Raw genomic sequence first — 50,181 nt, 5'->3', positions numbered from 1 at the left:
GGACTTGGGGTTACTGTCTACTGGCCAGATCCATATGTGCCTCAACAACGAGGGACAAACGAGAATACAAATGGTTTGATTCGAGAATACTTCCCTAAAATAAAAGTCTAGAACCACGGACAGACGAGAAAATTAAGAGCTGCCAATGGCAGCTAACCCACCGCCCAAGAAAGGTTCTAGATTACTGTACCCCCGAAGAGGGTTTGTTTGATAAAGTGTTGCGCTTGGTTTGACAATTCGTCCCGTTCAAAAAAGCCGCTAGTTGCATAACTAACAGCTCATCGATCGTACATGAAACTGGTGATAACCTGGTGACTTGTGGGTGTTCCTGGGGATGTTTAGAGAGTGTGTAGAACCAAATCAATGGTTGCCAGTCATTTAATTTTACCCACAGAGTCTTCTTCTGAACTTTTTTAAGAGCTTAGTGGCTACTATTTGATTTATAAACAATTCGGCGTATTTAAGTGGTTCCTGGCCAAATCAAAGTGGCTCAATCCAGCTAGTGCAGGTACAATCTCGCATTAGCTTAATTCAATTGACCACGATTAACTCTATTTTGGTTTAAAAACCAATAATTGGCCGATGAACCGGTCAATCGACTATAGTTGATGGGCGTGTGATGTTGTTGTCTCAAGACTTGATTTAAATAATTACGGACAATCCATGGATCTTCAATATGGCGCACATTCAAATCCAAGACCTGTTGTAAATAGTCCGGTGTTGTCTGTAAATCGGCTGCCGCTTGCGCCACACTAAGACCACTTAATTTAAAATTTTCTTGTAATTCGCGCTTGGTTGCCCGTTGTTCCATTGCTGTTAATGACATTTTAGTCACCCACCTTTTCTAAATATCGAGTTAATTGGGTTAATAATGCTACTAGGTCATCGAGTTGCTTGGTAGTTAGCCCCTGCTCAAATAAAGTATTTAATTGGTTAAATGTTTGTGCAATTTGCGCCGCTGTTTTTGTCCCTTCAATTGTTAAAAATAGGGCTTTTTCGCGGGCACTGTCTTTGACTGGCTGACGCTTTAGCCAGCCGCGTTGACTCAGTCCAGTTAATAAATTAGAAGTACTCGCAGCCTGTCGCCCTAAATGGGTTGCCACCGAACGCTGGTTTGTTCCAGGATGTGCTTGCACATAATCCAGTACCCGTGCCTGATCTGGGTTAAGTCCTAGTTGTTTCAAGTGCTGATTCAAATTTTGTTGCTCAATTTGAGCCAGTTGATAAATTGAATGGACGATTCCGGTTTTATTTTGCACGATCACACCCGCTTTCTTTGGTTAGTTTAGCACGAATTGTTTTAATTGCAAGTGTTTTAATTGAAACAGTTTTGTTAGCTGTTCAATGTGAGGTCAAACTGGCTGGTACTCAAAGGTTTTCACCACTATAATGTATTCAAATATATTATAGTGTGGTTCATAATAAGGGGACAGTATATGACAAAAGCAGTGATTGTAACGGGGGCCAATTCTGGCCTGGGATTTGAAACAACTAAGCAAAAGGTGGCAATTATCAGCTCATCATGGCTTGCCGAAATATGAAGAAAGCTGCTGTAGCCCGTCAGAAAATTTTACAGACGATACCTGATGCCAATATCATTTGTTTGGAGTTAGACACATCTTCGTTGGCAAAAGTGAGGGCATTTGTTGTTGCATTTAAGAAACTAAACGTACCGCTTATGGTCTAGTATGTAATGCCGGAATTGGTAGTAAAACGGTTCATCAAACACAAGATGGTTTCAATAATATTTTTGAAACAAACTATCTTGGCCATTTTCTACTTACGCAACTTTTGCAACTTCTGCTGCCACTAATGGAGGTAAAAGCCCGGATTGTAACTGTCAGCAGTGAACGTCATGATGCATTGCTTAAAGGTGTGACATGGCCTGGGACAAATGAACTTGCATTTGGTGGCATGGATCCACAGATGGATGGTCAAAGTTATCCATTTTCCAAGCTATGCATGATTCTATTTGCATATGAATTAGATCGAAGATTGAGAGCTAACGCCCAGCAGATAGCTATTAATACTGTTAATCCTGGTCTCATGACTGAAACAGGATTGGCAAAGAATAAGTCACGTTTCACACCAACAGTTCTTTCACAGTTTGCAGGTATCATTGGCACCGCGAAGGATTCAGGAAAGATGATTACTGATCTCATTACTGCTGATAAATTTGCAGCAGGTCCAGTAAGATACTTTGACCGCAGTAGTGATAAGCCTGTACTATCATCAAATCTTTCTTATGATGAACAGGTTCAAGCTGAACTTTGGAATTTTAGTATGGGGGCAGTTGATCTAAAAGATAATGAATAAGATATCTTGAAGTGAACCTCGTGAATTGGAGAAAATCCAATTCACGAGGTTCTTTTATGTTCACGGCTAAGATTAAACAACAAATCCTGAAAGAATACGTTCAAGGGGCGTCGCCCCTTCAACTCATGCGGCAGTATGATATCAAGGGCAGTGCGACCATTTACTAATGGCTAACAAAATTTAAATTATTCGGTGTTCAAGGACTTCAAAATTATTCTGAGAAGACTTTCTATGACTATTCCTTTAAAATTGAGGTTATCAAATGGCGTCAAATTCATCACGCCTCTTATCCAGCAACTGCAGAACGTTTTCGCATCAAAAATCCAGTCACAATTTGGGATTGGGAGCGTAAGTTCATGGAAGGACGGTTGAAGCCATTCAGAGGACGGTCCTCAAAGATGCCAGATAAATCGAGTAAGCATAAAATAAATAAAGAACTTCAGGAAGAAAATGAAATTTTACGTATTCGGGTTGCCTGCTTGGAAAAACTCGAAGCCTTGGCACAGAAAAAATTTCAAACCAAGAAAAAGCCCAGTTAATCACTGAGCTAAGGCTGAAATTCAAAGTTAAATTAGCTGTGGTGTTGAAAGCTACAAGGATGGCGAGTAGTAGTTATTACGATGCGATTTACCGAAAGTATCAAACCGACTCATCAACGTTAGTTGATGCAGTAAGAAGAATTCGTAAGGGAAATCCGGGCTATGGTTATCGAACAGTTACCTTAGCATTGAGAAATCAAGGTATCGTGATCAATCACAAAGCCGTTTGCGTATCATGAGAACCAACGGTTTATTGTGTAATGCCTTCAATCGTAGAACTAAGAAATACAACTCTTATCGTGGGACGGTTGGTAAGGTCACACACAACTGCTTGAATCGTCGATTCAAGACCGATAGACCGTTTCGTTACAGAGCTTCGTTGGGGAAATCAGACCACAGAGGAGCGTGCCTACTTCGCTGCGTATATCGATCTTTATAACGGAGAAATTTTGGAATGGGACATAGATCGCCGAGCAATGAGCGTACAGCAGAAAGAGTTTCTGGTTAACTATGGGACCTTAGTTGTTGTGACTTTGTCAGAGAGTGACGTGTAATTTCTGAGCACGGGGTTACGTAGTATGAGACGGCTAGTGAGAGTCTTGAAAATTTTTGTTGTAGGAGACACCAATTCCAAAGAAACTCCGGAGAGCATTGCTCCTTGGGGTTCCTTTCTTTGACGTTATCAGGAATGGGGGGCCACTCAAGACTACAGTGTTGCGGTTGGTATTCCCTGCCGTGTTGTTAGAAAACTGGATGGGCATACTAAGGGCTAGTCTAGAAAGTATTCAGTTCGGCATCTTCATCTTCCTAGTGACTTTGGAGAATTTAACCAGTGGGTGGGGGCTAAAGGTCTGATAATTGCGCGAATTAGGGAGGCTGTAATCATGGGGCCTTTAAGGGTAAGCATATTTGAAGTGATTAGATTACCTGTTTTTTCGTCACTAGTTTCTACCGATGAAAGCCTAAATTTAAAGCCATTAACAGAAAATAAGGAGTAGGCTGATTTCTTAGCCCACTCCTTATTCAATATCTATCACTATCGATTAATTTAGTTCAAAACAATGTCATTTTAAATGCCATTTAATACCATCCGAAGACTTACTATGTGATGTTTCAAAAATAAGATTCCTGTAGTAATAGTACTTTGACGCTTATTGCATTCCACTGAAACCTATCAATGGACCCTACCGGATTTGAACCGACGACCTCCTGCATGCGAAGCAGGCGCTCTCCCAGCTGAGCTAAGGGCCCTAAATTCCCTATTAATTATACCACGTCACAGTCAGACGGTAAGAGGGAATTTAGTTAAGTGAGTGAGATTATTTTCGATGTAGGAGTTGTTGCCACAGGGAACGATTATCGTTTTGCAGCATGAGCCGTTGATAGTGTTTGCCGATCATGAGGGCCCCAACCGCAATAGCTGCTAAGAGAATGACTAGTGAAATGACGACTTCCCAGGTATTAGTTGTTCCATTGATTAGTCGTAGCGGCATGAAGTATGAGGAGAAGAAGGGCACATAGGAAAGAATCTTAACCGGGATGGCATCCAGGTTGTTCTGGAAGGGAAAGGTAGCGAAGAAGACTAGCATCCCCAACATAACCGTTGGCTGAGCCGCCTTCGAGGCATCCTCGGCCTTAGACACCAAGGCCCCACTGTAGGCTGCTAATAAGATAAAGATCACGACCCCGAGAAACAGGTACAGCAGGTTGATACTGAGGAAGTTGTGCAAAATGCCATCGATTAACGGGCGATTACTGGTCAACAAGGGCTTGAAGGAGCGACTGTTGCTGGCCCACTGATAAGCGGCGGCACCACCGGCCAGGTAGACGGCAATTTGCGTCAGAATCATCAACAGCATTCCGCCAATTTTTCCGATAAAGTAGCTGGTGGCCGTGGTACTGGAGAAGATGACCTCCATCAATTTGGTCCCCTTATCCGCGGCGATTTCTTGGGCGGTGATGGAGGAGTAGGTAATCAGGATGATGTAGAGTAGGGTAACAAAGGCCCAAAAGGACGCAATCTTAACGGTATTCGCTGTCCCACTCTTGGTTGAAATGTGGGACGCCAGGGTGGGCGTTCGACTCAAGACGGCCTGTTGCTTCGCCGTTAGCTTGGCCTGAGCGGTGTTAGTTTGGGCCTGATAGGCGCTCAGAAAGTTTTGAACCTGGGCTCGTTGGCCACCAGAGAGGGCTTGCGTGCCATGGAAGTCGCCCCGAATCGCTTGCTGGTCAACGCTGAGCACCAAATAGCCGGCAAGATGGTTAGCCTTTACGGCTTTTTTTGCTTGGTTGGTCGTCGTGATTCTTGTGTTCAGACCATCGCGATGACTCTTGAGATAAGCTTGGCGTAAGGGAGTCGACTGACTGACGACTGCCATCTGTTGACTACTCTTGGCGCTGTCGGCGGTCAAGTAACTGAGGCCGGCAGTTAGGCCAAACATCAGGAAGGGGCCCAGAATCATGAACAGAAAGCTCCAGGTCTTGATTTGCCGTAAATACGTTTCAAACATCACAACCCAGGTCTTAGTCATGTTCCTCACCTACTTTCAAGCGGAAGATTTCGTCCAGAGTGGGCGGTTGTTGGCTAAATTCCTCGATGTAGTGGCCGTGCGTCAGGGCATCAAAGATGGCGGGCCCCGCGGCCGGATCATCGAGATGGAGCAGGTAGTGGTTCGTGTGGCCAGGAATGACCTGGGTGACGTGATCGAGGGCGGCTAGGTCGGTCGCCGACCAGTCGGTGGTGACGCTCAGTTGGGTCTTGCCGAACTGATTGCGGACGTCATCCAGGGTACCGTGCAGGACCACTTCGCCGTGGCGTAACATAACCAGCCGGTCGCACAGGGCCGTCACGTGTTCCATGTCGTGGCTGGAGAAGATGATGGCAGCGCCATCATGCTTCGCGGCGATTATCGCCTGTTTTAACAGGTCGGCGTTCACGGGGTCTAAGCCGCTGAAGGGCTCGTCCAGAATGAGTAATTTCGGGTGGTGAATGAGGGTACAAATGAGTTGAACTTTCTGTTGATTTCCTTTGGATAGATCTTTAATCTTGCTACGCCGGGTTCCCTTGACGTTGAACCGTTTCAGCCAGTCGTCAATCTGTGGTCGCGTGGTTTGAGCCGATTGGCCCTTAAGCCGGGCCAGGTAGACGATCTGTTGCTCAATGGTTAGCTTGGGTAGCAGGCTGCGTTCCTCCGGCAGGTACCCGATTTCGTCGAAATTTTCGGTCGATAGGGGAGCGTCATGCCAGGTGATCTGACCCGTGAATTGAATGAAGTTCAAGATGCTGTGAAAGGTGGTCGACTTGCCGGCCCCGTTTTGACCGATTAATCCTAGAATTTGGCCATCGGGGACGTCAAAGCTGACGTCGTTTAACGCCTGAACCGTTGCAAACTTTTTGCTGATATGCTGAATGCTTAGCATGGCAATTCTCCTCGATGATTAATGATAGGACCATTATACCTGTTGGAGTTAAGGGAAGCCAAAGAAAGTCACGGGGGATGAGTCATTTGGTATAAGAACCTTGATATCTAAAAACGCCTCCACGGAGTTATACCGTGTGAGGTGTGAGAGTTAATCGGTTGTTTTGGGCTGGGTATCGGTAGTCATTTGTGCCCGCCCGGGGGCTAGTTTACGCCGAAGCTGTAAGTTGAAAATGGCGTTCAAACTGACGGCGGAAAAGCTGCCGATGACCACCCCATTGTTCATGATAATTTGTAACGATTGTGGCAGTGCCTGGAAGATTTGGGGGTAGACGGTAACGCCCAGGCCCAAACCAATCGAAATGGCGGAGACTAAGAGGTTGTTGTTATTTTGAAAGTCAACCTGTTGGAGCATCCGAATCCCTTGCACGCCCACCATCCCAAACATGACGATCATGGCACCACCCAGAACGGGGTCGGGGATGACCGTGGCCAGGGCCCCAATCTTTGGTAACAAACCTAATAAAATTAAGAAGAGTGCCGAGAAATAGAGGGGTTTGCGCGTCTTGACCCCGGAGAGCTGCACCACCCCGACGTTCTCAGAGAAGGTCGAGTAAGGGAAGGTGTTGAACAGGCCACCAAGGATCACGGCGATGCCTTCAGCTCGGTAGCCGCGCTTTAGGTCTGCCCCCTCCAATTTTTTCCCGGTGATGTCGGCCAGGGCAAAGAACACCCCGGTGGATTCAACCATGGTCGTCAGGGAGACCAGGATCATGGTTAAGATGGAAGACCATTCGAAGGTCGGCGTGCCAAAGTAGAAGAACTGGGGCAAATGGAACCAACTGGCCTGACCAACGGCGTTGAGGTTAACCATGCCCATGGCGGCGGCGATAAAGGTGCCAATTAAGATGCCGGCCAGGATGGCCAGTGACTTCATGAAGCTCTTAGCAAAAACGTTTAGCCCGAGAATGATGCCCATGGTCAGGAAACCAACCAATAGGAATTTGGGATCACCAAAGTTCTTGGCCGTGGCACTCCCACCACCGAGGTCCTGAAAACCCACGGGGATCAGGGTAAACCCAATGATGGTGATCAGTGATCCGGTCACCACTGGGGGAAAGAGGTGCTTAATCTTTGAAAACCAGCCGGCACTCAGGAAAACAAAGATGCCGGCACTAATAATGGCCCCGTACATGGCGCCGACGCCGTACTGTGTTCCGATGGCACTCAGTGGGGTGACGGCTTGAACAGCACATCCTAGGACGACCGGCAGGCCAATCCCGGTTAATGGTGTTCGCTTGAGTTGAAGCAGGGTTGCGACCCCACACATGAAGATATCCGCACTGATTAAATAGGCCATTTGCATGGCATTGAAATGTAATGCGCCCCCAATTAATAGGGGAACCAGGACGTCACCGGAATACATGGCTAATAAATGCTGAAATCCTAGAATGGCTGCTCGCCATAACGGCAGGGCCGCTTTGGCGGCGGAACCGGTTGACGGTACTGGTGTTGCGGACTTTGTGGACTGCAAGAAAGATCCTCCTTCTCGTGAGCCTATACGCCGCCAGAGTTTATTTTTGAAAACAAAAAAGCTCCCTTTGCAAAAAGGGGGCTAAGAAAAACTCGACCGACGAATTCTCTTCATCGGCAAAAAGAGTTTCGTCCTCAATTTGCTTATAGTCCAGAGTTTACGGCTCTGGGTAGAAACTCACCAACCTTATCTTGGCATTATATAGGCAATCACTTATATTTTTTATTGGAATGTCACTTACTCTACCACGGCTACTTTTAAAAAACAACGGGCAATCTACTTTTTAAGCCGGTGCCAGAGTTGCTTGAAAGCCGTTCCAAACCAGCTCATGACCGGGCCCCAGTCCATGAAGCCACCGGACCAACTATTTGATTTGGGATGTAAGTTGTCGCCGAACCGGGGATACTTTGATTGTTTCTGAGACATTGTAAAACCTCCTCTCGACCTAGATTAATTCTACCCTAAATAGGGTACAATGTGGGTACGAATATTTTTTGGAAAGAGGTTGATGTTGTGAAGAAGATTCTGGCTATCCATACCGGTGGGACGATTTCGATGTCTCAAAATGCACAGGGGGATGTTGTTCCGAATGCGAAGAACCCGATTGCTCAGGAGGCAACGATCTTAGCGGGTCGCGTGCACCTCGTGACCGATGAGATGTTTAACCTACCCTCACCTCATGTAACGCCGGTTGAAATGCTGAAGATTCAACAACGAATCCTCCGGGCCGAGGCTGATGGCATTGACGGCGTTGTGATTACTCACGGTACCGATACTTTGGAAGAAACGGCGTACTTCCTAGACCTAACGTTACCCAACACGATTCCAGTCGTGGTTACGGGGGCGATGCGTTCCTCTAACGAGATTGGGTCCGACGGGATGTATAACTTTCAATCGGCGATCGAGGTAGCCGCAGACGACGCCTCACAGGGCAATGGCGTCATGGTTGTTATGAATGATGAAATCCATTCCGCCCGTTACGTCACCAAAACGCATACGACCAACGTGGCAACCTTCCGCACGCCAACGTTTGGGCCCATCGGGATTGTGGCTAAGGACCATGCGGTTTACTTTCAAAAGCTGATCCGTCAAGCCACCTGTCAGATCGACCACGTGATCGACCATGTTTACTTGATCAAGGCCTATGCTGGGATGGATGGCAGTTTGTTCGAATTTCTCGATAATGACGCAACTGCCGGGGTGGTCATTGAAGGTTTAGGAGCGGGCAATCTACCGCCACGAACCCTACCGGCAATTCAACAGTTGCTGGACCGGCAGATTCCTTTAGTTCTGGTTTCACGGTGTTATAATGGCGTCGCCGAGGATATTTACGATTACGATGGTGGGGGCATTCAGCTTCGCAAGATGGGGCTGATGCTCTGTCAAGGACTGAACGGCCAAAAGGCGCGGATCAAGCTATTGGTTGGTCTGAGTGCCGGGTTAACGGGTGATGAGCTCAAAGACTTCTTGCGAACCGCCGTTTCGTAGATTTGGCGGGGCCTTAGCGGGCTATTTTAGACCAATTGTGATAAACTTTTCAGATAAAATAAAAAAGGAGGTCGTCGAATGAATTCAATTGTGAATGATTTAAATCGGGCATTGGCCCAGCATTTATTGGTCAACGTGTACCAAACCGACCAAGAAGTCGTTTACACGGGCTACGTGACCGCAGTTAGCACTGCTGGCCTTATTTTGGCGACTTTTGATGATTATGGCTTGCCGGATGGTGCGGTCTTCCTGGCAGTGCCGATTATTGATGAGGTTGAATTTTCTAGTGATGACTTGGACAACATGGCCTTTCGGATTCAGACGGCGGCTGACGAGGACTTCGTGCAGGCTGGAGGCTTAACGTTACGGTTTGATAATCAGCGAAATCTGCGGCAACAGGTCTTGAGTCACGCCTGGGTTGACCATCTGGTGATCATGCTGGTCTTAAAGAATGACGAGCACTTCTATGAAGGACGCGTTGCCGCTGTGGCCGGCGATCAAGTGACAATTAAACTCTTTAATAAATTTGATTTCACGGACCAGTCAGACTTGGTGATTGATCCAGCGACCATCGATGTCATCGAATTTCAGGGACAGGAGTTGAGTCTGCAGGGCTTAGCCACACCCCATCTGAAACAATTGAAGCACGTGGAATCAACGTTGATTGAGGACCACGATGAGATGGTCGAGACGTTGAAACGATTAGAAGGTCAAGCACCTTTGGTGGCTTTGATTCCGAAGAACGATCAGGACTTATTTTTTGTTGGCCGGGTGAATGTCGTCACAGCAGATGCCGTGATGTTAAATCTGGTCGACATGACGGGGCAGTTTGGTGGCTATTCCTTAATGCGGCTGTCGGAACTGCACGCCGTCGTCTTATCGTCGGATTATCTGCAAACGATGCGGGTCTTTACGATGCTGAATCAGGCCCGGCAACAGCAGTTACAGCCGGTATTAAATGACGAGCGGCTGTTTGACCGGACAGTGGACCAGTTCCAAGCACGCTTAGCTCAGGCGGCGGCCTTTCGGACTATCATTCGTTTGCGGCTGCACGACGGCACAACGGTGCTGGGGTATCCCGACCGGGTCGGTGGCGGTAAGTTTATCTTCCACCAGGTCGTGGAGAGTCAGTTAGACCAGGTTGGGCAAATCTACCAACTTTCGGCGGTCGATGAAGTCGCTTTTGGCTACTTAGACGCCTATTTGGTAGAACATCAATTACGAGTGGAAGGCGACCTCTAAGCAGGCGGCCTTTCACGCAAGCAGGGAGTTTTTAGGATGAAATGGCGGCGACTTCCCCGGTGGTTCCGGGATACAATCGCGGTGGTGGGGACGATGTCCGTACTGCTGATTATTTATGATGTAATGTTTGCCAAACAGGTTGATTGGCGGTTAGTGCCGCTACAGACTCTGCTGGCCCTGGTTGCGGTCGGTTTCTGGAGCTTCTTCAGTTATCGTAGTCAGGCGAAGCGGCAGGCTGAGGCAGCCAAACAGGCAGCTGAGAAGCGAGCCCGGGCCAAGGCGCGTAAGGAGCGAGCAGCGATTGCCGCTAAGGAAGCTGCCAAGGTGAGCGCCCACAATCGCAGTCGTAACCAGGCTAGACAACAACATCGTGAATAAAGAGGGAGTGAGTGTGGGATGAATTTGAAATTTTGTCCACAATGTGGGGAACCGGTAAGTCCGAATGACGACCAATGCCCCCATTGCCAATTTGATCTCCAGGCGGTGCGACAGTCGACGTCGGCGCCAAAGACACAAGCCAAGAAGTTTAATTTAGGGTCGCTGTATGCCAATCCCTATCGTGAAGGGATGAAACGGCTGCATGCTGAGGATGCCGCGGCGGCTAAACCCCGGCGACATCACTGGTGGCCCTGGTCAAAGGAGTGATCAGGATGACAGAGTTTACGGTCATTCGTGGTGATATCACCACAAGTAAGGTGGATGCAATTGTTAATGCGGCCAATACCACGTTGCTCGGTGGCGGCGGGGTCGATGGTGCGATTCATCGGGCAGCCGGTCCGGAATTATTTCAAGCGTGCGTGCCCCTAAATGGGTGTCCAACGGGCGCGGCCAAGATTACCCCCGGGTTTAAGTTGCCGGCTAAATGGATCATTCATACCGTCGGGCCAATCTGGCAAGATGGCGAACATGACGAAGCTAAGCTTTTGAGTAGCTGCTACCGGAACAGCCTGCAAGTCGCGGCTGACCATGATTGTCGAACCGTTGATTTCCCATCGATTAGTACCGGCGCTTACGGGTATCCGTTGGTGGAGGCGGCGGCGGTGGCGACGCGAGCAATTGAAAGTTTCCTGGAACGTACCACCAGTTTGGAACACGTCCGCATCGTGGCGTTTGATGAAGCCACGGCGGCCGCTTACCGAGCGGCCTGGGGTAATTTAGCTGATTAAGAAAAGGGACCAACATCGTTTTAAAACGATGTTGGTCCCTTATTGGTGTCATCATGGGCTAAGCGTGTCGATGGTAGATGTGTCACGACCGGCATCACTGCTAGGCCTTAGTGAGGCTTGCTAGCGATGAATCCCTTGAGAGCGGTTTGTTCGTCACCAGTGGGTTCGAGTTCACCAGTCTTGATGCCGTGAAAGCGTTCAACGGAAACTCGAGAACCAAAGGCCATTTCGCCATCTGTCTTATCGTATTTCTTTTGGTAGGCAATGATTGCTTCAGCCAGATCATTTAATTCTTGACTCATTAATAATCCCTCCAAATGATAATCGAATTGACTTGCTTGTCTTTATTATACTAAAAATTACTTAAAACGGGCCGATTAGGCCTGGGTTTACCAACTTTTTTTCGATTCTACTTGATGAACGGTGTAAAATTGCGTAAACTAATACCCAATACGATAATTGGCGGAGTGACGGCCATTAGAGTGTTTTTAAATTGTTATCACTTTATTTTTAACCTGTCATCTTCCTGTGACATTCATCGAGTACACTGAAAAGAAACAGCTGGTGAGTAGCGGGAATCGAGAGGTGACAGGATGAACTTAAAACGTGTGATCACTGGTTTGATCGCGGCGGTTGTTATATTGGCAGTTGGTAGTGGGGTGGCCTGGTACACCATGGGGAAACATTCGGTGACCCAGTCCAGTTCAGATCCAGTCATCACTCGCCCGCAACAGCCCCGTCGGTAATCACTGGCGTATTTAAATTGTGGAGGCAACTCCACCCCGAAGTCGAGTTATTCGGCTGTAACATCTTAATCGTGGTAATCATAATGATTACAAGACTACAGTCACTTGTAGTTTATCAAGCAGGGAATCAGGTCAACCTTCGGGTTGGCCTGATTCTTTTTGGATCAAAAAAGGCTGGCTTGGCCAGCCTTACGGATGATTAATTTAGAAGTGGAACCAGGTGCTTTGGCGGCGGCGAATATCGCCACGAAGATCTAACAGGTAGACGAGAAAGCTCATGGCAACGATCGCTAAAATCACAGTCCACCACCAATTTTGGGTGTGAATGAAGGTGAAGTAGCCGAATCCTAGGCCACTGAGGCCCACTAGCGCCAAGTTGAGCAGTGGGCGGGCGCTATGAATGAAGGCAATTGCCAGACATAACACAACGGCGCCACCAAACATATCGTCACCGCTGATTCGGCTGCCGGGATGGCTAACGAGGGCGTAAGCCTGAATCGCGATCCCTAACACTAAGGCGAGATAACCAAAAAATTCTAGAAACGTCAGACGATGGAAGACGCGCATAGCCAACACCTGCTTTCACTTATTCGATAGATTTATTATACCGCGAACTCCGAGAAAGCTGACCTTGTGACGCTCAGCTCGGTTTGGCGACCGTCCATTGCTCGTGGTCGAGGGCCATTTGCCAGAAGTTGAGCTCGTACCAGCTACTGCGCTTGAAGATTTGGCAGAGTGCCGCTTGATTTGTCGGCGTGGCCACCGCATTAGCCAGGGCCAATTGGTCGGTCATGGCGTTGGCATAGTCGCTAGCTGTGTAGGAATCAATCCACGCCTGATAAATCGGCACTGGCGATCCCTTGGTAGCCAACTCTTCACCGATCTCTGCATAGAGCCAATAGCATGGCAGCAGGCCGGCAACGGCGCCGGGAACCCCAGCGGTGGCCAGGGACCGGTAGAGATGACTGGTGTAGGCGTAATTAGTTGGGGCCACTGGGGTTGCCGCGATGATTGCCGGCGTGATGGCCATTTCGGCGAAGAAGGTTTCGCGCGTGGCAATCTCGCCCTGGCGCAGGTCGGCCGCATTAGCCCGGAGCTGGGCTGCTTGAGTAGGCACCTGACAGCGTTCCGCTGCTAAGTCATAGAGCCGGCCAAATTCTAGCAGGTAATGGTGGTCTTGAATAAGGTAGTCACGAAATGTGGCTCTTGGTAGCGTACCGGCTTGAAGTTGTTGAATGAAGGGATGCCGCTTGGAGGCCAACCAGAGGGCCCGGGTGGCGGCATGGGCAGTATCGGTAAACATAATCAGACTCCTCTACAATTATTAGGGTAGGCCAGTGAATAGTCCCACTTGAATGATGATGAGGCTGCCAGCAGTGAGCCACCAGTCGCGACGCCGTAATGGAATGACTTCCGCTTGGGTCCGCGGTGCGCCCTCAACGAAGCCGTGTGACGTCATGGCCAGGCTTAGCTGGTCAGACCAATGCATGGCCGTTAGGATGGCCTTGAAGTAGAGCTGTGGCGACCAGACGTGTAGGACCTGACCTCGCATGAGAGCGGCGGCTTTAATGCTAGCCACCTCTGCTTGGATTTTGGGCATCAGGTTAAAGGCGGCCAAAAAGCCATAGGCAAATTTTGAAGGCAAGTGGGCGTTTTGTTCTAGTGACCGAGTGAGAATTAACGGGTCGGTGGTCTGAGTGAATAGGCCACCGAGATAAACGTAGACAAACATCCGGGTGAAAATAACTATGAGAAAGTGGTGGGACGCCGATCCCTGTAAGGTCAACGACCAGACGAGTGCGCTGGCGAAAAATAACGGAACACCAGTCAGCCAGAGCAGCCGCTTGAGGGGGACGTGACACGCTAACATGAGAATCAGGGAAATAACAATTAAGACCAGGTTGACGGTCCAGACTTGGGTAAAGGACAGTTCCAAGGCCAAGAGGACCACCCAGGCGAGTTTTAGACTAGGATTCATGGGACACCCCCACATACTGTAAATGCTGGTCGTCGAGCTTTAGGTGATAGTCGACCAACTCATCTAAGCCGCTCAGCTGGTGGCTGACCAGAATCAGGGTCAAGTTAAATTCCGCCTGTACCTCACGCAATAGTGCAACCACGGTCGTTACCGAGGCCAAGTCGAGGCCCTTAAAGGGTTCGTCGAGTAGGAGTACCGGCGGCGCCATGATGAGCATACAGAGCAATTGCAACTTCTTTTGTTGACCGCTGCTGAGGGAATATAACACCTGATCCTGTCGCCCGTTGAGGCCGAGACGGGTCAGTAAGCCGTCAAGCCGTTCGGCGGAAAAATCTGTTGACCGGCCATATTTCAACGACAGCGCCAATTCCTCTGCTACCGTTACATTGAGAAATTGGGCTGCGGCAGTTTGAAACATTAACGATACCTGGCGCGCGTATCGACGCTGACGGATTTTTTGAATGTTGGTTCCCTGATAGGTCAGAACGCCTTGATACTTTCCCAGGCGAACTAAGGCACGAAACAAGGTCGACTTGCCACTCCCGTTAGGACCGGTGATTAAGGTTGTCTTGTGCTCATAAAGCGGAAGGCCTTGTGGTTCAAGTAGGACCCGGTCACCTTGGGTTAAACCGAGCTGCGTACCCTGGAGAACAGTGGCAGCGTCGTTACTAGGAATCATGGGATGAATCGCCAGTTTTTCGGGCACAAATTTGGCAAAGCGGGCCTGCGTCTCGGCGGGGGTCAATAGGGTCACCTGGCCGGCCTCGAGCACAGCCAGATGGTCAACCCAGTGGGCATAGCCACTGAGATCATGGTCGGCGAGGACAATCGTCTTGCCGTGATCGGTACAGAGCGCCACTAATTTATTTAAGAGAATTTGACGGGCGGCCGGATCGATACTGGCGAAGGGTTCGTCGAGGAGGATCACATCGCTATTCATGGCAACAATGATGGCCAACGCCACCTTTTGTTGTTCGCCGCCAGACAGCGTCATCAGGTTACGATGACGAAGGTTGGTGATGCCAATAAAGCTGAGAGCCGTCGTAATTCGATCGGGCATAGCATCAGGAGCCACCTGCAGATTCTCCAGGACGAAGCGACATTCATTTTCGACGGTGTCCATGGTGAACTGCAGACTCGGTTCCTGAAAGAGCATGGCGACGGTCTGTGCCCGCTGGCTGACGGGAATACTCGTCCAGGGCTGGCCGTCAAAGGCGATGGTGCCATGATTGTCACTGTTCGGCAGCAGACCCGCTATTAGTTTGAGCAGTGTGGACTTACCGCCGCCAGAGATACCGGTCAGCAGGGAAAACTTGCCGGCAGGAAAGGTCACACTGAGGTCATTTAGGACTGGCTCAGGCTGATGGGGATAATGATAGGTGAGATGATTAACGTTAACGACTGCCACAAGCAACCCTCCAAACGCACAACAAGACTAACGGATGTTCTTGACCACGTGAGCACGGGCCAACAGATTCGTGATCAACTTGGTCAACACACCACCAAAGAGGAACACGGAGATAAAGCGAACCGTGAATAGCATGGCCAAGAAGCCCAGGTGATAGGACGCATAACCTGCCCGAAAGAGGCTCCACGTAAAGGTCACGATGGTCGTGGTCAGGGCACTGATGACCAAGGTTAACCAGTTATAGCGCTTGTAGCCGGTCAGGATGAAGCCTAGTTCTGACCCGAAGCCTTGAACGACCCCAGAGATCAGCGTCGAGGCCCCCCAAACACCGCCGAGAAACATTTCAACAACGGCACCGAGAAGTTCACCCAGGGTTGCCGCACCGGGAATCCGAATGATGTAGCCGGCGAGGGGTCCCGCCATGACCCAGATCCCCAAAAGAATTTCGTTAGCTAGCGGTTGTAATCCGGCCGGCGCTAAAGCCGCCGAAAGAACCGTGTATACAGGACCAATAACAAAGAAAATGACCCCCATAAAGATGGCTAGAATCGTTACCAGAATAATATCGCGTAAATGCCAAGCTTTCATCAGATGATGCCTCCTATTAGGATTGACTGGGCCACCGTTGACTAAAAAGACCCACTAACCAAGTTAGTGGGGTCATTGATCGCAGAAAGTTCGCGTTCCCTTCGCTGGTCCTAACCAGAGCAGGTTCAATGGGTTTAATCTCAGCCGACACGGCACCCCAGTTCAATTGAATTGTCTCCAGCGTACCCAATTTGTTCCCGGATTGCAACTGGGCCGACCAATCATTAGATTGATCCGCTTACCGGTTCAGAGCGACAATTGTTTTTTACAGAAACATTACGGTCAACACAAGCGCGTTACAATGGGCTTTGAACGTTGTCGACGAGCGGATATTCGTGCTAGTCTAATAGTTAGTTAGATTAATAATAGTTGAAAGGGAAGGATTATATTCATGGCAAACTTACATATTAAATCCCGCTTGCTGGCGTTCCTTGTGGTCGGGACGATTGGTGGCGTTACCTTGACCCAGGTTCCAGCGGCAGCGGCTAGTTATCACACCGTCACCACACAGTCAGTGAAGAAGACGGCTTACCACAAGAAGAGCAGTAAAGGTGCCATTTTCAACAAGAAGCATACTCGTAAAGTGGTTAATTTGAAGTCTCATCCGCACACCACGTGGTACGTTACCCAACACGCTACGTTGAAGCATGGTAAAACCAAAGGGATTTATTACTACGTTAAGAACGGCAAGGGAAACATCAAGGGCTGGATCTGGCATGGTTACTTGAAGAAGGGGAAGGCACCTTTCACCCTGAGCAAGGCCAAGGCAGCCGTTGCTATGGATGAGTCGACGGGAAAGGTTGTCTGGTCGAAGAAGGCGAATACGGCGCGGCCAATCGCCTCCGTTACTAAGATCATGACGCTGTATCTGACGTTGAAGAAGGTGGATGGCAAGGCTAGTAATTGGAACAAGAAGATTAAGATCAAGAGTCATGGCTTGGTTTCCATGAGTCGAACGGCTGCTTACGGTGGGTTTCACTTTAGTTACGGTCACAAATATACGGTCAAGCAGTTATACGATGCGGCCTTCTTGGATTCCTCTAACAACTCGGCCATTGCTTTAGGCCAATGGGTTGCCGGTAGCAATGCCAAGTTTATCAAGAAGATGAATGCTCAGGCCAAGGCTTGGAAGCTAGGCAAGGCGCATTTTGTTTCTGCCTCGGGGTTGGAAAACAGCGATCTGAGACGCTTCGGTTACGGGTACGGTTCGGCCAATGCTAACCGGGTTTCTGCCAAGGATGTGGCCTTGATTGCTCGGCATTTAATGCGGGACTACCCACGGGTCTTAAAGGACGGCAAGGTGGGGTCCAAGCGAGTCAACGGTCAGCTTTGCTACAACTACAATAATTTGTTGAAAGGTCGGAAATATTACCGAGCTTCGCTGAAGGTTGATGGGTTAAAGACGGGTTATACGCCGTTGGCCGGTTACTGTTTCGTTGGAACGGGCCAGAAGTCAGGCAAACATCGGGTCATCACGGTGGTTCTGCATGACGCTAATGAGTTTACGGAAACGAGATCCTTGATGAATCACGCTTATAGTTTCAAGAGTATGAATAACTAGGCCCTTGTGCCCATGACGCCATCGTTAACAGCGGTGGCGTTTTTTTTATATTGGTTAGAGGCTGATTAGTTCAGCTTCCAAAGGGTGGATTACGAGATGATGTCGTCTTCTACAACCAGATTACAAAATGTCACGGAGACTTGTCGCCGTCGTCACAATCGTGGTAGGGTGATCAAGGAAGATTTAACGTTTGGGAAATGAGGAGGGCATCATGAAGATTAAGCAGACAAAACGGGCCGTACTGGCGCTACTGTTTACGGTGGCGTTGAGCGGTACCATGGGGACAGCGGTGACAGCGCGAGCAGCCACCTATACCACGGTCTCGACGACGAATGTGACGAAGGCCGCTTATCATAAAAAGAGTACGACTGGGGCGATTTATAACAAGGCTCACAGTAAACGTCTGGCTACGATGAAGGGGTATCCGAACACGACTTGGTACGTGACCAAGCATGCGACCTTGAAGCATGGGAACACGAAGGGAATTTACTACTATGTGCAAAACAAGGCCGGTTCCGTCAAAGGGTGGACCTGGCACGGCTATCTGGTTAAGGGCACTGCGCCCTTTGGTTTAAAATACGCGAAGAATGCCGTTGCCTTGGACTACACGACAGGGAAGGCCGTCTGGTCGAAGAGCGCCAATACGGCCCGGCCCATCGCGTCAGTTTCCAAAATTATGACCCTTTACCTGACGTTACAAAAGGTTAATAGTAGTGCTGGTAAGTGGCGTGACGTTGTGAAAACGAATGATGCTGGTTTGGTCGCCATGAGTAAGGATGCTGGTTGTGGGGGCTTCGTGTTCAAGTCCGGCCACAAGTATACGGTCAAGGACCTCTACTATGCGGCACTGTTGGATTCATCGAATAACGCGGCCATTGCTTTAGGTCAATGGGTCGCTGGCAGCAATGCTAAGTTTATCAAGCAAATGAATGCACAAGCTCAGGCTTGGAATTTAGATAAGACGAGTTTTGTTTCCGCGTCAGGCCTTGAAAATAGTGATCTGAAAGTGTTTGGCTACAATTATGGGCGGGCCAATGCGAACATGGTTTCGGCTAAAGATGTCGCGCTGATTGCCCGGCACTTGATTCAAGACTATCCTCGCGTGCTGACCGATGGGTCAATCGGGTCTAAGACGGTTGATGGGCAAACAGCCTATAACTACAACAACATGTTGGCTGGCCGTAAATATTACAAGTCCTCCTTAAAGGTGGATGGTCTGAAGACGGGCTACACCCCGCTAGCTGGATACTGTTTCGTGGGCACGGGGCAGAAGGCTGGTAAACACCGGGTCATCACGGTGGTCTTACATGATGAAAACGAATTTACAGAAACCCAATCATTAATGAATAAAGCCTACAGTTACAGTAGTATGAATAACTAGGTTGCCAACTAGTAAGGTTAATTAATCAATTTAGCCGACCAGAATCTTTTTGATTCCGGTCGGCTTTTTTGTGACTCAGGCCCGGTATAACAATATTTGTAAGCACGCCGGCTTGCCGTCCGTGGGTGAACTCCGGTATGATTGTTCTGACAAGAGACTTTAGAACGGAGGCATCAAGCCAACAATGATCCCACAGTTGATTGCGACCGATTTGGACGGTACCTTCCTAGACGGTCAAGGCCAGTATCCGGTTGCGGCGTTTGACCGTCTGTTGGAACGCTGTCGAGAGTTGAATATTCGAATGGTGATTGCCACCGGCGATCCGTATGACCACGTGCTAGACTTGTTTGGCGGCCTAACTAACCGTCGCCAGTTAACCTTTGTGGTGGAAGACGGGGCGTTAATTGTGGCAGGGACCGGTGAGATCTTATCAATGAGCCCACTCCCACAGTTGGCGTGGCGGGCGGCCGTTGCTTGGTTACAGACGTCATCGCTCATGGGAAATAACTATCTGATTGCTTGCGCACGTGACCGGGCGTATACCGAATTGGCGGTCGCCAGTGAACGATTTCGGGCCTCACAGGCTTTCTACCCCAAGCTAACCAGTGTTTCGGAGTTGGCAGCGGTTACTGATGATATTTTAAAGTTGGACGTCACGTGGAAACGCTCGGATATACAGGCCCAAGTTAAGGCTTTCAATCGCCAGTTTGTGGGGGATCTGTGGGCAACTAGTAGTGGCCTCGGCGGAATGAACGTTAGCCTGCCGGGAGTTAGCAAGGCAAGTGCCCTGACCAGCCTGGGCCGGGAATGGGGAATTTCCACTGCCAAAATGGCAGCATTTGGTGATTCGGGGAATGATCAGGCCATGCTACAATTCGTGGGACAGGGGTTTGTCGTCGAAAATGGCGATCCCGACTTACTTGCTCGGATTCCCCACCACCTGGGCCGGCATGATGATGGCGTGGTCCTGAAACAAATGCAACGTTGGATTGATGAGGCGCGTTAGTAGTTTGAGTGACGGCCACACTAACTGAACCTCCTGCTGACCGTTTCTACGCTTGGTCGCGCTACAATCGCAGGTAGATGACGGGAGGTGAGCCCATGCTGGAAATGCAAGTTGGCCGCTGTGGTCAATGGCTAATCAGCTTAGATGTAAAGCTGCATCACAATCGGCAGTTTAATGCCATCTATCGGGCGTTGCGGTTGGCCTTGCCACTGGTCTTAATCGGCAGTATTGCGGACTTTATTGACCAGGCTTGGCTACAGACCAGTGGGTACTACTATCAAACGTTAAATGTTAGTCACTGGTTATTTCAATTGAAATTAATGCGTCAGTATCTTCGCTTGATTAGCGCTGGGACGTTGGGATTTAGTGCGATCGTCATGGCGTTTGCCGTGAGCTTTTATTTGGTAGCACCGGTTACTCGAGCGACTGCCGACCGGCTGTTAGCGGGGATGACGGCAGTCATGGGTCTGAAATTTCTAAACGTCAGCCGGACATCTGTGCTCTCACTCCATACGATTCACTGGGTCTCAACCAATCTGGGTACCCAGGGAATTTTGATCGGTGTCCTCGTGGGATTACTCGTAGGAAATGGCTATCGTTGGGCACTACAGCGTGAACAAATTGTTCGCGAAAGTCTGACGCAAACGGTCACCATTACCAGTATCTGGCTGGTCTTATTGGCAACGGGAGGCCTGCTATGGACTAGCACACAAAGAGCCAGCTTAGGCAGTGCTTTCCTCGCACTGGTTCACTGGCCGTTTCACTTGCCACACTTTGTTTTGGGCTTGTTCGGGTATAGCTCGCTGAGTAGCTTGCTCCAGTGGGCTGGGGTGCTGGGCCCCCTAACAACCATTAAGGGGGAATCCATTCAAACGGCCCAAAACTTGGCAGCCATCATGGACCATCCCGGACGGGCCATTCCCCATCCACTGACCATCCATACCGTGGTCAGTGTTTACGCCAATATGGGGGGAAGTGGCATGTTACTTGCTTTACTGCTTGCCTGGTTTCTGTGCCGACCCGATCGCGCTCAGCGCCGCTTGGGCAGCCTCTGCCTGGTGCCAACCCTTGGCAACTATGGCGTCCCGTTAATGGTGGGCCTACCAGTCATGCTGAGCCCAATTCTGGTCATTCCGTTTATTCTGGCACCGTTGGCCAGTATCGGCCTGAGCTGGCTTTGCATTCGGTTCCAATGGGTGCCGGCGGTAGCCTATCCACTGGCGACCGGGACGCCCGGGCCATTGATTGGCTACCTGGGGACCGGTGGCAGTTGGGCGGCCCTGTGGTTGGCCCTGATCGACCTGGCGCTCTGTACGCTAATTTACTGGCCATTTGTGAAATGGACGCAGTTAGCTCAGCGACAACTGATGGAGGAGGCGGTGGACCATGCGGCAACTAAAGCATAAGCCGGGTCTTTGGACCCTTTTGGGCTTGTTGCTGGTCGCCTGTTTGCCCGGATTCTGGTGGCAACCACATCAGGCAACGACGGTTCGCCAGGATTACCGGAGTGAGATGGCGCCAACCTTCCTGGTGCCTGGTTCCAGTGCTACCCAGAATCGGTTTAACGATCTGGTCAAACAACTGAATCAGTCGTCCAAGAACAAGCATAGCCTGTTGCGAGTGGAGGTCATGGAGAATGGCCACCTCAAATATAGCGGCCAGCTTCGGCGTGGGGATCGGCGACCTTATATTGTGGTTGGTTTTCAAAACCACCACGATGGTTATACCAATATTTTAAAACAAGCCAAGTGGTTTACGATTGCCTTCAAGGCGCTACAAGCCACCTATAAGTTCAATCATTTTTCCGGAATGGGCCACTCGAATGGCGGACTAGTGTTGACCTTATTTATGGAACATGATCTGGCTAAGACGGGCGCTCATGCCGACCGACTGATGACGATCGGAACCCCCTTTAATTTGGAGGTTAGTGATCCCAATGAGGATACACAACTCTTTAAGGACCTGACGGCCGATCGAGATCGCCTGCCGCGTCAACTCATCGTGTACTCGATTGCGGGGAGTAAGACGTTTACCGGCGATGGCATTGTACCATTTGATAGCGTGAACCGCGGAAAGTATATTTTTCAAGGGCGCGTCAAGGGCTTTACGCAGATGACCATCACCGGTGCGGATGCCAACCACGCGGACTTACCGGAGAATCAACAGATTGCGGAACTGATTCAACAGGACCTTTTATCGTGATAGCCGTTTATTTTACGGCAGGAGTCGTGTAAACTAGAAGAAAATGGAGGCTAAAGACGACTAATGACAAAGATGATTGCGCTCGATTTAGATGAGACGCTGCTAAATACGGATAAAACGATTAGTGAAACAAATGTGGCCACGTTACGCCAGTTACATGCCGCTGGGATTAAAGTGGTGTTGTGTACCGGCCGGCCGATCAATGCGATCTGGGGCTACCTAGAACAGTTAGGGTTGACCACCGCTGATGATTTCACAATTACTTTTAACGGCGCCTTAGTTATTCAGAACAACACGAAGGAAGCTTTGGCCCAGAGTGGCTTGAGTCGGCATGACTTTGAACCACTGTTTGATTTTGCCAAAACTCAGGGCTATCCTTTAGACGTGTTGGATTTCGAGCAGGTCTATCCAGTCACGGATTTAGTCCCTTCGATCTATCATGACATGTTACGAGCACCAATGGACTTTACACCTAAGGCCTTTGCCAACCTGCCAGATCACTTGTTTAGCAAGGCGGTGATGGCGACGAAGGCCAGCATTCTCGATCAGGCGGTCATGGCCTTAACGCCTGAATTAAAGGACCAGTATCATGTGGTCCGCTCCCAGCCACAAATCTTGGAATTCTTGGCGGCCGATATGGATAAGTCCGTGGGCCTCGCTCAATTATTAACGCACTTTGGTTGGGACTTTGAAGACCTGATGGCGTTTGGCGATGCCGAGAACGATCTTGGGATGATTAAGGCTGCCGGGGATGGCGTGGCGATGCTGAATGCCCAGCCAGGGATCAAGGCTGTGGCGACCCACATTACGACGGCAGACAACAATCATGCCGGGGTCGCCAAGTACTTGGAACAGGCATTTTCAGAACTCCTGTCTTAGGGGGCAGGGCGCTTGCAAATTAATTTATAAAGTGGCACTATAAAAAGTGTACAGGATGAATTTTAAGGAGGATTATGGTCATGAAACGATTAGTGGTAAAACTGGGGTTAGTCGGATTGGCTTTAGGAACATTCGGTGGGGTACTTTCACCAACTGTTGCCAGTGCGAAGAGTAAACCAACTTTTACGAAAACGGACCTAAAGCGGTATTACAAGAGTGCTAAATCCAAATCCGCTTTTTATTTCAAAACCGTTAAGTCTGGTAAAAAGACCGGGACCATCTTGATCCTGGGTGACTTCAATGGCACCAGCGCCAACGTGAAGTATGGCGTTCCTTCATCAATGAAGATCAGTAAGAATGGTCGGACCTTGACCACGAAGTACAAGTTGATGCAATTCAAGACAAAGAATGGCAAGACCACCACATCACTTGGTAAGACCAATTACACCTTTAAATTAACCAAGAAGTCGGCGTCCAAGTTCAGTACGAAGCTGAGTGGCAACAAGACTAACCGGCGGTTGGCAACCTCAGGCAAGACCTACACGTACTCCAAGGTGAAGGCTAGCCCGGCTGGTAGTTACTCCAAGAAGTACGTCAAGCCAGCGATGGTTAAGCAACAAACGAAGAAGTATGAAGGCATTGGCTTAGCGGATGCGCAAGTTAAGAAAATTGCGACTACCTACGCTACAACCTTATCAAACACGATGGTTAAAAACTTTAACTACAAGAACTAATGATGTCAACCGGCTGAGCCCTCATGGGACCCAGCTTTTTTTGTTCAAAAAACGCCCGGTACCGCAGTACCGAGCGTCTGATGAAAGGTTAAATTAGTTTTTCTTGAAAAGTGCTGTCAAGTATTCCATGAAGGTCTTCAGGTAACGATCCTTGTCAACCGCAACGGAAACCTTAACGTTAGTTGGGTCGTTCAACCGGTTATCATCACCGATGGTCCGACCGTAAGTTTCTTTGTTGTAGTTAACGACCATGTTCAAGTCGATCGTCGTGACGAAGCTAGGATCAAGTGCCACCCCAACGGCCAGTGGGTCGTGCAGCGCACAACCACCCAGGTTGTCGTTGACGTCAACGTAGGCTTGGATGTAGTAGTCAACGATGTCGGCAAACTTTTCGCCGGCAACGGTGCCTAAGTCACGCCATTGTTGGGTTTCCTTCTTAGTTAAGAGGGTCCGCAGTGTGACGTCCAACCCAACCATGGTTGAGTGAAGTGGGCTCGTCAAAACGGCGTTAGCAGCTTCGGCATCTTGGTTGATGTTGGCTTCGGCGTAGGCCGTGACGTTACCAGGAACCGTTAAGGCACCACCCATGAAGGTGACGTTGCCGATTTCGGTGGCAATTTCTGGCGCCTTCTTAAGTGCAGCGGCTAAGTTAGTCATTGGGCCAGTTGGCACTAACGTCAGGTCTTTGCCATACTTGTGAACGGCGTCAATTAAGAAGTCCACACCGGATTCCTTTTCGATGGAACGCTTTGGATCGGGTAATTCAACTTGACCAATCCCATTTTCACCGTGGATGTCAGCACTAACTTGCATCCGGTCAAAGTGGTCACTGGTTGAGGAATGACTTTCACCTAGATAAACGGGAATATCGGTGTGACCGAGTAATTCCAAGATCTTTAAGGAGTTTTGGCCACCTGGTTCGACCAACACGTTCCCGTAGGAACCGATAATTCCGATTAAGTCCACATCAGGAGCCCCTAATGCGTAAGCAATTGCTAAGGAATCATCAATCCCAGTATCTAAGTCTAAAATCATTTTACGTTTTGCCATGATATAATGTCTCCCCTTCGATCTGTAATTGGCCAAATAGCCTACTCCAACTATAATGTAACTGGTTACATTTAGCAAGCTCACCCAATCACCAAGTTGCTGGATATGTCGCATCAGGGTAAGATGAATCTAAATGAATTGGAGAATACGAGGGGGCGGCCGCATGGCTGATAAGGCAAAATCCAAAGCAACTAAACGTCATTTTAATTACCAACATCATCTACTAGACGATGCAACGAAGGAAATGAATGAGTGGACCGGGGAAAATAAGGTGGTCGAGATTCACCTATTGTCGATGTTTTCTTCCGTGTTTAAGCCACATAATTTAGACGATGCGGAGGCCTTGTTCATCGTTGGGACTAAGGAGACCACCCCATCGTTAGAAGCCGTCTCAGCGGCTCCTGTGAAGCCCTGGCTATTTTCACGGGTATTTGCCCTGTTGGGGAGTAGTTTTGTCCTGCTAGCTTTATTGTTCCTGGTTTTTCGGAGTAACAACGCCGTTCCCGGGATGATCTTTATTGGATCCTTAGCGGTACCGTTTTCACTATTAATCATGTTTTTTGAAATTAATGTCTTTCGCAATATTTCCGTGTACCAGTTGATGACCGTCTTTCTAGTCGGCGGGATCTTGTCTTTGATTGCAACCATGATTCTGTATTCCTTAATTCCGTCGGGAAATGGAACCTCGTGGGAATCCGCGCTAGTCGTTGGGTTCATTGAAGAAACAGCCAAGATGCTGGTGATTGCTTACTTTATCAATCGCTTTCGCCTGAACTATATTTTTAATGGCCTGTTGATTGGTGCGGCAATTGGGGCCGGTTTTGCCGTGTTCGAGACGGCTGGTTACACGGGTCAATATGGTTTGGTTACCTTACTGATGCGAAGCTGGCAAGCGATTGGGACCCATACGATTTGGTCGGCCATCATGGGTGCGGCGATTATTTTAGCCAAAGAGCGTCATGAACCGGTCACGGGGAGCAATATGGTGGCTCCAAAGTTTTTGCGTTTCTATCTGTTGGCAATTGGACTCCACGCCATTTGGGATTGGAATGCGCCATTCGCGCTATTAGACATTCTTTACCTGCAGCAGTGGGTTCTGATCAGCATCGGTTGGCTGGCGATCTTCGTCCTGACCAATGCTGGTCTGCGTGAGGCCCGGACACTTCAAGGTCAGCGAATCTTGAAACACAGTCAGATTGGCGGATAGAGGAAATGAATCATCAGCCGATCAACCGCGGGGTTTTCGTGCAGGAGTGAATGTTGCGTGTTCCAAATCGGTCCGGTTAACTTTTGAAAGTGGTAGCTGGCAACCTTTCCCTGAACCAGGTGTTTCATGGGGGTGGCCGTATTGACTGGCACTTCGCTGTCGTTACCCAGGCGACCGATACTGCCGGCTAAATTAAGAATGTGAAGTTGCGGGTAGTGATAGCGGAGCGGCGTTCGTTCTGGAAAGTCGGCGCCTAGGCAGACGAGACGGTCGACCGTGACCGGCGCAGGCTGGGATTGATTGAGGTAATCGTAAGCGATGGTTCCACCGGATGAGTGGCCGACGAAGTTAACATGGTCAATACCATAGTGACGGTGTAGCACGGTGAGTACGGTTCGTAATTGTTCGGCCTGTCGTCGTGGATGGGTATTGTCCTTGAAGATGACGGGGATTAGTGGATTCCGGGGGTCGAAAGTTCCGTGGGAATCCCAGGTGACGGACCCATTGAAAGCGACCTTAGCCGTCAGGGTGAAGTGCCCAAGGTGGGGACGATTCAGACTGACAACCATACTTCGCAAGGATAGCCAGGCACCCTGGGTTCCCGGTAGGAATAGCGTAGCCGTGCGGGTGGTGGGCACCTGAGTGTGTTTGAGAATTTGCCATCGCGAGTGCCACCACCCGGCCAGGGCGCCTAAGATGACGATTAAGGTTAACGTAATGATGAGACCGCGACGATGCTTCAAGGTGAACGCCTCCGATAGAGAATCAGCAATGAAAGGAAGTAATGATATGGAAAACTATGACCTAACGATTATTGGCGGGGGTCCCGTCGGAATATTTGCCGGCGTTTACGCCGGGATGCACAATGCCAAGGCCCAGATTGTTGAGAGTCTACCGACCTTGGGTGGCCAGGTTCAGGCACTGTATCCGGAGAAACAAATCCTAGATATCGCGGGGTTTCCAGCGATCACGGGCCGGGATTTAATCAAGCAGCAACGCGCTCAGTTAGACCAATTTCCATTAGCGATTAAGACGGGGGCCGCCGTGACCAATGTCACGCGGAATGCCGAGGGCTTTCGCGTGCAAACGAGTCAGGAGGTTACGCAGACCCGCGCTATTATCGTGGCCGTGGGTAATGGCGCGTTTGCCCCCCGGAAGCTGGCCGTTCCTGGTGCCGACGAATTGAGGGGGAAAAAGTTATTCTACAGTATTCCTAATTTGGCAGCCTTTAAAGATCACGATGTGATGATTGCTGGCGGTGGGGATGCAGCCGTTGACCAGGCATTGATGTTAGAAAAGGTTGCCAAGTCAGTCACGTTACTCCATCGACGCCGCCAATTTCGGGGCTTACCCCACATGGTCGACTTGCTGGAAGCGTCTAGTGTCAAGGTTAAAACACCATACTTGATTCGCGAAGTCAGTGAACTAGCGGGGCAAGTTGATGTGACCTTGAAGACGGTGGGCGCAAATGCTGAGATTGATCATCAGGTGGTTGATGACCTCGTCATCAGTTATGGCTTCACGGCCGACCACTCGGCCATCGCCGCCTGGGATGTTGATCTGGCGACCGAACAACAATTGATCGCCGTTGATCAGCAGATGGCCACCAGCGTTCCCGGGATCTATGCAATTGGTGATGGGGCCATGTATTCAGGGAAACAACCGCTGATTGCGGTCGGCTATGGTGAAGCGCCGGTTGCTGTACAAGCCATCATGGCTAAATACTTTCCCACGCGGCGGACGCCGGTACACAGTACCTCGATTACACTTCCAGAATAACCATTTCAGATTGAAAATGAAAAGAAGCTGGCCGCTCGATCGGGAGATCGAACGGCCAGCTTCTTTTTTAAAGGCCAAAGCTATTTGCCACTGGTATCGTCTTGGTTCGTAATCTTAATCCGGTTAGAATCAGTCGACTTGTGGTTGGCTTCAGGGGCATCGGTCACATAGAGTTTCTCCGTTGACCGGTCGCTGTTGCGTGAGAAGAGGCTGGTAGATTTCAACCCTAGCTTCTTTTCTAGCTTCTCCGCCTTTGAGAGCCCGTCGGCGTAGTTGTAATCCTGCGGATCGACCGCTTTGAAGCCACGAGGGTGGTAGAAGCGTAACAGATTCTTTTGGTTCAAGGAGTCAGAGTAATTGAGACCTTGGTTGACGTGTTGCTGAATTTGCTCAATCTTGGTCTTGAGCTTCCCGGTTGGGTGGATTTCCTGCTGTGTCTGGTTGCTATAAATCGTACCGTCCACCGACGTGTAGTCAGGGGTTTCCCAATCACGATTTCTGAAGGCCACGATGGGATTGTGATCTCTTGACAGCAGGTCAGTCCCAAACTGCAGGTACTTCTTTGAGCTAATGCCCATCAAGTGAAGCAGGGTTGGTAGGACATCGATTTCGCCACCATAGGTGTGTTCAATCTTCCCCTTGGTGTATCCCGGCATGTTGAACATCATGGGCACACGTTGTAACTGGGCATTATCGTAATCGTTCCAATCGTCAGGGTTGACGCCCAGTAGTTTGGCCAGGCTCTTATTGGAAGAATTGGAAATGCCGTAATGGTCCCCGTAGATCATGATTAACGAGTGCTTCGCCAGCCCAGATTTGTTCAGGTAGGCGTAGAATTCCTTAACGGACTGGTCGAGGTAATGGGCGGTCTTGAAGTAGTTATCCACCGTTTTATCCCCAGTATCCGGTGTCTTAAAGGTGGAGTCTTCTTGATCCAACGTGAACGGGAAATGGTTGGTAACCGTCAGATATTTCACGTAGAACGGTTGTTGCAGGTGTTGCAGATACTTCACGGAATCTTTAAATAACAATTTATCCTTGAGACCGTAACCTAAGGACTTATCACCCGAGGTATCGTAGTAGCTGGCATCGAAGAAGTTTTGGTAGCCCAGGTTCTTGTACGTATTGCTGCGGTTCCAGAAGCTAGCCACATTTCCGTGGAAGACGGCGGATGAGTAACCTTGTTGATTGAAGATGGCGGGCGCCGCCTGGAAGGTGTTGTCGTTCCCGAGTTGGGTGAACAGCGATCCCTGTGGTAGGCCATACGTTCCGGTCTCTAGCATCGTTTCGGCGTCGGAAGTCTTCCCTTGACCAACTTCATGAAAGAAATTGTCGAAGCTGTAGGTCGACCGACTCTTATAGATCTTGTTCAGAAATGGCGTGACTTCTTGCCCGTTAACTTTTTTATTAATCAGGAATTGTTGGAAACTTTCCAGGTGAATGACAATCACGTTTTTTTGCTTGGCCACACCGTAAAGCTGCTTGTCCGGTGCCGCGTAATTCTTATGAACATATTTCAGAATACCGCTCAATTCGGATTTTTTCGCGTGTGACCGCAGTTCGCTGGTGTGTTGTGACTTGATGCCATCGTAAACGGTGAAGGCGTCAAGCCCCAGGTACTTAACCACGTAGGTCCGGTCAAACGTCCGGGTGAGCAGTTGGGGTCGGTCCATTTCGCCGAGAGTCAGGTTAACCGCAAAGGTCAAAAAGGCAACCGACATGACGGCGAAACCAACGCGTTTGTTTAAAGGCCGTGGGTCGATGTAGATGCGTCGGGTAGCCAATAGTGCCAATACGAGGACTAAGTCGAGCCAGTAGAGCAGGTCGTGTGGTGACGTTAGCGCCAGGGAACTCCCTGACAGCCCTTGGTCAACCTTGGAATAGCCCAGCATCGTGCTAACGGTCATAAAGTCCGTGAATTCGCGGAAGTAGATGACGTTGATGTATAAGAGCAAGGTATTTAGAATATCAATTAAGAAGAGAAACGGGTAGAAGAAGCGTGCCCGTTTGAAGAACAGGGCCAAGCCGAAGAGTAATAGCGTCGTGGCGATCGGGTTCAAAAGGACAATGAGAAACTGAAAGGGGTCGCTTAAGTTAAGTCGAAAATCGACAAAATAAGCGAGCAGGGTCTTAAGCCAGAAGAGCACAACCAGCAAGGTTACGAAGCCCATACGGGTGCCAGTTCTGGCCCAGATTCTTTTGAAACGTTCCAAGATATTACGCTCCTTCATTTACAGATAAGTAGATTCATTTTAACATAGTTCCTCCCGCAAGCTACGGGAACCGGTGGTTCAGGTCTTCTCCATGGTAGCAAATTCCCCGTAATTGGATCGTTGTTCGACCGAAGTTTAGGAAAACTTTAACGCCGGGCGGGAAAATAAGGGCACCCGAGCCGAAAAATTGGTAAACTGAAGATAAGTTTATGGGAAAGGTGTGGAATACGAGATGGACAAGCAGATAACCCTGTATGTCGTGCGTCACGGACAGACCTATTTCAACATTTATAACAAGTTGCAAGGGTGGAGTAATTCTCCCCTGACCGACGCGGGCATGGCCGATGCCCGAAGTGCCGGTACTCGGCTGCAGGACGTCGTCTTCGCTGCGGCGTACTGTAGTGACACTACTCGGGCGGAACAGACCGCTGAGACCATCCTAGCGGCTAATCACAGTGTCCCAGCAGCCAAGCTGACACCGGCATCATTTTTCCGCGAAGAGTTCTACGGCTACTATGAAGGAACCGATATGGCCCAAGCCTGGTATGTAGCGGGGGCGCCGCATGGCACATCGACCTTTAAGGCAATTGAGGAGAAGTACTCAATCGGTAAGGCCAAGGACTTCTTGAAGGCGGCCGATCCCTTCCACCAGGCGGAAGATAACCAAGACTATTGGAACCGAGTGGACCAAGGCTTTGACCTGATTCGCCAGGCGCCTAATCTGAAGGATGGCGACAATGTCCTACTGATCAGCCATGGAAATACCTTACTTAGCCTGATGGAACGGTATGGTCAGGGAAAGTATGACTTGAGTGTGCGGCCGGCCAATGGGAGTGTCACCAAGCTGCGATTAACACCGGATGATATTCAGGTCCTGAGCTACAATCAAAAAGATTAAGGGAGGCCGACACAATGGAATGTCGACGCGCGTGGGGAAAATTAAATCCCTGTTATGACGACGCCTTAGCCATTCGTAAGGCGGTATTTATCAATGAACAAGGGATTGACCCCAAGTTAGAATTAGACGGTACCGATGAGGATAAGATGCATTACGTTGGCTATGTCGATGACCAGCCGGTCACGACGGCACGGCTTGATATGCTGGCCGGTAATCGGTTAAAGATTCAGCGAGTGGCCACGGTGGCGAATGCTCGGAAGCAAGGCTATGCCGGTTCATTAATCCAGCAAATCATTCACGATGCTGAAGCTTCGGGCGTGGCGCATATTGAGTTGGATGCCCAGGTGACGGCGTTAGACTTCTACCGTCAGCTCGGTTTTGTTCCGGTTGGCGAGACGTTTATGGAAGCCGGGATTGAACACCAGACGGCCGAATATGCGGCTAGTCATCGGTAACTGAATACGGTTAATATTGTCACGGTAAGGGTGGTCGCAAAAGCTGACCACTTTTTTGATCAAAAAAACCGCCGTCCCAAGTCAATTACTTGCGGACAGCGGTTTAACTTATTTAAATCGTTCAATTGAAATCATGAGGTTCAATGAATAATTAGTCAGCGTCGGCAACGCGGGCGTAACCAACAGCGTGCCACCAAGGGGCATGAACTGCTTCACGGACAACGCCGCGGTTTTGAGCATCGATCATCTTGCCGCCACCGACGTATAAGCCAACGTGGGAGATGGACCATTTGCTACCACCGAAGAAGACCAAGTCGCCTTTTTTGATGTTCTTGTAGCTGACGTGCTTTAAAGAATTGTATTGTGCTTGTGCCGTCCGGGCCAACTTAACCTTGGCGCCCTTCTTGTAAACGTAGCTGGTAAAACCTGAACAGTCAAAGGAAGAAGGACCAGTGGCACCCCAAGAGTAACGGGCACCCATATGTGCCTTAGCAACTTTGTAAACGGACTTGTAGGTCGTGTTGCTAGCGGCAGAAGCAGTGGTTGTGTTGCTGGTACTAAAAGCGACAAACCCGACAAAAACTAGTGCAATTGATGCAATTGTTTTAATAACTTTCTTCATTCTAATGAACACCCCTCATGATTTTTACATGTTTAAGAATACCAATGTAATGTGACAGTTGTGTAACAGAGCAGTTGCAATGCTATTAAATGTCTTAAACAAACCGTTACTTTTATGACAGCCATTGGTGTTTCTTGGCAAATATTGTTAAAATAATGAAAAGATCACGAGAGGGATGACGGTCATGGCGGAATTTTCAGACGAATTACGACAGGTTTTTGATGTGAAACGGCTAGTATTTCGAATTGGTGAAATCGCCTCGATGACCGGCGTTTCGGCTCGACAATTACGTTACTGGGAACAAAAGGGGCTCATCCAATCGCAGGATCGGCCGGATGAAAAGCAGGCGCGAGTCTATACATTCAAGACCTTTATCCAGGTTTCAATAATCAAATACTTCTTGGATGAAGGACTGACGTTGGCCGCCGCGGCTAAGCGGGCAACGGAACGGCGGGCGCGAGCGGAGCAGATCCATCGCTTCGTAGATCGCGGGTTACAGGGCTTGTTACAAATCGATGGCGAGATGGCCCTTAACCTGGGGGCATTTGATGCTAATCAAACGCTGTTGGCACTTCTACCGGCGGACGGGGGCGTTCATTATCGGCTGTTACCTAACGCCGAGGTTCGTCGCTTGATGGCCATTACGCCCAATTAATCATCCTGAAGGGGCATTAGATGATTGACCAAGAGAATGATAAATTCCGTAAAAAGTTGTCTCAAAAAATGCGTTACCGTCGAATTGGCGGCAACGCATTTTTTATTGGCTGAATTAGTCTTCAGAATCGTCGTGACGCGCATGAGCACCGCGACGGTGAGTGCCCTTACCTAAGCGGAACTGGTAAGGCTTTTGGTTCGGAATGATCACGGATAACTTCCCGAAGGAGGCGGCCATGATTGGTAATAACAGATTGAAGATGATGGCCGTGAAGATGGTAATCAAGGCCACCGCTGTCAGAACTTGTGATTCAGCGGCGAGGAGGCCTAAGACACTGGCAATGACTAAGAACATTGAGTGCCGCATGGTCTGACCACAGTCGTTGATTCCCGGTAGGAGCCAGTCAAGCAATGGCGCATCGTTTAACCGGAAACTCAGGGCCAGCTGGGTCAATTCGACGACGGCTAAGACCGTGAGTGGAATGAATGCCAGTAACGGCACCTGCCAGTTGAATTCATTGTTGCCGGTTAACCACCGCATCAAGACCTGCGTCAATTGGTAACTGCCGAGGGCCGAAGCGGCGAAGGTCAGGAACCAGTAGAGTGGTTGTAGGATTGAACGACTAAAGACGATCAGGAGTAATAGGGTGACGCCGAATACCAGTGCGATGACCCGTGGTAGATCGTGTTGGTACTGTTGCTGAATGGTGCTAGCAACGACCGGTTGACCAGTGAAGGTCAACTTGGCATCTTTTAGTGAGGTCCCCCGTAGTTGACTCTTGGTCAAGTCTTGGAGGTGTTCCAAGGTTTGAGTCGTGTCTTTGGCATTTGGGGCTTGTTTCAACGTAATCGTCAGGTAAGTAGCCTTGACCTTTTCATCGGTAAAGTTGACCAATGATTGTTGGAAATCACCGCTAGCCAACTGAGTTGGCGACAGGTATAAGGACTTGGCCGCTTCGGAAGTTTGCAGACCACCAAGGTAGCCATAAATACTATTCAAGGAAGTTTGCATATCCTTCACATGTTTACGAGAAGTGCCTAAGCTATCGTTAACCGACTTGATGCCAGAAGCATAGCTCGACAGATTGGTGGAAGCCGTACCCACGCCCGTGTTGGTTGTGGTGGCGGCACCAGATAGGCTGGACATTGTGCCCACCGCGCTGTTTAGCTCGGCGTTGACGGCATTTAATTGATTGATATAGCGGGCAACCTTCTTGGAGGCCTGGCTACCAGAAGCACTGGATTGGCTGAGCGCCGATTGCAGGGAGCTGGAGAGCGTACTGCTGTCGCTAACTAAACTGTTCGTTTGCGTGCTCAGTTTGCTGAGGCGCTTAACTTCCGATTGGAGGTCCTTCTCCTTCAAGTTAGACTTGTCGGACTTCAGATCTTTACGTAACGTGCCTAGCTGACCGATGACCCCGTTCAAATTTTCATTGAGGGAGCTGAGTTGACTAGAAACGTAATACTGGGTGATCGGTTGACCACCGGGTTGGGTAACGGAAGTGACGGACGCAACGCCTGGCTGTGCCTTTAACTTCTTGGTCAGATTATCAATTTCAAACAGTTGATTTTGATTGTTTAAACGCTTATTGGTCTGAATGTAAAGTGTCACCGGGGTGGACTTGCCTTGGCCGAAGTGAGCACTTAAGACCCGCGCACCCTGCACGGCTTGATTATTGGGAATATCCTGGGTGTTATTGTAGTTTAAGCGGGTATGGAAACCAAAGGCCACGGGGCCCAGTAAATACAGGGCCAACAGGACGGCAATCCAAGGCTGCCAAAGGCCAAACCGCGCCAGTGAATGCCAAAGCTTGTGGTCCTTGAGTTGTGGCCGGGTTTTTTTAGGCCAGAAGAGACTGGAACCCAGCATTCCGGCAAAGACCGGAACCAAGGTAACCGAGGCAATCCCGGTGATGGCAAAGCCAATGCCCAACAGGCCGAATGCTCGAATGGTGGAAAAGTCGAATAGCATCAACCCACCAAAGGCAATGGTTAGGGTCAGGGTACTAATCAGCACCCGGTAACCTAAGCTGGTGATGACTGCCGTGGTAGCTGCTTGACTATCGGCACCATCATCCACGCGTTCACGTAATTCCCGGAAGAACCAGAAGTTCGTGAGTAGCGTGAAGAGGCCAATGCCTAGCAAGAGGAAGATGGGCGTGTACTCGGAGTATGCGAAGTTCCAGTGGTAGGCTAAATTGGTGGCCAGGCTTAGCGTAGAAATGTAACTAATTAAAATAGCTAGAAAACTAATAATTGGGGCAATGATTGAGGCAAAGAGAATGCCCATTGCCACGAGGGCTAAGACCAGGGTCATGATGATGACAATTAATGTAAAGGAAGCAATGTGCTGGTTAGCGGCATCGCTCACAATTTCAGGGCTAGTCACGTAGGTGTTGAGGCCAACTGTCGCAATCTGTGACTTTAATTGATTGGAGATTTGGCGAACAGTCCCTTGATTATGGCTAACTGCCAACTGGACAACCTCGGTGGATTTGTCTTTCGAGAACAATTGAGGCTGACTGGTAGGGGTATTCGTCATGGTTGTGATCTTTTTGATCCCGTAATAGCTGGACCGTTTCTGTAATTCGGAAACAGTTTTGTTAATGGACGCTAATTGTTTGTTGTTTAAGGCGCCGCTAGGATTGTTAAAGACCGCGTTGACGGTGTAGGTTCCGTTGAGATTACGACCCCAGGTATTGCGAATCTGGGTAGCTTTCACGGGTTGACTCGTATTCGCTAATTGTGGTTGACCGTCATACTGAATAATAGTATTCACATTTGGTAAGGTGACGATGGCCGCAAAGACCACAACTAACCAGAATACGAGTGCAAAAATTCGGTTATGATGGAGCTTTCTAATCCGTTCTTGCATTTGTAATCTGAGTCCTCTCTATGTAATGAAATTCCCGCCGTGCAAGCAGGGTGCAGTTCAGTGTTAATTTTACCATAATGACCAGGTGTCTGGACTGATTCTTACCGATTTAAGAAAGTTTAAGAAACTCTTTAGTTGACTTAAATGGTTAAGCCGTTAAAGTAAAGTCTAAAGTGACTTACAAAAAGAAAGGTGGGAACCTGATGTGTTCTAGAAATTCTTACCAGAGTCCATTTGCGGCCATGCTTACCGATGATCGCTACGCATTGGCCACCAAGCTTGCTAAGGAGTCGGGACTCGATCAGAGTCAAGTTATGTATGCTTACTTACAGGTTACGGCGACGGTCGCTGCGGACCAAACGATTCACGAGGCAGAACCGGAGATTGATCGGCGGTTTCAGGCGTTATTGACGGCGGCCAAGACCAATCGTTCCACCAATGTTGATCGACTCTTAGCGGCAGTCGATCCAAAGGGCTAGCTGCGTAGATAAGGAGGACAGGTCATGTGTACGAGTATTTTACAAATCACGAAGGATGGTCAGCACATTCTGGCAAGAACAATGGACTGGCACCGCTTAGCGGTCCAGCCCTTATTTGTCCCCCGGCAGTACCAGTGGGCCAGCCTCTATGATAATCGGCGGTACACCAATCGCTATGCCATGATTGGTGGCGGTGGTGCCCATGATGACGAAATCGATGTCTCCGATGGGGTTAATGAAATGGGCCTCAGCGTCCAGAAGCTAACGTTTGCCAACGGGTCGCATCTGGTTGAAAAACCGACGCTAGGTTTAGTTCACCTAGCGCCGTATGAATTTTCTTTTTATTTGTTGGGGCGGTTTGCCTCGGTTGCTGAGATTGAAGCCCATATCGATGAAGTTCAGCTCATGAGTAATCGCTATGCCATCAACAACATTGGCGATTCGGAATTGCACTTTGCCGTGGTAGACCGCACCGGACGAACGGTGGTCATTGAACCCACTCACTTTCCCATGAGGGTGCGGGACAATCCTTTGGGGGTGGTCACCAACAGTAAGGACTTTGAACGGCAACTCGACCGACTCGGCGATTACGTCAACTATACGGAAGATTTTCTGGCCGGAACCTTGCCATTAAACGCGTCGCGGGTGAGTACCGGTAGCTTCTCAGGCAAGCCGGTTCCCAGTAGTTCATTTACACCGGGGGGCCGGTTCGTGCGTGCGGCCTATTATAAGGAACGCGCGGAGTTACCAGCCGACGAGGCCGCGGGAATTGTTAGTGCCTGGCATCTGTTAGACAGCGTGACGGTGCCCAAGAGTCGCCAATATCGGCCAACCTATTCGGTCTATCGCGCGGCAACGTGTAGTGAATCATTGACCTATTATTTTCAACCGTATAATCGATTGGACCTGGTGAAATTGCGGTTGACACCGACGATGTTGACCTGGACCGAACCGAAATTCTATCCCCTAGCCAATGAGTTACAGGCGACCAGTCTTAACTGATCATCCATAAGAGGTTAACCGTGAACAGGGCAATTAGGACGCCCCGGTGAAGCCGGGGATGAAACATCAAAATTGCCAGGAATTCGCGGGACCAGCCGAGTGGTAAATAAGTTAATCGAGTGGGGGCGGGATAGCCACCGATGATGAGGCCTAAGCGGCTGGCCAGGTATTCTGCGCGGAACAAGTGATAGTTACTAGTAACCACCACGACGCGGCCACCCCCGTGGGGCAGGCGTTGCCAGAGACGTTGACTATTGATGAGGTTCGTCTGGGTGTTGGTGGCCTGGTCTTCAAGCCTAATCTTAGCGGTATCGTAGCCGTGACGTTGCAGAAAGGCTGCCATGGCGGCGGCCTCACTCATCGTTTCATCTGGTCCTTGACCACCAGTCACAATGATGACGGGTGGTGTTTTTTGACGATTGGCTAACCGTAAGCCGGCCAGCAGTCGATTGCCCAACACCCGGCCAATGTGGTGGCCGCGTAATAGGCCTGCGCCTAAGATGACAATGGTATCGGCTCGTTGGCTTCGTAACAGGGCGGCCCGGGCAACCCCCAGTAGACTGGCCCCAAAGATTAGGCCGATGTATAACGTGAAGACAGGAACAAAGCCGAACCATTCCCAGAGACTGAAGTCCAATCGACCGGCGAGCAGACTAGTTAGCCAGCCGCCGTTCAAAAAGACAGCCGCCCAGACGATGAGTAGGATACCGCTGGTTAGACGCTCGTGCTTGCGAACGACGCGGTGTGGGGCGACTAGGATGAGGGCCAGGATACCGACCCCCGCTAGGGCAATGAGGCCCATAATCGTCCAGCCGATGGCCCCAATGACCTGGGCCCAGGGATGGTGAGAGAATGTGGCAAGGAGGGTAATTCCGGCGCCACAGAGGCCGGTGGTGACCAGGCTGGCTAAGCCGCGTGGTTGCCAGAAGTTGGCCAGGGCCGCGATACATAAGAGAATGATGCAACTACTGAGGAACATCCGGGGTCCCTCCTTTCGAAAAGATTAATTTTTCTTGAGCTTTTTAGAAATATCTGGGTTTGCTTGGAAAAACTGCCTATAATTGACTCTATTATAACTGAAATTGGAGGGATCCGGGTGCCTAAGCGTCGTCGAACGAAACGTCGTCAAAATAACCCTGCCACCGCCACCTGGATTTTTGTCATGGTCCTCTTGGTCCTTGGGAGCGGCCTGATGTTGCGGGGAAAGATAAAAACAGAATTTCAACGAGCCACAATTACGAATACGAGTAGTTCTTCTATTGATAATGAATCCGAAAACCAACGAAAGTTTATCAAGAAAATGGCGGCACCGGCTGTCCGAGTTTATCGTCAGAACGGGCAGGTGTTACCGAGCATCGTGATTGCGCAGGCGATCCTCGAGTCGAGTTGGGGGACCTCGGATCTCTTCGTTCAAGCTAACAATCCCTTTGGGGTCAAGGGAAGTTATGAAGGACGGACCAAGGCCTTCCCCACAACGGAATATGTCAACGGTAAGAAAATTCAAGTGAACGCGAACTTTCGGGACTACCCGACGTTGACGGCGGCAATTCTGGATCACGATGAGCTATTAAAGAAAAGCTACTTCAAGCAGACTGTGACTAACTATCAAGAGGCCGCCAAGTTATTACAAAGTAACGGTTACGCGACGGATCCCAAGTATGCAAAGAAGCTGACTAACGTGATTGTCACGTATAATCTCAACGAGTATGATACCTAAATCAAATAAGGACCAGATCGGCGTCTGCCGGTCTGGTCCTTTTGACGATTAATTTTCGTTGTAGTAGCGAGCGAGATCGTAGAGTGTCTTTCCCAATGAATCTATATTGCGGGTTGGACTCTGATTGGCAAAGAGGATGACCCCCTTCTTATTGCCCTCGGAACCATACAATAGGTTGTTATAGCCCGCACCGCTCAGCGAGCCCCGGACCCGCTTGATGCCACCACTATAGTGGTAAAGGCCCCCAGCATAATTTATTTTATAGTCGTTAGCCAAGTCATAGTATTGGTTTTTGGTTAAGATCTTGCCATTCCGAATCCCTTTTTGGATGGCATAGTAATCCTCGGGGGTTGAGTAGTAGTTACCGGCCCCCAATAGGGAAGACATTAATTTCTGCGAGACATTTTTGGACTGATAATTTTTACCGTTAGCAAATTTATAGCCGTTGGCAACGGAGCTATTAGCAGGTAAGGCATTCCAGGAATAGGTATGCTTGAGTCCCAGCGGCTTGATGATTCGGTTTTGAACCAGTTGGTCGTAAGATTGACCAGTCACCTTGGAAGCCACCCCGGCCAATAAGGTGTAGTTAGCGTTGGTGTAATTGTAGGTCCCGTTGCTGGCGACCTGCATTTGAGCCAAGGTGTAGTTGATTTCGGCTGCCTGGGATGTTAACAGCGTACCCGGTGTCGTCTCGTTCATATTGATTCCAGAGCGGTGATTCAATAGCTGACGTAGCGTGATGCTACCACTGTTCCGGACACTCGGGTAGTATTGACTTAATTTGTTATTGAGTGATAATTTCTTCGAAGCTGCTAATTGTTCGATGATGGCACCCGTCATGACCTTTTGTAGCGAGGCGATTGGAAATAGGGTTGAAGTAGTCGTGGCCGTCTTGGTGGTTGCATCGGCGTAACCGACACTAATGTGGCTAGCCCCCTTAGTAAAGTTATTGAACAGGAGCGCCCGTCCCTGGAAGTGGGCGCGGTTCATGAGGGCTGTGGCATTTTGTGAGCGGCTATACTTTTGCAACGCTGATTGGTCAACCCAGCCAATCGTCTTACCATACCACGAGAATTTAACAAAGGTCGCGCCGTTCGACAGCTTGACCGTTTGGCTAACCCGAACGAACCGGTGCTGCCAGTTCTTGCCACTGGCATCCCGGGTTTTGGCCGACTGTTGGGTGTAGTAGGGGGCATAGTAATAAATGCCGTCGTTCCGACTACCCTGTCTGACGAATCGGGCGTTGTAGCTTGTCTTGTTACTTGACGTGATCGTCAGGTAACTGCGAGCGTGAGCCGTCATGGCCGGTGTGAGGCCCATGACCGCCACGGCGGTGCCAACCAACATTAAGATTTTTTTCACAATCATCATCCATTCCCCATAAAGTAGCCCCATCTTAACGCGAATTGGTTGCGAAGTGGTAACAGGATGATGGCATTTCAGTGACAATTTAAATAATTTAAATTGTAAATGAGATAAGTTAACTTACAAACGAGCGAAAAGGATCGCGGCTCAATTGACTTAATGAGTCGCAAGTTAACAGGAGATATGGTAGACTAGTCAAAAATAAATTTTGTTATTAAGGAGCTGAACCAAGCATTGCTACATTTCTTAGGCCAACTATATGGGCCATTCTTTGATCTTCACAATTGGGAAACCGTGATTACCTCAGGCAACGACTGGTTAATCATCTTTTCATTGGTTATGATTGAATGTTTACTCTCTGTCGATAATGCGGTGGTCTTAGCCGCCCAAACGCAATCACTACCAACGCAAAAGCAACGAGAAGAGTCATTGTTCTACGGGATTTGGGGGGCTTATATTTTCCGGTTCATCATTATTGGGCTGGGGACCTACCTGATTCATTTCTGGGAGATTAAAGTCGTGGGTGCGTTGTACCTGGCATACTTGGTCCTGCAGTTCTTCACGCGAACTCGGGTTAAGCATACCCGGAAGTTGGTGAGCGATCGGAAACGGCGAATCTTACCACTTTTCTGGTCCGTGGTATTGCAAATTGAAATGATGGATATCATTTTCTCGGTGGACTCCGTTCTGGCGTCATTAGCTATTTCGTCTAATCCGGTCATTGTTTTAATCGGTGGCTTGATTGGAATCTTAGCGATGCGGGGAGTGGCTGAAGTTATCATGAAGTTGATGCAACGGATTCCCGAGTTGGAACCGATGGCTTATATCTTAATTGGCCTGATCGCGGTTAAACTGTTCATCTCGATTCCCGCCATCGACATTGAAATTCCCGCCGCCTTGTTTGGGATAGTTGTGCTGGCAGCGATTGTTATCACTTTGATTATTCATGTGATTCGTAAACGGCGTCGGGCACAGACTAAGCAAGACGAAGCGACTAAATCAACTGAATCAACTGAATCATAATTAACCGGGATGACTACGGCCATCTTTTTTTGTGGACGTGGTAGGATGAATGGAACGATTAAGTGGAGGGATGCTGTATGAAAATCGGGTTCATTGGAACGGGCGTCATGGGAACGGGAATCGTGACGAATCTATTGGCAGCCGGCCAGGAAGTGGTGGTCTATAACCGAACACAGGCGCATGCTCAGACGGTCTTGGATGCCGGGGCCACGTGGGCAGATTCACCTAAGGCCGTCGCTGCTCAGGCGACCCTCATCATGACTATGGTGGGCTATCCCCAAGATGTTGAGGCGGTTTATACGCGGGCTAATGGCGTCTTTGCCGGTGCCGAACCAGGAAGTATTGTGGTTGATCTAACTACGAGTACTCCTGCCCTGGCGGTTAAATTGACGCAGATGGCTCACGATCATGGCCTGGAGGCGCTCGACGCCCCAGTATCTGGCGGTGACATCGGCGCTAAGAATGCAACCCTGACCGTGATGGTGGGGGGCGACCGGTCGGCCTACGATCAACTGGTCCCGATTTTTCAACAAATCGGACAACGCGTGAGTTACTTTGGTTCTGCAGGTAAGGGACAACATACCAAGATGGCCAATCAGATTATGATTGCGGGGACGATGACCGGGCTTACTGAAATGCTGGTCTATGCGAAGGCGGCCGAGTTGGACTTACCGCAGGTGTTGGCAACGCTGAGTAGTGGTGGTGCTGACAATTGGAGCATGGATAACTATGTTCCGCGAATCTTGAAGGGCGATTACACGCCGGGCTTCTTCGCCAAGCACTTTCTAAAGGATCTGCGGATTGCCTTGGATGAAGCCGATCACCTGGACCTGAAGTTGCCAGCGACCAAGCAGGCTAAGCAGCTCTATGAAATTATGGTGGATGACTTCCACCTGGGCGATGATGGGACGCAAGCATTAATTAAGACGTATCAGGGCTAATCCCTTAATCCATTAGTAAAAAATCAATCATTGTAGATAAAACGGGCCCTGACATTTGTCAGGGCCCGCTTCGTTGGTTGGTTGATGAATCACTTGAGGGTCTTTTGGAGCACCACCACGGGGGCGCCGTCCTCGGGGAAGGGACCGGCCGTAACCCGATAACCACAGTGTTCGTAGAACCCCTGGGCTGTCACCTCACCGTGGATGATGCCGATCAGGTATCCTTGATTGCGGGCCCAATTTTCGGCGGCGGTTAAGACCTGGGTCCCGACACCCTGGCCGCGTAAGCGACGACTGGTACAGACTCGGCCAAAGCGTATTTGATGATCGGCCAAGGGTTCGAGGCGCAGCGTGCCAACGGGCGTCGCTGAATTTTGATAAGCGGTGACGTAGAGCCTGTCGGGCGTGTCGCGATCGTCGAATTCGACCTCGCGGGGAATCCCGCGTTCGGTCACGAAGATGGCCTGCCGAAGGGAAAGGGCGGCGGCCCGATTAAAGGGAGCGTTTGAAATGACGATTTCCATTGGGAGCGCCTCCTATTCGATTTCGGCAAAGAAGCTGTAGAGCTTTTCAGTGGTCAGGGCAGTCTTGTCGGCCCCGGCAACATCGTAGGAAACCTGGCCGTGATGGAGAACAATTAGCCGGTTCCCGTAGGTCAAGGCATCCTCCAGATGATGGGTAATCATCAGGCAGGTCAGCCGTTCGGACTGAACCCGTTCGTTCGTCAGGTGCATCAGGTCCTGGCTGGTTTGCGGGTCCAAGGCGGCCGTGTGTTCATCGAGAAGCAAAATATCCGGTCGCTTTAGGGTAGCCATTAGGAAGCTCAAAGCCTGTCGTTGACCGCCTGATAGGTTGCCGGTGGCGGTGGTTAGGCGTTGATCCAGGCCGTCATGCATGGTCGTGGTGAGTTCCTTGTAGCGCTCGAGTTGCTTGTTGAGTTGGCGCGGTACCAGGCGACGGTGCTGACCACGGCGTTCCGCTAATAAGAGATTTTCGGCGACAGTCATGCGGGGTGCCGTTCCCAGCTTGGGATCTTGAAAGACCCGGGCTAGAAAGCGGGTCCGTCGCTCAACCGACTCATGCGAGATGTCCCTGCCATTTAGGAGGATCTGACCACTATCGATGTTGAGGTCGCCCCCAATGGCGTTGAAGAGGGTCGATTTCCCGGCTCCGTTGGAACCTAACACGGTGATGAAATCGCCGTCATTAATGGTTAAATTAAGGTGATCTAGGATGGTAATTTCTTCGGGTGTGTTGCGATTAACCTTTAACACCACATTTTTCAATTCCAGTAATGGTTTAGTCATTGGTATCCAACCCCCGTTTCAAGATGTGTTTGAAGTTAAGGACGTGCTTGAAGACCGGTAGCATCATGCAAATAGCCAGAATAATTGAAGAAATTAAATTCAAATCGTTGGCACTGAAACCGAGCTTCAAGACGAGGAGCAGCACGAAGCGGTATAGGATACTACCAAGGGTGACGGCAACTAGTCGTTGATTCAGGGTCAGATCCCCGAAGGCCACTTCACCGATAATGATGGAGGCCAAGGCGATGACAATGATCCCGATCCCCATGTTGACGTCGGCGTACCCATTGTTTTGGGCCACCAGCGCACCGCCAAAAGCAATCAGGCCGTTTGAGACCATGAGGCCCATGATCTTCATGTTGTCGGTATTAATCCCTAGGGAACGGGCCATGGTTTGGTTGTCACCGGTTGCGATGAATCCTTGGCCAACCTCGGTTTGCAGGAAGTAAATGACGATGGTTGTGATGACCACCATCACTAGAACACCCAAGACAACACTGTCGAAGTACTGGGGGAGTGAGGCCAGGAAGTGGTTTTTGAACAAGGTGGCCTTGCCTAGCAAGGAGACGTTGGCCCGTCCCATAATCCGCAGATTCACGGAGTAGCAGGCCGTCATCACCAGGATACCAGCCAATAGGATGGGAATGTGGCCCTTGGTGTATAGTAGACCGGTGATTAGACCGGCGATAGCCCCAATTGCAAAGGCTAACAGAGTTGCTAACAGGGGGTTCATCCCATTGCTGATGGCGGCCACGGCGGTCGCGGCGCCCAACGGGAAGGTGCCCTCAACGGTCATATCGGCAAAATCTAAAATTCTGAAGGTTAGGAATAACCCAACTCCCAAGACGGCCCAGAGTAGGCCTTGCCCAATTGCGGATACTGCTAAACTCATTTGAAGACCTCCCCATGTTCTTTGGCTTCTTTAATCACTGATTCGGGTAATGTGATGCCTAACTTTTTGGCTTGCGACAGGTTGACCGTCATTTCACCGGTCCGTTCGAAATGGATAGGGGTATCCGCCGGGTGCTTACCCTTCAGGATGGCGGCGGTCATCTTACCCGTCTCAACCCCCAGCTTATACTGGTTGATACTGAGTGTGGCTAGGCCACCGGCTTTGACCATGGTATCGACGGCCGGGAAGACAGGAACCTTCTTAGCAGTTGCCGTGGCAACTAAGGTCTGCATGGCACTGGCAACGGTGTTGTCGGTTGGCACGTAGACGGCGTCGACCTGGCTGACCATCTCTTGGGCCACCTGATTCAAGTCGTTGGTGTTAGCGATGGAGTAGGCTTTCAAACGAACGTGTTCCTGTTTGCATAACGCGGCGAACTGATGGTACTGAGCGGTGGCCGAGTCATCCGATGACGTGTAGATAATCCCCAGGGTCTTCATCCTTGGCATAATCTTTTGAATGAGTTGCAGCTGCGACTTAAGTGGTGCCTGGTCAGAAACCCCGGTGACGTTGTTACCGGGATGTTCATTACTCTTCACCAGGTGGGCCCCCTCAGGGTCGGTGATGGCCCCCAAGACGACGGGGGTTTTAGAACTGGCATTGGCTAACGCCTGGGCCGCCGGCGTGGCGATCCCGATCATGGCGTCCGCATCTTCGTTGACGAAGCGGGCACTCATGGTCTTCAGATTACTCTGGTCGTTCTGGGCGTTTTGAAAATCAATCTTCACGTTTTTACCGACGTGGTAGCCTTCCTCGGCGAGACCATGAATGATGCCCTTATGGATGGCGTCAAGGGCGGGATGCGACAGTAATTGAAGAATGCCGACGGTAGGAACGGCCTGTTTGGCGGCCGTCTGGTGTTGTTCCTTAACAAAGGCGAATCCAAGAAAAATTAATAGTAGCGCGATGAGACTGTACATTCGTTTCATTTCTAATCAACCTCACTTATCTGGAATGGTCGTTGATACAAAAAGGGCGCCCAGACCGGCTGGGCGCCCAAAGAAAAAGACCCGCAAACCGGATAATAAACATCCGTGCGGGCCATTGCATCAGAAAGTTAGCCGGCGCAGATGCGAAAATCGCTCTGGGAGCTCAAGTCGCATCCAACACGATGACGACTTGATTACCGGCTTTGCCAACGTCCATTAAGTTTGTAAGCAGACATTTGCATCTAACTTTCCTTCCTTCCGAATCGAATAAATTTAGTGTACGGCATTGCCGAAAAGTCGTCAACCATCTTTTGTAGATTTTTGGTATACTGGACGGTAAATAGCGGGTCATAATGAATTTAAACGAAGGCGCCAGTGCCGTCATCACGGCGACTATCGGCGATCGGTTAGGATGATCGGTTAAAGGAGGTCGTTCCATGAAAATAGCAGTTTTGACAGATACCTCGGCGGGAATTGACTTTGATGAAGCCACGGAACGACAGATCACGTTGTTGTCGGCCCCAATTATGTTTGGTAATCGGCAATATCATGAATATGAAGACTTGAGTACCGCCGATTACTATCGGTTAGTTCGGTTGAGCAAGGGCGAGAAAATGGTGCCCACGGCACCGCAGATTTCTATGCAGACGATCGCGACAACCTGTGAGACACTGGCTAAGCGCGGCGTGACCGACGTGATTGTGATTGGGCCTTCGCAGGGGATTTCAGGATTCGTTAATACCTTAGGAGCCTTCACCGAGAACGTTAAAAGCCTGAAAATCTGGCCGTGGGATTCACGTGGTGTGTTAACCCCAATGGGTGAGCAGGCTCGGCTAGCGGCCGCATTGGTCGCCAGCGGGGCGGATGTCCCCACCATCTTAAAACGTCTCGAAACACTACGATCGACCTGTCAGATAGGTTTTGTGGTGGATTCGATCAAGCCGCTCCTGCGTACGGGGGACTTGAACCTTGGTCGCGGTCCGGCCAATGCCCAACTTTTGGCTGGTAAGCCATTGTTGGTCTTTGAAAGTTCTGGCAAGGTGCGAGTGGCCGGTAGCTCGATGCGGATGAAGAGCGGGTGGCACGATCTGTTTGATCGGTTAACCACTAGCCTACAGGGACAATTCACAACCCACTTGATCGTGACCGTTTTGAATGCCGATCAACCGGAACTGACACAACAGTGGCTGGCCTGGGCGCAAGCAGCGCTCCCAACCGTCACCTTACAGTCGGCCACCATTGGGCCGAGCTTCGGCGTTCACGTCGGAGATGGGGCTATGGGACTGGCTTTGAATGCCGATTACCGGCAGTTCCTTGATTCTGATGATGAGAAATAAATGAGATTATGGGGTTGACATGGCCATTTTTTAATGGTTTACTTAGACTTGTAAATTGATAAATGAAAGGGATTTTGCCATTATGAAATCGAATAGCCTTAATCATTTAAATAACCAATTTGCCTTTAGCTTTTTCTTTAGATAGCGTTTGTATTCACACCGTTGGATACGAACGCGCCGCACAAATGCGTTCGTATCTATCGATTAGCTAAAGTTTTTCAGCATGACTTAGCGCCAGATGGATACGGGTAAAATCTATCTGGAGAAATAATATCGGGCCCGATAAACACCAGGTAGATTCTACTTTGAATCTATCTGGTGTTTTTTTGTTTTCACAGGCTAAGCTTACCGGGTGAGCTGATCACTCACATCTCGGGGGGCTGGCTAGTCAGTGCTGTCGTATTGGTGAGATTGGCCGTTTGGTCGTTCAACCCTTAATTAAAAACTGGACCGGATGGCACGGTCGACAACATAACCTTGGAGGAATTGAGAATGAAAAAATTACTTATGAGTGGTTTGGTATTAATGAGTTTAGGCTTGGTTTTAGCTGGCTGTTCCAGCAAGTCAGCATCGGGTAAGGATAACTTGAAGGTGGGGATCTTACAGGTGGTCCAACATGGGTCATTGGATGAGGGGCGCCAAGGCTTCAAGGCTGGCTTGAAACAGGAGCTGAAGGCCCACCACAAGTCGACGAAGGTTACCTACCATTACCTGAATGCTCAAGGTGACCAGGCCAATTTAAATACCATGAGTCAACAGTTGGTGCGACAAAAGAATGATTTGTTAGTAGGGATTGCGACGCCAGCCGCACAGGCCCTGGCGAAGAAAACCACCACCACGCCAACTCTAGTGACGGCGGTCACTGATCTCAAGGCTGCGGGCTTGGTGAAGTCGAACAACAAGCCCCAGACCAACGTCAGTGGGACCAGCGATTTAACGCCGGTTGGCCTGCAATTAAAGCTTCTGGCCAGCATGGCTAAGGGCAAACAACCGTTAGGAATTATGTACAACTCATCCGAAGAAAATTCGGTCCTTCAGGTTAATCTTGCCAAGGCCTATGCCAAGAAGCATCACCTGAACCTGAAGATCGTCAGCGCCACCAGCACCAATGACGTCACCAGCGTCTTAGCCGGCTTGACGGGTAAGGTTTCGGGATTGTACCTGCCAACGGATAATTTGATGGCCAGTGCCATGAAGACGATTGGTCAAAAGGCTAAGGTAGCCAAGTTGCCAGTGGTCACCGGCTCAATCGAAATGGCTGAAGACGGCGGAACAGCAACTTATGGTATCAACTACTACGACTTAGGTAAGCAAACGGGGAAGATGGCCTACGATGTCCTGGTCAATCACAAGCAGCCAAAAAATATGGCGGTTGAACAATCCCAAAAGCTGCATCTTTACGTTAACAAGGCCAATACCAAGGCCATTGGGATGCAAACGAGTCAGATCAAAGAGCCTTAGGCACAGAGAAAGGGGTAACAACTATGTTAATCACCAGTATTGGTCAGGGGCTCCTGTGGGCGCCATTAGTGATCGGTGTGTTCATTACTTTTCGTATTTTAGATATTCCTGATTTGACGACAGAGGGGAGCTTTCCCTTAGGGGCGGCGGTTACCGTGCATGCCATGATCCAGGGACAGTCGGCCCTGATGGCCACCATTGCCGGATGTGTTGCCGGTTGCCTCGCCGGTTGGGTGACCGGAATTCTGGACACCAAGCTACACATGCCCTCACTCTTGGCAGGGATCCTGACCATGACTGGTTTGTACTCCATGAATATGCATATTATGGGAAAGTCTAATGTGCCGCTGCTAAGCCAGAAGGTCTTGATGGACCGGCTGCCCATGAGTTGGACATTGGATGGTCAAACGATTGGTATTGGGCTCATCGTGACCGGGGTGGTCATGGTCGTCTTGATCTGGTTATTCAAGACCCGGCTCGGACTATCCCTTATGGCCACCGGAAATAATGCGGCTATGAGTTCCGCCAATGGGATTCATACAGATCGGATGGTCATCATTGGTTACATGGTTTCCAACGGTTGTATTGCCCTATCAGGAGCCTTAATTGCCCAGAGTAACGGGTATGCCGACATTGGCATGGGGATCGGGACCATTGTGATTGGCCTGGCCTCCGTGTTAGTGGGGGAAATCTTCCTCCGTGGACGTCAGATTTGGTTGCGGTTGTCGGCCATGGTTCTAGGGGCTATCATCTATCGGTACCTGTTAACTGTGGCGATGGGGTTAGGCTTCCCCGTCGATGATTTAAAGATATTATCCGCCGGAATTTTGGTAATCGTCATTTGCCTACCACTAATTCGAAATAAGTATCGGACCCGGCAACAGTTAAAGCGCTACCTCAAACAGATTGGAGTCGAACAAAATGAAAACAAGTCCATCAGCAGTCTTAAGCGTCCAGCATCTACAGAAGGTCTTCTTTCCCGGGACACCAAATGAACGACACGTGTTAAAGAACGTTAGTCTGACGATTGATCCGGGCGACTTCGTTTCCGTCATTGGCAATAATGGTGCCGGGAAGTCGACCCTGTTGAATACGATCGCGGGGACGCTACCGGTGGATGCCGGAGAACTGACACTGGCCGGCCATCGGGTAACCAAGAAGTCCGTTGCTTACCGCGCCCAGTGGCTCTCACGGGTTTTTCAAGATCCCAAGTTGGGTACAGCGGGCGAGTTGAGTGTGGCGGAGAACCTCACGCTGGCCAGCCGACACACGGGCAGCATGAGTCTGGGCTTATATCACCATGCCAAGCGGGACGCCGGCTACCGTGAGTTGTTGGCTACGTTGAATATGGGGTTGGAAGACCGGTTGGCGACACAGGTCAAGTATCTGTCTGGTGGCCAGCGACAGGCATTGTCATTGTTGATGGCGACACTGAGTCATCCCGACTTGCTTTTGTTGGATGAACACACGGCTGCCCTGGATCCACAGACCAGTGCCCAGGTGATGGCGCTGACTCAAGAGATTGTCACCACTCATCGATTAACTACGATGATGATTACGCATAAAATGAGTGACGCCCTGAAGTATGGTAATCGATTGGTCATGGTCCAAGATGGCCAGATTAAACTGGACGTCCGGGGGGCGGAGAAGGACCAGCTGCGCCAAGACCAGCTGATGCAGTTATTTGCCGACTAAAATTACAGCGTTAGCTTGGACACCACGAAAAAA

53 protein-coding genes, 1 tRNA gene, 1 pseudogene and 2 riboswitches are annotated in these 50,181 nt (G+C 49.8%); of the genes and pseudogenes, 31 read left to right on the top strand and 24 right to left on the bottom strand.

Going from position 1 to position 50,181, the window contains the following annotated elements:
* A pseudogene (locus tag LSE01S_RS11145) lies at positions 1 to 233 on the top strand (transposase); the annotation flags it as partial.
* A gap of 293 nt (positions 234 to 526) precedes the next feature.
* On the opposite strand, the gene LSE01S_RS07465 reads toward LSE01S_RS11145, so the two are convergent.
* Together LSE01S_RS07465 and LSE01S_RS07460 are read right to left on the bottom strand one after the other, a co-directional pair.
* Positions 527 to 826: a DUF2316 family protein gene (locus tag LSE01S_RS07465; protein ID WP_061777007.1), complete on the bottom strand. Its 300-nt coding sequence runs from the start codon at positions 824 to 826 to the stop codon at positions 527 to 529.
* Position 827: 1 nt separating this feature from the next.
* On the bottom strand, positions 828 to 1,259 hold the full coding sequence (locus LSE01S_RS07460) for a MarR family winged helix-turn-helix transcriptional regulator (RefSeq protein ID WP_162257423.1): 432 nt from the start codon (positions 1,257 to 1,259) through the stop codon (positions 828 to 830).
* 553 nt (positions 1,260 to 1,812) lie between these two features.
* On the opposite strand from LSE01S_RS07460, the gene LSE01S_RS07455 reads away from it, so the two are divergent.
* The 3 genes from LSE01S_RS07455 to LSE01S_RS11235 all read left to right on the top strand — a co-directional run bounded on the left by LSE01S_RS07455 (position 1,813) and on the right by LSE01S_RS11235 (position 3,094).
* A complete protein-coding gene (locus LSE01S_RS07455; RefSeq protein ID WP_156470492.1) occupies positions 1,813 to 2,316 on the top strand; it encodes a Rossmann-fold NAD(P)-binding domain-containing protein in 504 nt (167 codons plus the stop codon).
* A gap of 398 nt (positions 2,317 to 2,714) precedes the next feature.
* On the top strand, positions 2,715 to 2,855 hold the full coding sequence (locus LSE01S_RS11140; RefSeq protein WP_061777011.1) for a hypothetical protein: 141 nt from the start codon (positions 2,715 to 2,717) through the stop codon (positions 2,853 to 2,855).
* A 59-nt stretch (positions 2,856 to 2,914) separates the two neighbouring features.
* Positions 2,915 to 3,094 carry an IS3 family transposase gene (locus LSE01S_RS11235; protein WP_082622291.1) on the top strand — a complete coding sequence of 60 codons (180 nt, stop codon included), beginning with the start codon at positions 2,915 to 2,917 and terminating at the stop codon, positions 3,092 to 3,094.
* Positions 3,095 to 4,033: 939 nt separating this feature from the next.
* Here LSE01S_RS11235 and LSE01S_RS07435 read toward each other — a convergent pair.
* From LSE01S_RS07435 to LSE01S_RS10945, 5 genes are all read right to left on the bottom strand, one after another.
* A tRNA-Ala gene (locus LSE01S_RS07435) sits at positions 4,034 to 4,106 on the bottom strand.
* A gap of 68 nt (positions 4,107 to 4,174) precedes the next feature.
* Complete coding sequence (locus LSE01S_RS07430; protein WP_061777003.1) at positions 4,175 to 5,386, bottom strand: ABC transporter permease; 1,212 nt, start codon at positions 5,384 to 5,386, stop codon at positions 4,175 to 4,177.
* Positions 5,379 to 6,275, bottom strand: coding sequence for an ABC transporter ATP-binding protein (locus LSE01S_RS07425; protein WP_061777002.1), 897 nt, complete (start codon positions 6,273 to 6,275; stop codon positions 5,379 to 5,381). Before LSE01S_RS07425 ends, LSE01S_RS07430 begins: the two co-directional genes overlap by 8 nt.
* Before the next feature lie 150 nt (positions 6,276 to 6,425).
* Complete coding sequence (locus LSE01S_RS07420) at positions 6,426 to 7,748, bottom strand: nucleobase:cation symporter-2 family protein (protein ID WP_061777010.1); 1,323 nt, start codon at positions 7,746 to 7,748, stop codon at positions 6,426 to 6,428.
* Between the two features lie 186 nt (positions 7,749 to 7,934).
* A riboswitch (purine riboswitch) is annotated at positions 7,935 to 8,033 on the bottom strand.
* A 51-nt stretch (positions 8,034 to 8,084) separates the two neighbouring features.
* Positions 8,085 to 8,234 (bottom strand): hypothetical protein, encoded by a 150-nt coding sequence (locus LSE01S_RS10945; protein WP_156470491.1) that lies wholly within the window; start codon positions 8,232 to 8,234, stop codon positions 8,085 to 8,087.
* An 87-nt stretch (positions 8,235 to 8,321) separates the two neighbouring features.
* Here LSE01S_RS10945 and LSE01S_RS07415 point away from each other — a divergent pair, with 87 nt between their 5' ends.
* The 5 genes from LSE01S_RS07415 to LSE01S_RS07395 all read left to right on the top strand — a co-directional run bounded on the left by LSE01S_RS07415 (position 8,322) and on the right by LSE01S_RS07395 (position 11,704).
* On the top strand, positions 8,322 to 9,296 hold the full coding sequence (locus LSE01S_RS07415) for an asparaginase (RefSeq protein ID WP_061777001.1): 975 nt from the start codon (positions 8,322 to 8,324) through the stop codon (positions 9,294 to 9,296).
* Positions 9,297 to 9,374: 78 nt separating this feature from the next.
* Positions 9,375 to 10,538: a hypothetical protein gene (locus LSE01S_RS07410; protein WP_061777000.1), complete on the top strand. Its 1,164-nt coding sequence runs from the start codon at positions 9,375 to 9,377 to the stop codon at positions 10,536 to 10,538.
* Between the two features lie 36 nt (positions 10,539 to 10,574).
* Positions 10,575 to 10,916: a hypothetical protein gene (locus LSE01S_RS07405; RefSeq protein ID WP_061776999.1), complete on the top strand. Its 342-nt coding sequence runs from the start codon at positions 10,575 to 10,577 to the stop codon at positions 10,914 to 10,916.
* 18 nt (positions 10,917 to 10,934) lie between these two features.
* A complete protein-coding gene (locus LSE01S_RS07400; RefSeq protein WP_061776998.1) occupies positions 10,935 to 11,183 on the top strand; it encodes a zinc ribbon domain-containing protein in 249 nt (82 codons plus the stop codon).
* 5 nt (positions 11,184 to 11,188) lie between these two features.
* A complete protein-coding gene (locus tag LSE01S_RS07395) occupies positions 11,189 to 11,704 on the top strand; it encodes an O-acetyl-ADP-ribose deacetylase (protein WP_061776997.1) in 516 nt (171 codons plus the stop codon).
* A 107-nt stretch (positions 11,705 to 11,811) separates the two neighbouring features.
* Here LSE01S_RS07395 and LSE01S_RS07390 read toward each other — a convergent pair whose 3' ends face one another.
* A complete protein-coding gene (locus LSE01S_RS07390) occupies positions 11,812 to 12,006 on the bottom strand; it encodes an LBP_cg2779 family protein (protein ID WP_061776996.1) in 195 nt (64 codons plus the stop codon).
* Between the two features lie 291 nt (positions 12,007 to 12,297).
* Between LSE01S_RS07390 and LSE01S_RS10940 the strand changes: the two genes are divergently transcribed.
* Positions 12,298 to 12,450, top strand: a complete 153-nt coding sequence (locus tag LSE01S_RS10940) for a hypothetical protein (protein WP_156470490.1) — start codon at positions 12,298 to 12,300, stop codon at positions 12,448 to 12,450.
* Between the two features lie 204 nt (positions 12,451 to 12,654).
* Here the strand turns inward: LSE01S_RS10940 and LSE01S_RS07385 are convergent, their stop codons facing one another.
* The 5 genes from LSE01S_RS07385 to LSE01S_RS07365 form a co-directional block, all read right to left on the bottom strand.
* Positions 12,655 to 13,017 (bottom strand): hypothetical protein, encoded by a 363-nt coding sequence (locus LSE01S_RS07385; protein ID WP_061776995.1) that lies wholly within the window; start codon positions 13,015 to 13,017, stop codon positions 12,655 to 12,657.
* A gap of 73 nt (positions 13,018 to 13,090) precedes the next feature.
* Positions 13,091 to 13,753, bottom strand: coding sequence for a thiaminase II (tenA, locus tag LSE01S_RS07380; protein WP_061776994.1), 663 nt, complete (start codon positions 13,751 to 13,753; stop codon positions 13,091 to 13,093).
* Between the two features lie 21 nt (positions 13,754 to 13,774).
* Positions 13,775 to 14,428 carry an energy-coupling factor transporter transmembrane component T family protein gene (locus LSE01S_RS07375; RefSeq protein WP_061776993.1) on the bottom strand — a complete coding sequence of 218 codons (654 nt, stop codon included), beginning with the start codon at positions 14,426 to 14,428 and terminating at the stop codon, positions 13,775 to 13,777.
* Positions 14,418 to 15,836: an ABC transporter ATP-binding protein gene (locus LSE01S_RS07370; protein WP_061776992.1), complete on the bottom strand. Its 1,419-nt coding sequence runs from the start codon at positions 15,834 to 15,836 to the stop codon at positions 14,418 to 14,420. Before LSE01S_RS07370 ends, LSE01S_RS07375 begins: the two co-directional genes overlap by 11 nt.
* Before the next feature lie 27 nt (positions 15,837 to 15,863).
* Positions 15,864 to 16,424, bottom strand: coding sequence for an ECF transporter S component (locus LSE01S_RS07365; protein WP_061776991.1), 561 nt, complete (start codon positions 16,422 to 16,424; stop codon positions 15,864 to 15,866).
* A gap of 79 nt (positions 16,425 to 16,503) precedes the next feature.
* Positions 16,504 to 16,594, bottom strand: a riboswitch (TPP riboswitch).
* Positions 16,595 to 16,815: 221 nt separating this feature from the next.
* Here LSE01S_RS07365 and LSE01S_RS07360 point away from each other — a divergent pair.
* The 7 genes from LSE01S_RS07360 (at position 16,816) to LSE01S_RS07330 (ending at position 24,187) form a co-directional block, all read left to right on the top strand.
* Positions 16,816 to 17,985: a D-alanyl-D-alanine carboxypeptidase family protein gene (locus tag LSE01S_RS07360; RefSeq protein WP_061776990.1), complete on the top strand. Its 1,170-nt coding sequence runs from the start codon at positions 16,816 to 16,818 to the stop codon at positions 17,983 to 17,985.
* Between the two features lie 211 nt (positions 17,986 to 18,196).
* Positions 18,197 to 19,366, top strand: coding sequence for a serine hydrolase (locus LSE01S_RS07355; protein ID WP_061776989.1), 1,170 nt, complete (start codon positions 18,197 to 18,199; stop codon positions 19,364 to 19,366).
* A 184-nt stretch (positions 19,367 to 19,550) separates the two neighbouring features.
* Positions 19,551 to 20,372, top strand: a complete 822-nt coding sequence (locus LSE01S_RS07350) for an HAD-IIB family hydrolase (RefSeq protein WP_061776988.1) — start codon at positions 19,551 to 19,553, stop codon at positions 20,370 to 20,372.
* Between the two features lie 95 nt (positions 20,373 to 20,467).
* On the top strand, positions 20,468 to 21,778 hold the full coding sequence (locus tag LSE01S_RS07345; RefSeq protein ID WP_061776987.1) for a PTS transporter subunit EIIC: 1,311 nt from the start codon (positions 20,468 to 20,470) through the stop codon (positions 21,776 to 21,778).
* Complete coding sequence (locus LSE01S_RS07340; RefSeq protein ID WP_061776986.1) at positions 21,759 to 22,574, top strand: alpha/beta hydrolase; 816 nt, start codon at positions 21,759 to 21,761, stop codon at positions 22,572 to 22,574. Before LSE01S_RS07345 ends, LSE01S_RS07340 begins: the two co-directional genes overlap by 20 nt.
* Positions 22,575 to 22,637: 63 nt before the next feature.
* The gene (locus tag LSE01S_RS07335) at positions 22,638 to 23,453 is read left to right on the top strand and encodes a Cof-type HAD-IIB family hydrolase (protein ID WP_061776985.1); all 816 of its coding nucleotides are present in this window, start codon (positions 22,638 to 22,640) and stop codon (positions 23,451 to 23,453) included.
* Positions 23,454 to 23,533: 80 nt separating this feature from the next.
* Positions 23,534 to 24,187 carry a hypothetical protein gene (locus tag LSE01S_RS07330; protein WP_061776984.1) on the top strand — a complete coding sequence of 218 codons (654 nt, stop codon included), beginning with the start codon at positions 23,534 to 23,536 and terminating at the stop codon, positions 24,185 to 24,187.
* A 93-nt stretch (positions 24,188 to 24,280) separates the two neighbouring features.
* Here LSE01S_RS07330 and LSE01S_RS07325 read toward each other — a convergent pair whose 3' ends face one another.
* Entirely contained in the window at positions 24,281 to 25,237 is a 957-nt protein-coding gene (locus LSE01S_RS07325; RefSeq protein ID WP_061776983.1) for a nucleoside hydrolase, read from the bottom strand.
* Between the two features lie 163 nt (positions 25,238 to 25,400).
* Here LSE01S_RS07325 and LSE01S_RS07320 point away from each other — a divergent pair, with 163 nt between their 5' ends.
* The gene (locus LSE01S_RS07320) at positions 25,401 to 26,444 is read left to right on the top strand and encodes a PrsW family intramembrane metalloprotease (RefSeq protein ID WP_061776982.1); all 1,044 of its coding nucleotides are present in this window, start codon (positions 25,401 to 25,403) and stop codon (positions 26,442 to 26,444) included.
* Here the strand turns inward: LSE01S_RS07320 and LSE01S_RS07315 are convergent.
* Positions 26,429 to 27,187 carry an alpha/beta fold hydrolase gene (locus tag LSE01S_RS07315; RefSeq protein WP_061776981.1) on the bottom strand — a complete coding sequence of 253 codons (759 nt, stop codon included), beginning with the start codon at positions 27,185 to 27,187 and terminating at the stop codon, positions 26,429 to 26,431. The two genes, LSE01S_RS07320 and LSE01S_RS07315, sit on opposite strands and share 16 nt — an antisense overlap.
* Before the next feature lie 46 nt (positions 27,188 to 27,233).
* Between LSE01S_RS07315 and LSE01S_RS07310 the strand changes: the two genes are divergently transcribed.
* Positions 27,234 to 28,223 (top strand): NAD(P)/FAD-dependent oxidoreductase, encoded by a 990-nt coding sequence (locus LSE01S_RS07310; protein ID WP_061776980.1) that lies wholly within the window; start codon positions 27,234 to 27,236, stop codon positions 28,221 to 28,223.
* Between the two features lie 80 nt (positions 28,224 to 28,303).
* Here the strand turns inward: LSE01S_RS07310 and LSE01S_RS07305 are convergent, their stop codons facing one another.
* Positions 28,304 to 30,454, bottom strand: a complete 2,151-nt coding sequence (locus LSE01S_RS07305; RefSeq protein ID WP_061776979.1) for an LTA synthase family protein — start codon at positions 30,452 to 30,454, stop codon at positions 28,304 to 28,306.
* Positions 30,455 to 30,668: 214 nt separating this feature from the next.
* On the opposite strand from LSE01S_RS07305, the gene LSE01S_RS07300 reads away from it, so the two are divergent.
* Both LSE01S_RS07300 and LSE01S_RS07295 read left to right on the top strand, forming a co-directional pair.
* Positions 30,669 to 31,334 carry a histidine phosphatase family protein gene (locus LSE01S_RS07300; protein WP_061776978.1) on the top strand — a complete coding sequence of 222 codons (666 nt, stop codon included), beginning with the start codon at positions 30,669 to 30,671 and terminating at the stop codon, positions 31,332 to 31,334.
* A 14-nt stretch (positions 31,335 to 31,348) separates the two neighbouring features.
* Positions 31,349 to 31,789 carry a GNAT family N-acetyltransferase gene (locus LSE01S_RS07295; RefSeq protein WP_061776977.1) on the top strand — a complete coding sequence of 147 codons (441 nt, stop codon included), beginning with the start codon at positions 31,349 to 31,351 and terminating at the stop codon, positions 31,787 to 31,789.
* 151 nt (positions 31,790 to 31,940) lie between these two features.
* Here the strand turns inward: LSE01S_RS07295 and LSE01S_RS07290 are convergent, their stop codons facing one another.
* Positions 31,941 to 32,411, bottom strand: a complete 471-nt coding sequence (locus LSE01S_RS07290) for a C40 family peptidase (protein ID WP_061776976.1) — start codon at positions 32,409 to 32,411, stop codon at positions 31,941 to 31,943.
* Positions 32,412 to 32,595: 184 nt separating this feature from the next.
* On the opposite strand from LSE01S_RS07290, the gene LSE01S_RS07285 reads away from it, so the two are divergent.
* The gene (locus tag LSE01S_RS07285; RefSeq protein WP_061776975.1) at positions 32,596 to 33,066 is read left to right on the top strand and encodes a MerR family transcriptional regulator; all 471 of its coding nucleotides are present in this window, start codon (positions 32,596 to 32,598) and stop codon (positions 33,064 to 33,066) included.
* Positions 33,067 to 33,180: 114 nt separating this feature from the next.
* Here LSE01S_RS07285 and LSE01S_RS07280 read toward each other — a convergent pair whose 3' ends face one another.
* A complete protein-coding gene (locus LSE01S_RS07280) occupies positions 33,181 to 35,940 on the bottom strand; it encodes an MMPL family transporter (RefSeq protein WP_061776974.1) in 2,760 nt (919 codons plus the stop codon).
* 203 nt (positions 35,941 to 36,143) lie between these two features.
* On the opposite strand from LSE01S_RS07280, the gene LSE01S_RS07275 reads away from it, so the two are divergent.
* Positions 36,144 to 36,419 (top strand): hypothetical protein, encoded by a 276-nt coding sequence (locus LSE01S_RS07275; protein ID WP_061776973.1) that lies wholly within the window; start codon positions 36,144 to 36,146, stop codon positions 36,417 to 36,419.
* A 24-nt stretch (positions 36,420 to 36,443) separates the two neighbouring features.
* Complete coding sequence (locus LSE01S_RS07270) at positions 36,444 to 37,421, top strand: choloylglycine hydrolase family protein (protein ID WP_061776972.1); 978 nt, start codon at positions 36,444 to 36,446, stop codon at positions 37,419 to 37,421.
* On the opposite strand, the gene LSE01S_RS07265 is transcribed toward LSE01S_RS07270, so the two are convergent.
* Positions 37,414 to 38,400, bottom strand: a complete 987-nt coding sequence (locus LSE01S_RS07265; protein ID WP_061776971.1) for a YdcF family protein — start codon at positions 38,398 to 38,400, stop codon at positions 37,414 to 37,416. The genes LSE01S_RS07270 and LSE01S_RS07265 overlap by 8 nt on opposite strands.
* A 117-nt stretch (positions 38,401 to 38,517) precedes the next feature.
* Between LSE01S_RS07265 and LSE01S_RS07260 the strand changes: the two genes are divergently transcribed.
* Positions 38,518 to 39,138 carry a glycoside hydrolase family 73 protein gene (locus LSE01S_RS07260; RefSeq protein ID WP_082622292.1) on the top strand — a complete coding sequence of 207 codons (621 nt, stop codon included), beginning with the start codon at positions 38,518 to 38,520 and terminating at the stop codon, positions 39,136 to 39,138.
* 48 nt (positions 39,139 to 39,186) lie between these two features.
* On the opposite strand, the gene LSE01S_RS07255 is transcribed toward LSE01S_RS07260, so the two are convergent.
* On the bottom strand, positions 39,187 to 40,506 hold the full coding sequence (locus LSE01S_RS07255; RefSeq protein ID WP_235808319.1) for a serine hydrolase domain-containing protein: 1,320 nt from the start codon (positions 40,504 to 40,506) through the stop codon (positions 39,187 to 39,189).
* A gap of 231 nt (positions 40,507 to 40,737) precedes the next feature.
* On the opposite strand from LSE01S_RS07255, the gene LSE01S_RS07250 reads away from it, so the two are divergent.
* The gene (locus LSE01S_RS07250) at positions 40,738 to 41,526 is read left to right on the top strand and encodes a TerC family protein (protein ID WP_061776970.1); all 789 of its coding nucleotides are present in this window, start codon (positions 40,738 to 40,740) and stop codon (positions 41,524 to 41,526) included.
* A gap of 77 nt (positions 41,527 to 41,603) precedes the next feature.
* Positions 41,604 to 42,467, top strand: a complete 864-nt coding sequence (locus tag LSE01S_RS07245; RefSeq protein ID WP_061776969.1) for an NAD(P)-dependent oxidoreductase — start codon at positions 41,604 to 41,606, stop codon at positions 42,465 to 42,467.
* 89 nt (positions 42,468 to 42,556) lie between these two features.
* On the opposite strand, the gene LSE01S_RS07240 is transcribed toward LSE01S_RS07245, so the two are convergent.
* Genes LSE01S_RS07240 through trpX form a run of 4 tightly spaced genes read right to left on the bottom strand, consistent with a single transcriptional unit; the run spans position 42,557 to position 45,655 of the window.
* Positions 42,557 to 42,991 carry a GNAT family N-acetyltransferase gene (locus tag LSE01S_RS07240; RefSeq protein WP_061776968.1) on the bottom strand — a complete coding sequence of 145 codons (435 nt, stop codon included), beginning with the start codon at positions 42,989 to 42,991 and terminating at the stop codon, positions 42,557 to 42,559.
* Between the two features lie 12 nt (positions 42,992 to 43,003).
* Complete coding sequence (locus LSE01S_RS07235) at positions 43,004 to 43,774, bottom strand: ABC transporter ATP-binding protein (protein WP_061776967.1); 771 nt, start codon at positions 43,772 to 43,774, stop codon at positions 43,004 to 43,006.
* Positions 43,767 to 44,666 (bottom strand): ABC transporter permease, encoded by a 900-nt coding sequence (locus LSE01S_RS07230; protein ID WP_061776966.1) that lies wholly within the window; start codon positions 44,664 to 44,666, stop codon positions 43,767 to 43,769. Before LSE01S_RS07230 ends, LSE01S_RS07235 begins: the two co-directional genes overlap by 8 nt.
* Positions 44,663 to 45,655, bottom strand: a complete 993-nt coding sequence (trpX, locus tag LSE01S_RS07225) for a tryptophan ABC transporter substrate-binding protein (RefSeq protein ID WP_061776965.1) — start codon at positions 45,653 to 45,655, stop codon at positions 44,663 to 44,665. Before trpX ends, LSE01S_RS07230 begins: the two co-directional genes overlap by 4 nt.
* A gap of 437 nt (positions 45,656 to 46,092) precedes the next feature.
* Here trpX and LSE01S_RS07220 point away from each other — a divergent pair, with 437 nt between their 5' ends.
* The 4 genes from LSE01S_RS07220 to LSE01S_RS07205 all read left to right on the top strand — a co-directional run bounded on the left by LSE01S_RS07220 (position 46,093) and on the right by LSE01S_RS07205 (position 50,148).
* Complete coding sequence (locus LSE01S_RS07220; RefSeq protein WP_061776964.1) at positions 46,093 to 46,992, top strand: DegV family protein; 900 nt, start codon at positions 46,093 to 46,095, stop codon at positions 46,990 to 46,992.
* A gap of 492 nt (positions 46,993 to 47,484) precedes the next feature.
* Positions 47,485 to 48,453 (top strand): ABC transporter substrate-binding protein, encoded by a 969-nt coding sequence (locus tag LSE01S_RS07215; protein ID WP_061776963.1) that lies wholly within the window; start codon positions 47,485 to 47,487, stop codon positions 48,451 to 48,453.
* A gap of 23 nt (positions 48,454 to 48,476) precedes the next feature.
* Entirely contained in the window at positions 48,477 to 49,448 is a 972-nt protein-coding gene (locus LSE01S_RS07210; protein ID WP_061776962.1) for an ABC transporter permease subunit, read from the top strand.
* Complete coding sequence (locus tag LSE01S_RS07205) at positions 49,375 to 50,148, top strand: ABC transporter ATP-binding protein (RefSeq protein ID WP_061776961.1); 774 nt, start codon at positions 49,375 to 49,377, stop codon at positions 50,146 to 50,148. Before LSE01S_RS07210 ends, LSE01S_RS07205 begins: the two co-directional genes overlap by 74 nt.
* Positions 50,149 to 50,181: the final 33 nt, after the last annotated feature.

The sequence above is a fragment of the Levilactobacillus senmaizukei DSM 21775 = NBRC 103853 genome (genome assembly GCF_001592085.1).
Classification (GTDB): domain Bacteria; phylum Bacillota; class Bacilli; order Lactobacillales; family Lactobacillaceae; genus Levilactobacillus; species Levilactobacillus senmaizukei.
This window is presented reverse-complemented; position numbering and strand designations above follow the sequence as displayed.

Bases quoted from the DNA above. Each gene is read 5' to 3' on its own strand.
- LSE01S_RS07465 (WP_061777007.1), bottom strand. From the start codon at position 826: ATGTCATTAACAGCAATGGAACAACGGGCAACCAAGCGCGAATTACAA.
- LSE01S_RS07455 (WP_156470492.1), top strand. From the start codon at position 1,813: ATGGAGGTAAAAGCCCGGATTGTAACTGTCAGCAGTGAACGTCATGAT.
- LSE01S_RS11140 (WP_061777011.1), top strand. From the start codon at position 2,715: ATGCCAGATAAATCGAGTAAGCATAAAATAAATAAAGAACTTCAGGAA.
- LSE01S_RS11235 (WP_082622291.1), top strand. From the start codon at position 2,915: ATGGCGAGTAGTAGTTATTACGATGCGATTTACCGAAAGTATCAAACC.
- LSE01S_RS07430 (WP_061777003.1), bottom strand. From the start codon at position 5,386: ATGACTAAGACCTGGGTTGTGATGTTTGAAACGTATTTACGGCAAATC.
- LSE01S_RS07425 (WP_061777002.1), bottom strand. From the start codon at position 6,275: ATGCTAAGCATTCAGCATATCAGCAAAAAGTTTGCAACGGTTCAGGCG.
- LSE01S_RS10945 (WP_156470491.1), bottom strand. From the start codon at position 8,234: ATGTCTCAGAAACAATCAAAGTATCCCCGGTTCGGCGACAACTTACAT.
- LSE01S_RS07410 (WP_061777000.1), top strand. From the start codon at position 9,375: ATGAATTCAATTGTGAATGATTTAAATCGGGCATTGGCCCAGCATTTA.
- LSE01S_RS07405 (WP_061776999.1), top strand. From the start codon at position 10,575: ATGAAATGGCGGCGACTTCCCCGGTGGTTCCGGGATACAATCGCGGTG.
- LSE01S_RS07400 (WP_061776998.1), top strand. From the start codon at position 10,935: ATGAATTTGAAATTTTGTCCACAATGTGGGGAACCGGTAAGTCCGAAT.
- LSE01S_RS07395 (WP_061776997.1), top strand. From the start codon at position 11,189: ATGACAGAGTTTACGGTCATTCGTGGTGATATCACCACAAGTAAGGTG.
- LSE01S_RS07390 (WP_061776996.1), bottom strand. From the start codon at position 12,006: ATGAGTCAAGAATTAAATGATCTGGCTGAAGCAATCATTGCCTACCAA.
- LSE01S_RS10940 (WP_156470490.1), top strand. From the start codon at position 12,298: ATGAACTTAAAACGTGTGATCACTGGTTTGATCGCGGCGGTTGTTATA.
- LSE01S_RS07385 (WP_061776995.1), bottom strand. From the start codon at position 13,017: ATGCGCGTCTTCCATCGTCTGACGTTTCTAGAATTTTTTGGTTATCTC.
- tenA (WP_061776994.1), bottom strand. From the start codon at position 13,753: ATGTTTACCGATACTGCCCATGCCGCCACCCGGGCCCTCTGGTTGGCC.
- LSE01S_RS07375 (WP_061776993.1), bottom strand. From the start codon at position 14,428: ATGAATCCTAGTCTAAAACTCGCCTGGGTGGTCCTCTTGGCCTTGGAA.
- LSE01S_RS07365 (WP_061776991.1), bottom strand. From the start codon at position 16,424: ATGAAAGCTTGGCATTTACGCGATATTATTCTGGTAACGATTCTAGCC.
- LSE01S_RS07360 (WP_061776990.1), top strand. From the start codon at position 16,816: ATGGCAAACTTACATATTAAATCCCGCTTGCTGGCGTTCCTTGTGGTC.
- LSE01S_RS07355 (WP_061776989.1), top strand. From the start codon at position 18,197: ATGAAGATTAAGCAGACAAAACGGGCCGTACTGGCGCTACTGTTTACG.
- LSE01S_RS07350 (WP_061776988.1), top strand. From the start codon at position 19,551: ATGATCCCACAGTTGATTGCGACCGATTTGGACGGTACCTTCCTAGAC.
- LSE01S_RS07345 (WP_061776987.1), top strand. From the start codon at position 20,468: ATGCTGGAAATGCAAGTTGGCCGCTGTGGTCAATGGCTAATCAGCTTA.
- LSE01S_RS07340 (WP_061776986.1), top strand. From the start codon at position 21,759: ATGCGGCAACTAAAGCATAAGCCGGGTCTTTGGACCCTTTTGGGCTTG.
- LSE01S_RS07335 (WP_061776985.1), top strand. From the start codon at position 22,638: ATGACAAAGATGATTGCGCTCGATTTAGATGAGACGCTGCTAAATACG.
- LSE01S_RS07330 (WP_061776984.1), top strand. From the start codon at position 23,534: ATGAAACGATTAGTGGTAAAACTGGGGTTAGTCGGATTGGCTTTAGGA.
- LSE01S_RS07325 (WP_061776983.1), bottom strand. From the start codon at position 25,237: ATGGCAAAACGTAAAATGATTTTAGACTTAGATACTGGGATTGATGAT.
- LSE01S_RS07320 (WP_061776982.1), top strand. From the start codon at position 25,401: ATGGCTGATAAGGCAAAATCCAAAGCAACTAAACGTCATTTTAATTAC.
- LSE01S_RS07310 (WP_061776980.1), top strand. From the start codon at position 27,234: ATGGAAAACTATGACCTAACGATTATTGGCGGGGGTCCCGTCGGAATA.
- LSE01S_RS07305 (WP_061776979.1), bottom strand. From the start codon at position 30,454: ATGAAGGAGCGTAATATCTTGGAACGTTTCAAAAGAATCTGGGCCAGA.
- LSE01S_RS07300 (WP_061776978.1), top strand. From the start codon at position 30,669: ATGGACAAGCAGATAACCCTGTATGTCGTGCGTCACGGACAGACCTAT.
- LSE01S_RS07295 (WP_061776977.1), top strand. From the start codon at position 31,349: ATGGAATGTCGACGCGCGTGGGGAAAATTAAATCCCTGTTATGACGAC.
- LSE01S_RS07290 (WP_061776976.1), bottom strand. From the start codon at position 32,411: ATGAAGAAAGTTATTAAAACAATTGCATCAATTGCACTAGTTTTTGTC.
- LSE01S_RS07285 (WP_061776975.1), top strand. From the start codon at position 32,596: ATGGCGGAATTTTCAGACGAATTACGACAGGTTTTTGATGTGAAACGG.
- LSE01S_RS07280 (WP_061776974.1), bottom strand. From the start codon at position 35,940: ATGCAAGAACGGATTAGAAAGCTCCATCATAACCGAATTTTTGCACTC.
- LSE01S_RS07275 (WP_061776973.1), top strand. From the start codon at position 36,144: ATGTGTTCTAGAAATTCTTACCAGAGTCCATTTGCGGCCATGCTTACC.
- LSE01S_RS07270 (WP_061776972.1), top strand. From the start codon at position 36,444: ATGTGTACGAGTATTTTACAAATCACGAAGGATGGTCAGCACATTCTG.
- LSE01S_RS07265 (WP_061776971.1), bottom strand. From the start codon at position 38,400: ATGTTCCTCAGTAGTTGCATCATTCTCTTATGTATCGCGGCCCTGGCC.
- LSE01S_RS07255 (WP_235808319.1), bottom strand. From the start codon at position 40,506: ATGATTGTGAAAAAAATCTTAATGTTGGTTGGCACCGCCGTGGCGGTC.
- LSE01S_RS07245 (WP_061776969.1), top strand. From the start codon at position 41,604: ATGAAAATCGGGTTCATTGGAACGGGCGTCATGGGAACGGGAATCGTG.
- LSE01S_RS07240 (WP_061776968.1), bottom strand. From the start codon at position 42,991: ATGGAAATCGTCATTTCAAACGCTCCCTTTAATCGGGCCGCCGCCCTT.
- LSE01S_RS07235 (WP_061776967.1), bottom strand. From the start codon at position 43,774: ATGACTAAACCATTACTGGAATTGAAAAATGTGGTGTTAAAGGTTAAT.
- LSE01S_RS07230 (WP_061776966.1), bottom strand. From the start codon at position 44,666: ATGAGTTTAGCAGTATCCGCAATTGGGCAAGGCCTACTCTGGGCCGTC.
- trpX (WP_061776965.1), bottom strand. From the start codon at position 45,655: ATGAAACGAATGTACAGTCTCATCGCGCTACTATTAATTTTTCTTGGA.
- LSE01S_RS07220 (WP_061776964.1), top strand. From the start codon at position 46,093: ATGAAAATAGCAGTTTTGACAGATACCTCGGCGGGAATTGACTTTGAT.
- LSE01S_RS07215 (WP_061776963.1), top strand. From the start codon at position 47,485: ATGAAAAAATTACTTATGAGTGGTTTGGTATTAATGAGTTTAGGCTTG.
- LSE01S_RS07210 (WP_061776962.1), top strand. From the start codon at position 48,477: ATGTTAATCACCAGTATTGGTCAGGGGCTCCTGTGGGCGCCATTAGTG.
- LSE01S_RS07205 (WP_061776961.1), top strand. From the start codon at position 49,375: ATGAAAACAAGTCCATCAGCAGTCTTAAGCGTCCAGCATCTACAGAAG.